The following is a 57,671-nucleotide window of genomic DNA, read 5'->3' on the forward strand; positions in this document are numbered from 1 at the left end:
GTTGGAACGCAGTTCCAGGATGCGGCCGGAGGTTTTCAGCTCCATCTGCCACGGGCTGACGAAACTGGTCAGCCGGTTGAGCATGGCCACACGCTGATCGGCGGGGATGTCGCCGCGCTCGGCGAGATGGCGCAGGATGCGGTCGAGCGAGACGCCGACCTGGCCCATTTCATCGGGCAGGTCGAACAGCGCCCGGTACTGGCGGTTCCAGCAGATCAGGCGGAAATCGCGATCGAAGACGGTGATGCCCTGTTCCATCTGGTCGAGCGCGATCTGAAGCAGGTCGCGGTTGTGCTGCAGCGCCTCGGTGGCGTCGTCGAGCAAGCGGAAAGCATCCCGGGATTCGCGGTCGTGGCGCCGAAACAGCAGCGACAGGATCAGCCGCGCCGAGGAGGAACCGACGGCACTGGCGAGCAATTGCTCGGAGAAGCGGATGACGTCCATGCTCGCCTGCTCGTTGCCGTGCAGCGAGGCTCCGTTGGTCTTTTCGAACGACTGGAAAGAGCGCTCGGTGCGCTCGACGCCGAGATAGCGCCCGATCGTGTCCTTCAGGTCGTTGACGGTGATGGCGGTGCGGAAGCGGCGCAGGCTTGGCATCGGGCCGGCATCGCGCGGCACGAAGATCGACGCCTGTATGCGTTCCAGCGGCACCGATGCGCGCGACAGCGAACCGAGCACAAAGAACACCGCGTTGATCGACAGGCTCCACAACACGCCGTGGTTCAGCGGTTCGGCCACTGTGCCGAACAATGCCTGCGGCCGCAGCGCCTCGAAGCCGAACAGCCCGTGCACGATGATGCCGGTATCGGGTGCGGCAAGCGATGGAAACAGCAGCGTGTAGCCCCAGACGAGGATGCCGGCGATCATGCCGAGTGCCGCACCCCGGCCGTTGGCGCCGCGCCAGATCAGCCCGCCGATCAGGGCGGGCGCGAACTGCGCGATGGCCGCGAACGACATCAGGCCGATCGACGACAGCCGCGCGCTGTCGGTGCTCTCGCGATAATAGAGGAAGGCGATGAACAAGAGGATGAAGATCGCCCCGCGCCGCACATTGAGGATCAGCGTCGACCAGTCCTCCGTCTCGGAGGTCGAGGTCTTGAGCAGGCGGCGCACGAACAGCGGAATGACGAGGTCGTTGGAGATCATGATCGACAGCGCCACGCTTTCGACGATCACCATCGCCGTCGCCGCCGACAGGCCGCCGATGAAAGCCGCCATCGCCAGCACATCATGACCGCTGAACAGGGGCAGCGACAGCACGTAGAGATCGCTGCTGGTTCCGGTGCCGACCAGCGAAAGGCCGGCGAAGGCGATCGGCAGCACGAACAGGTTGATCGCCACGAGGTAGAGTGGAAACACCCATGTCGCGGTGCGCAGTTCGGCCTCGCCGCGGTTCTCGACGATGGTGACGTAGAACTGCCGCGGCAGCATGATGATGGCAAAACCGCTGAGGCACGTCAGCACCAGCCAGGTGGCGAGCGAGGTGTTGTAGCTCATCGCCTGTCGGACCTGCGCGTTCTCGGCGAGCTTGTCGAACATGTCGCCCGGGCCGCCGAAGATCAGGAAGGTGACCATCAGGCCGATCGCCAGGAAGGCGGCGAGCTTGACGACGGTTTCGACCGCCACCGCCAGCACCAGCCCGTCCTGGTGTTCGGTGGCGTCGGCGTGACGGGTTCCAAACAGCACCGCGAACAGCGCCAGGAGCATGGCGACGACCAGAGAGATGTCGCTGACGAAGGGATCGAACGAAGGCGGCGATCCCGTATAGTGCTCGACCATCAGGCTGACCGAACCGGAGATCGCCTTCAACTGCAGTGCGATATAGGGCACCGCGCCGATGGTGGCGATCAGCGTGGCGATCGCCGCGACGGTGAAACTCTTGCCGTAGCGTGCGCCGAGGAAATCCGCGATCGAGGTGATCTTCTCGGTCTTGGCCAGCCGCACGATGCGGTTGAGCAGCGGGAAGCCGAACACGAAGACGAGCACCGGGCCCGTATAGATGCCGAGGAATTCGAGGCCGCGTTCGGAAGAGAGACCGACCGAGCCGAAGAAAGTCCAGGATGTGCAGTAGATCGCGAGGCTAAGTGCGTAGATGAAAGGCCGCCCCCGGCTCGGCCCTGAAATGGCCGAGCGGCGGTCGCCGAGGCTGGCGATGGCAAACAGCAGCGTCACATAGGCGACCGCGATGATGACGATGAACAAGCCCTGCACGCCTGGACTTTCCTCCTCTGCCGCGTTTTATCCGGCTTGCCCGGACGCAACCACAGCTTGGCGTCCGAGTCCATTGCGGCTTTGGAAGCATGATCGCGACCGCGATATTCAGACAGTACAAGCAAGGGGCCGTCAGGTAAGGAGAAACCGGTTGCTTTCTCCTTTTTGCCGATGTTGCAACCGGAGGTTTTTGTTATGTTGCCTCAGGTCGATGCCCGCAAGGACGGAAACGGCAGCTCGGCCGGTCACGACAAGGAGGGTCGAATGCTGAAAGAATTCCAGGAATTCATTTCCAAGGGTAATGTGATGGACCTTGCGGTCGGCGTCATCATCGGCGCGGCCTTCAGCAAGATCGTCGATTCCCTTGTCAACGACATCATCATGCCAATCGTCGGTGCGATTTTCGGCGGATTGGACTTCAACAACTATTTCTTCGGATTGTCCTCAGCCGTCAACGCGACCTCGCTGGCGGATGCCAAGAAGCAAGGCGCTGTCTTTGCCTATGGCAGCTTCATCACCGTGGCGCTGAACTTCCTCATCCTCGCTTTCATCATCTTCCTGATGGTGAAGGCGGTGAACAACATGCGCAAGCGGCTTGAGCGCGAGAAGCCCGCTGCACCGGCCGCTCCGCCGCCAGCCGACGTCGCGCTGCTCACCGAAATTCGCGATCTGCTCGCCAGGCGCTGACCACGGGCAGCATTTGCTGGACCAAAACCCCGGTCGTTCGCGGCCGGGGTTTTCTGTTTTCGCATCTGATAAGGACCGCTGACGAAAACCGCAGACCAAAACGGACCCGCCAATGACCCTGATCGACAGCTTGCGCACCGAGGCCCGTGCGGCACCCGAAAGCGGCATTGTCGCCGTCGTCAATTACGGCCGCCTGCGCGAAGGCATGATTCCGCTCTGGGCCGGCGAGGGCGACCTGCCGACGCCGGCCTTCATCACCGATGCCGCGTCGAAGGCGCTGGCCGGCGGCGAGACATTCTACACCTGGCAAAGGGGCATCCCCGATCTCAGGCAGGCGCTCTCCCGCTACTATGCCAGGCATTTCGGCAAGACCTTCCCGGAGGAAGAATTCATCGTCACCGGCTCCGGCATGCATGCCATCCAGCTGGCGCTCGACGCGCTCGCCGGCCCCGGCGACGAAGTGGTTTATCTGTCGCCGGCCTGGCCGAATTTCGATGCTGCAGCAGCGATAGCGGGAGCCATTCCAGTCGCGGTCACGCTCGATCATTCCGGCAATGGCTGGTCCTGCGACGTCGAGAAGATCGCGGCTTCGATCACGCCGCGCACAAAGGCGCTGTTCATCAACACGCCGTCGAATCCGACCGGCTGGACCGCCGATCATGAGACCTTGCAGGCCATCCTCGATCTGGCGCGCGCGAAAAACCTCTGGATCGTCGCCGACGAGATCTATTCGCTTTTCCACTATGGCCACGGCCGCGCGCCGTCCTTCCTCGACATCGCGTCGGCGGAAGACCGCATCCTGTACGTCAATTCCTTCTCCAAGAACTGGGCGATGACCGGCTGGCGCGTCGGCTGGATCAAGACGCATCCGAGCTTGCAGCAGGTGTTCGAGAACCTGATCCAGTATTCGAACTCCGGCGTCGCCCAGTTCATGCAGCGCGGCGCGGCCGCCGCGCTTGACGGGGGCGATGCCTTCGTTGCCGAACAGGTGGAGCGGGCGCGCAAGGCGCGTGACCTTGTCTGCGGCATCCTCGGTGCCACGGATCGTGCTCGGTTCACCGTGCCGCAGGGCGCGTTCTATCTGTTTTTCACTGTCGACGGCATCACCGATTCACGCACCGCTGCCTTCGACATTGTCGACAAGGCTAATGTCGGCTTGGCGCCAGGCACCGCTTTCGGCCCCGGCGGCGAGGCGTTTTTGCGGTTGTGTTTCCACCGCCGCCTCGACCAGGTCGAGGAAGCGGCGCACCGGCTGGCAAATTGGATGAAGGCTATTTGAGCCGCCGACGAAGCGCGGATTGAAAATCGCTCCGGCGAGCCAGATAGCCGCCGGAGCAGAGTTTCAAACGGCTTCAGCCGCCTGACTTGGGCACCAGCAGGGGAATGATGCGGTCGCTCTTGGCCACCGAAGGCCGCCCGGCGGAGCCATAGGGGATGCCGAGCGCATCCCAGGTCTCGACCAGCGCATCCTGCAATTCGGCGATCAGTGCATCGGAATGGAACGGCGTCGGCGTGATGCGCAGCCGCTCGGTGCCGCGCGGCACGGTCGGGTAGTTGATCGGCTGGATGTAGATGCCGTGCACGCCGAGCAGGCGGTCGCTGGCCATCTTGCAGGCCTCCGGATCGCCGACCAGCAGCGGCACGATGTGGGTCGGCGAGTCCATCACCGGCAGGCCGGCGGCCGACAGGATCTGCTTGGTTCGGCTCGCCTGCTGCTGCTGGGCGTCGCGCTCGGCCTGCGAGCGCTTGAGATGGCGGATCGACGCGGTCGCGGCAGCCGCGATCGCCGGCGGCAGTGCCGTGGTGAAGATGAAGCCCGGCGCATAGGAACGCACGGCGTCGATCACGGCGCTGGTGCCGGTGATGTAGCCGCCCAGCGTGCCGAACGCCTTGGCGAGCGTGCCTTCGATGATGTCGATGCGGCCGGCCAGGCCTTCGCGCTCGGTGATGCCGCCGCCGCGCGGCCCGTACATGCCGACGGCATGGACCTCGTCGATATAGGTCATGGCGTTGTAGCGCTCGGCGAGCTCGACGATCTCTCTGATCGGCGCGATGTCGCCATCCATCGAATAGACGCTTTCGAAGACGATCAGCTTGGCGCGTTCGCGCCCCGCCGCCTGCAAAAGGCTTTCCAGATGCGCCACATCGTTGTGGCGGAAGATCTTCTTCTCGGCGCCGGAACGCCGCACGCCTTCGATCATCGATGCGTGGTTCAATTCGTCCGAGATGATCAGGCAGTTGGGCAAAAGCTTCGCGATGGTCGAGATCGAGGCTTCGTTGGAGACGAAACCGGAGGTGAAGACCAGTGCCGCTTCCTTGTCGTGCAGGTCGGCAAGCTCCACCTCGAGCTCGACCAGCGGGTTCGAGGTGCCGGAAATGTTCCGGGTGCCGCCGGCGCCCGAACCCATCTTGCCTGCCGTGTTCTGGAAAGCGGCGATGACGTCGGGATGCTGGCCCATGCCAAGATAGTCGTTGGAGCACCAGACGGTGATTTCCTCGGCGCGGCCATTGGAACGCCAGATGGCGCGCGGGAACTTGCCCGCGATCCGCTCCAGGTCGGCGAAAACGCGGTAGCGACGCTCGGCATGGAGCTGGTCGATCGCTTCCTCGAAGAACCGCTGATAGTTCATGTCGACTTCCCAATTTTTGCGCGGGATCATAATCATTGGCCTGTTGGTCGTCCACCTGGCCTTTTTGGTCAAAATGCCACGCCCCGGACCTGTTCCTAACGACCACGGATCGTGGCCTATTCCCTTGATGTGGATCAACTTTGTTTCAGGACGATGCCACTGGCCGGCGAGGCCGGTTACCACGGGTTCCAATGGTCATGCGGCGGGCTTTCCAGTAGAGCGGGGGTTGAGACAGTTTCCGATAAATCTTGGATAAGCGAGGACGCGGATGACGGTTTTGGTTACAGGCGGCGCCGGTTACATCGGCAGCCATATGGTCTGGGAGCTGCTGGATGCCGGCGAAAGCGTGGTCGTCCTCGATCGCCTTTCCACCGGTTTCGAATGGGCAGTGGCGCCCGAGGCAAGGCTGGTCGTCGGCGACGTTGCCGACCGGGAATTGGTCGGCGGGGTCATCAGGGAGAACAAGGTCGACGCCATCATTCATTTCGCCGGCTCGATCGTGGTTCCGGAATCGGTCGCCGACCCGCTTGGCTACTATGAGAACAACACCTCGAAGACGCGCACGCTGATCGAAACCGCGGTGCGCGAAGGCGTGCCCAATTTCATCTTTTCCTCGACCGCCGCCGTCTATGGCGGAGCCGGCCTGGAGCCGGTGCGCGAGGACGCCCGCCTGGCGCCGGAATCGCCCTATGGCCTGTCCAAGCTGATGAGTGAGTGGATGCTGCGCGACGCATCGATCGCGCATGGCCTGCGCTATACCGCGCTGCGCTACTTCAACGTCGCCGGCGCCGACCCGAAGGGCCGCACCGGCCAGTCGACGCCGGGCGCCACCCATCTGATCAAGGTTGCCTGCGAGACGGCACTCGGCAAGCGGCCGTTCATGCAGGTGTTCGGCACCGATTATCCGACGCCGGACGGCACCTGCATGCGCGACTACATCCATGTCAGCGACCTGGCGGCGGCGCATCGCCTGGCCCTGCAGCGGCTGCGTGCCGGGGGCACCAGCCTCGTCGCCAATTGCGGCTACAGCCATGGCTACTCGGTGCTCGAGGTCATCGACAGCGTGCGCCGCGCCTTCGGCCATGATTTCGAGGTGAAGATGGGCGATCGCCGTCCCGGCGATGCCGCGGCGGTGGTCGCCAATTCGGATCTCGCCCGCGCCGAGCTCGGCTGGACCCCGCAACGCGACGATCTCGACCAGATCGTCGCCGACGCGCTCGCCTGGGAGCGCATTCTGACCGGCAAGAACTCCGCGCGCGGCTGAGCCGGGTTCTCCCAAGGGCTCGCAAGGCGGGCAGTGAAGCGCTATTGAAGGCATTCGCGGCAAGGCGCGGAGGCGCCGCACCGCGAGGAGCTCTTGGGGGATGTCATGAAAATAACGGTGCTCGGGGCCGGTGTCGTTGGTACGGCGGCCGCCTATTATTTGGCCAGCGACGGCCATGAGGTGACAGTGATCGAGCGCCATCCGGCGGCGGCACAAGGCACCAGCCAGTCCAATGCCGGCCTGGTGTCACCGGGTGACGCCACCGCCTGGGCCTCGCCGGCGGCTTTGAAGACCTTCCTGCGCGGGCTCTACAACCATGATCTCGGCATCAAGGTCAGGCTGCGCCTCGATCCCTATTTCCTCGCCTGGAGCCTGCGTTTCCTGCGCCAGTGCACGGTGGCGCGCCTGCGCGCCAACACCGACATCAAGCTCAGGCTCGCGCTCTATTCGCGCGACTGCATCAATGCGCTTTCGGAAGCGACCGGCATCCACTACGACGAGCGCAAGAAGGGCATTCTCTATTTCTTCCGCTCGCAAAAGAGCCTCGACACCGGTACCGACAATTACCGTTATCTTGCCAAGCACGGCCTGCCGATCGAAATCGTCGGCCGCGACCGGCTGGTCGAGCTGGAACCAGGCCTTGCCGGCGTCAAGGACAAGATTGCCGGTGGCGTCTATTCGCCAACCGACCAGACCGGAGATTCCAAGCAATTTGTCGACAGGCTGGCCGCCTATGCTGCCGAGAAGCTCGGCGTCAAATTCCTGTTCGGAACGACAGTCGAAGGCCTCGACATCGAGGGCGATCATGTGCGCGCGGTGATGACTTCGGCCGGCCCGGTCGCCGGCGATGCCGTGGTCATCTCGATGGGACCGGAGAGCGGCCTGCTCGGGCGCCGCTACGGCATCGACCTGCCTGTCTATCCGGTAAAAGGCTATACCGCGACGATTCCCTTGGAGGACGAAAGCAAGGGACCGACCATGGGCGGCGCCGACGAGGACCGGCTGATCGGCTATTCCAGGCTGGGCAACCGCTTGCGGATGTCCTCGACGGCTGAATTCACCGGCTTCGACCGAACTTTCAAGCCCGCCGATTTCAAGACGATCATCAGCACCGGCAAGGATCTTTTCCCGGGTGCCTTCGACGAGAAGAAGGCTGTGTTCTGGGCGGGCCTGCGGCCGATGATGCCCAACTCGGTGCCGGTCATCGGCCAGGCGCGCTACAAGAACCTCTATCTCGACACCGGCCACGGTCATGTCGGCTGGACCATGGCCTGCGGCTCCGGCAAATTCCTTGCCGACCTCGTTGCCGGCCGCAAGCCGGAGATCGACCCGCAGGGACTGGTCTACGGGGGCTAGTGATGTCGGGACCGCAAGTCGCTATCGATCTTGGCCGCATCGAGCGCAACGCGCGCACCATCGTCGAGCACTGCGCGCTCTCGGGCATCAAGGTGTTCGGCGTCACCAAGGGCACGTGCGGCATGCCGCAAGTGGCGCGCGCCATGCTGCGCGGCGGTGTCGCCGGCATCGCCGAATCGCGATTCGAGAACATCCGCCGGCTGCGCGACAGCGGCATCAACGCGCCGATCATGCTGTTGCGCAGCCCGCCGATGGCGCGGGTTGAGGAGGTGGTACGCACCGTCGACATCAGCCTGCAGTCGGAACTCGCCACCATCCGCGAGATTTCGCGCATCGCCGAACGCATGGGCCGCGTCCACGACATCATGCTGATGATCGATCTCGGAGATTTGCGAGAGGGCATCTGGCCGAACGATCTCATTCCGACGGTCGAGCAGATACTGCAGTTCAAGGGCGTTCGCATTGCCGGCATCGGCACCAATCTCGGCTGTTTCGGCGCCATCATGCCGACGCCGGAAAATCTCGGCCAGCTCGTCGCCCATGCCTACAAGACCGAGCGCCTGTCCGGCAGAAGCCTCGACGTGATCTCCGGCGGTGCCTCGTCGTCGCTGCCGCTGCTGCTCGAAGGCAGACTGCCGGCCGGCATCAACAATCTGCGGGTCGGCGAGGCGATCCTGCAGGGCGGCGTCGAGACCTTCCGCGACACGCCGTGGGCGGAGCTCGAACCCGATGCCTGCCGGCTGACCAGCGACATCATCGAGGTCAAGCTCAAGCCGTCACGGCCGATCGGCCAATCCGGCTATGACGCCTTCGGCAACCAGCCGGTCTTCCCCGACGAGGGCGACAGGCTGCGCGCCATCGCCAATATCGGCCGCGAGGACGTGCTGGTCGAGGGGCTGACGCCGATTGCCAAGGGGATACGGGTGCTCGGCGCCTCCAGCGACCATCTGTTGCTGGATGTTGCCGATGCCGATCCGAGGCCCTCCGTCGGCGACCGCGTCGCCTTCCGCATGAGCTATGGCGCCATGCTTTTGGCGATGACCTCGGAATATGTCGAGAAGGCCCCAATGCACGACGTCGAGGATTTTTCCGGTCGCAAGATGGTGCAGATCACGGCCGGGCAGGGAGCTGCCGGCATCCTGGCCCGGGAAAGCACCGGCGCGCGGCTGGAAGCGATGAACTTCGATGTGGTGGAACTCGCCGATGTCGAGAGGCCGCCATCGGGGCTGGTCCGCCTCATCGCAGGCGCCGACCGGCGCATCGCCCACAAGGCGCTGACCGCGACGGCGCGCGCGACACATTCCTTCGGCCTGATCTGGATCGATTCCATCGCCGCCCTGATGCCGGAGGACGAGGAGGGCATCGACCTGCCGGAAGGCTCGGTGCTGGCGCGCACTCTCGGCCTCGACCACAAGGCGGGTGCGCTGCAGCCGCAGCTGTCGCCGGAAAATGTCGTCATCGTCGGCTTGCGTCACGCCGATCCGGCCGAAGCGCGGGTGCTGAAGGATTCGCGCGTGTCGGCATTCACCATGACCGATATCGACGCCATGGGCATGCGCGACCTGATGCATGAGGCGATCCGCATCGCCACCTCAGGCACGCAAGGCTTTCACGTCAGTTACTCGCCCACCGCGACCGAATTCGCCGGCTGGGCAGCAGGCTCCGGCGGGCTGACCGTGCGCGAGACGCATCAGGCGATGGAGGCGATCGCGCTCTCGGGTGGCTTGCTGTCGATGGATGTTTCGGGCCTGACGGCGGATCTGGAGCCGCGGATCGGCACCGACGCGGTCAACTTCGTCATGTCTGCCTTCGGCAAGCGGATTCTCTGATCAGCCCTGCGCTTCCACTGCCGCGCGCCATGCGCTGGCATAATCAACCCAGGCCGGGTCTACAGGCGGTTCTATTCTTTCGCCCTTGCCGTGCGTCGCCGGCTGATCGGATGCCAGCAGCGCGGCGCCGATGCTGGTGCCGGTGGCGGCCTCTGACGCAACCACGGCGCGCGCCGTGGCCGCCGCCAGCATGCCGACAAAGAGCCGGTTGCGGGCAAAGGGCCCTTCGACCGTGGTCGGACCGTCCGCGCCGATCAGGTCGAGGCAGGTCGCCGTCATCAACGCCAGATAGAACGAGATCACGGCAAAGCGCTGGCCGCTGTTCATGCCGTCAGCGTTGAGCCATGCCGCGGTCTGATGCGGGAACGGCCCAGACCCTTGCTGGGTCGACGGCAGCAGCAGCATCTTTCGCGCCAGCACGGCGCCGACATCATTCTCGGTCCACTGCTCCGGCTGGTCCTTTGTCAGCACGGAAAACTCGCGGCCGCCCATGAAGCGCGCCGAGGGAACGGGATTGCCGAGTGCGTTGACATTAACCAGCGTGTCGCGCGTGGCATCCAGCGCAATCTGTTTGCCGCCGACCGCCATCGACACCACCCAGGTGCCGGTCGAGACGACGGAGAAAGGCGGTTTGTCGGAGAGAAGATGCGGCAGCAGCGAGGCGTTGGAATCATGCAGGCCGCAGAACACCGGCGTTTGCGGATCCAGTCCGGTTCGCATCGCAACGATGGGCAGGATCGGGCCGAGGCGGTCGCTGGCTGGCCGCACCGGCGCCATCAGGCTCCGCCACTCCAGCCTGTCGACCAGTGATGAAAAATCCGCTGTCCACGGGTTCCACAGGTCGGTGTGGCAGCCGAGCGAGGTAACTTCGTTGGCGGCGATGCCGGTCAGGCGCAACGCCCAGTATTGCGGGTACATCAGCATCGCGGCGGCCCGAGCGAATTCGGCCGGGAAGCTTTTCTGCTGCCAGAAGAATTGCGCACCGAGATTGAGGCCGAGCGGCAGGCGCGGCGTGCCGGTCTCGGAAAAGAGCGGGCGGATCGCTTCATAATCCGCTGCCAGCCTGTCAGAGCCATCGAACTCATAGTCGAGCACAGGCAGCACCAGTTCACCCGCCGCGTCGACCAGCACGCCCGTCGCGCCGTGGGTGGTGATCGAAATGGCGTCGATGCGCTGTTCGTGGTTGAGGCCGGCAAGGCTTTCGAGGATGAATGCCCACAAGGCCTCGACATCGTGGTGCGTGTAGGGCGCCTGTCGCACCGGCGCATTGGCCATTCGGCGCAGCGCCGCCTCGCTCAACGTCGCGAGGTCGACCAGCGCCACTTTGGCGTTGGTCTTGCCGATGTCGATGACGGCGATGTGGCGCATAGCACTCATGCCATGTGGAACATTGTTTCCAGCGGCACCGCCACCGGCTCGTTGTCCGGTCTGGTTTCCATGATGTCGGCCATTTCAGCCCACCAGCGCTGCATCACCGGATATCCGGGCAATTCGTCCATGCCGTGGTCGTCTCGCCGCCACAGCACACCGAACAGGATATTGGTCTCCTCATCGAGATGAATGGAATAGTCGGAGACGCCGGCCTGCTTCAGCAGCGCGACCAGTGACGGCCAGATCTCGTCGTGGCGCTTCTTGTACTCGGCCTTCATGCCGGGCTTCAGCTTCATCTTGAACGCGTATTTCTCAGGCATCAGCTGTTACCACGCAGCCGCCGCCAGACGATCGGCAGCGCGATGACGATGATCAGCAGCAGGCCGATGAAGATCGACATGACGATTCCGGGCACGTTGAGCAGGCCAAGCCCGAAGGTCACCAGCCCCATGATGAAGGCCGCGAGCACGACGCCAACAATACTGCCGGCGCCACCGAGGATGCTGACGCCGCCGAGCACCACCATGGTGATGACTTCCAGCTCGTAGCCCTGTGCGATCGAGGGCCGCGTCGAGCCGAGCCGCGAGGTGATCAGCACCGAGGCGATGCCCGACATCAGCCCGGTCAGGCAGAACAGGATGAACTTGGTGCGGCCGACGCGCACGCCGGAAAACTGTGCAGCTATCGGGTTGTTGCCGATGGCGAAGACACGACGGCCGAAACTCGTGCGGTGCAGAAGGAACCAATAGACGACGGCCGCGATCAGGAAGAGCACCAGTTCGAACGACACCACCCACCAGACATAGCCCTGGCCGAAAAAGGCGAAGCTTGAGGGATAGCCCTTGTAGGCCTGGTCGCCGAGGATGATGAAGGCGATGCCGCGAAACAGGCTCATCGTGCCGATGGTGACGACGATCGACGGCAGGCCGAGCCTTGTCACCAGCAGACCGTTGAAGGCGCCGCAGCCGAGCCCGACGACGATGCCGATAGCCACCAGCACCGGCGTGCCGGCGCCGGCCTGCACCGCCATGCCCATCATCGTCGACGCCAGCGCAATGATGGCGGCCACCGACAGGTCGATCTCGCCCGAGATGATCAGCAGCGCCATGGCGAAGGCAATCAGGCCCTTCTCGGTGAAATTGAAGGTGAGATCGGACAGCGAGTAGGGATCGAGAAAATAGGGCGAGGCAAAGCTGTTGATGGCGAAGATGGCGACTGCCACCACGACCAGCAGCGCTTCCCAGGAAAAGATCGCCGAACGCAGCGGCTTGTCGAGCCGGTCGGGAATATGGCGCGGGGCAGGGATGTCGGTCACGCCTCCACCTTTCTGAGGATGATGCGGCCTTGCTGGCGTTCGCCGCGCGCATTGAGCACGACGGCCAGAATGATGGCGCTGCCCGAAATCGCCATCTGCCAGAAGGGCGAGATGTTGATGACCGGCAAGGCGTTGGAGATGATGCCGAGGAACAGTGCGCCGAGCACCGCGCCGCCGACCGAGCCGATGCCGCCGGCGATCGAGATGCCGCCGATGACGCAGGCGGCGATGATGTTGAGTTCATAGCCGTTGGCGACCTCGACCGAGGCGATCACATAGCGCGAGATCCAGAGGTAGCCGGAAAGCCCGCCGATCATGCCGGAGATGCAGAAGACGATGAACTTCGTTCGGCCGACATCGATGCCGGCATAGACCGAGGCCGTCGGGTTGACGCCGATGGCATAGATCGAGCGGCCGAGCGCGGTACGTGTCATCAGGACGAAGAACAGCGCGATAACCAGGATGGCGATCCAGGACAGCACCGGGATGCCGAGGAACGCCGCGCGCTGGAAGCCGATGAAGTCCGGGCTCATCTTGTCGGCATTGACCCAGGCGCCGCCGGACAGGACGAAGGTGGCGCCGCGATAGATTGTCAGCGTGCCCAACGTCACCACGATCGAGGGGATGTTCAGCCGCCAGACCAACAGGCCGTTGATGGCGCCGAGCACCAGGCCGACGGCCAGCGCAATGACGATCAGCAACGGGATCGGGATTGCCGGATGCGCGGCGTTCAGCATCGCCACCACCATGCCGGTGAAGCAGAGATTGGACGCCATCGACAGATCGATCGACCGGGTCAGGATGACCACCATTTGGCCAAGCGCCAGGATCATCAGGATCGAGGTGTCGTTGAACACCTGGCGCAGATTGCCGGGGTCGGCAAAGGCCGGGAAGCGCGTCGATATCAGCCCGATCAGCACGACGATGGCCGCGAGCAGCCAGATTTCACGGTATTTGAAAAAGGCCTTCATGCCGCGATCCCTGCTGCCGTCCTGACCAGCGTCTCGGCGTCCAGCCCCTTGTTGTCGTAGACCGCAGCGATGAGACCTTCCCGCATGACGACGACGCGATCGGACATGCCGAGGATTTCGGGCAGCTCGGAGGACACCATGATCACCGACAGGCCTTGCGCCACCAACTCGGCCATGAAGCCGTGCACGGCGGCCTTCGAGCCGATGTCGATGCCCTTGGTCGGTTCGTCCAGGATGATCACCTTGGGCGCGGTCGCCAGCCATTTGGCGATGACGATCTTCTGCTGGTTGCCACCCGACAGCGTGCCGACGTCCTGGCTCAGCGAGGAGGCCCTGAGGTCGAGCCGCTCGGTGTATGAGCGGGCCAGATCGAACTCCTCCGACAACCGCAGCAGGCCGGACTTCGACGTGCGCTTGAGCGAAGGCAGCGAGACGTTCTGGAAGATCGGCAGGCCGATCACCACGCCTTGCTTGCCGCGTTCCTCGGGCACGTAGACGATGCCGGCATCGATCGAATCCGCCGCCGATCTCGGCGCGATCGTCTTGCCTTCGAGCGTGATCGTGCCGCCTGAGGTGCGGGTGATGCCCGAAATCGCCTGCATGACCTCGCTGCGTCCGGCGCCGACCAGGCCGTAGAAGCCGAGGATCTCGCCCTTGTGCAATTCGAAGCCGATATCGTTGAATTCGGTCGGATGCGACAGGCCGGAAACGGAGAGCACGGGCGCGCCGATCTCGGCCTTGCGCTGCGGAAAGATATGGTCGACCGCACGGCCGACCATCAGGCGCACGATCTGGCTCTGGCCGGCATCCTTGATCAGGCCTTCGCCGACCATCTCACCATCGCGGAACACCGTGTAGCGGTCGGCGATACGGTAGATCTCGTCGAACTTGTGGCTGATGAACAGGATCGCCTTGCCGTCGCTCTTGAGGAACTCGATCAGCAAAAAGAGCTCCTCGATCTCCTTCATCGAAAGGGCGGCGGTCGGCTCGTCCATGATGACGATCTGCGCGTCGATCGACATGGCGCGCGCGACGGCGACCAGATGCTTGTTGGCGATGCCGAGGTCCTTCAGGCGCGCATCGGCGTCGATATGGCCGGCATGCATGGTGTCGAGCACTTCGCGCGCATTTTTGCGCATCGTGCGCCAGTCGATGGTGCGCAAACGCGTGCGGGGCGCGTGGCCGAGAAAGATGTTTTCGGCCACGCTCAGATCGTCGAACAGCACGGTTTCCTGGTGGATGGCGGTGACGCCATGGCCGAAGGCGGCATGCGCGCTGGGCAGGGTGACGGCCTCGCCGTCGATGCTGATGGTACCCCCGTCGGGCTGGTAGATGCCGGTCATGATCTTGACCAGCGTCGACTTGCCGGCGCCGTTTTCACCGATCAGCGCCGTCACCTGGCCGGGGTAGAGCGACAGGCTGACATTGTGCAGCGCGCGCACGCCGGGAAAGCTTTTTGAGATGCCGGACAGTGTCAGGCGTGGAGCCGCCTCCCCCTTGTGGGGAGGGTCGCGAACGACGTGAGCGGGGTGGGGGTTGTCTAGCATATCAAGGTCCTGGTGCGTGGAGATGTCGCCACTCCACCCCGTCTCGCCGGTTTTGCTTCGCAAGACCGCCTCGCCGACCCTCCCCACAAGTGGGAGGGTGCAAGCGCTCCAGATCAATAGATCTTGGAGAACTTTTCGATGTTCGACTTGTCGAACTGGAAGGGCGGAGCCATCGCAGCCGAGTTGCTGTCGTCGAGCGTGACCTTGCCGACGCGGCCGATCGACAGCGTGGCGCCGGGCTTTGCCTCTTCCTTCTTCACCGCCAGATCATGGGCGAGGTAGACGGCCGAGTAGCCGAGGTCGATCGGGTTCCACAGGGCAACCGCCTGGCTGGAACCGTTGTCGATGAACTTCTTGAACTCGGACGGCAGTGCGAGACCGGTGACATTGACCTTGCCGATCAGGTTCTCGTCGGTGACGACCTGGGCGGCGGCGACGACGCCGACGGTGGTCGGCGCTATGATCGCCTTGAGGTTCGGATAGGACTTCAGCAGGCCCTTGGCTTCGTCGGTGCTCTTAGCCGAATCGTCATCGCCGTAGACGGTGGCGACGAGTTTGATCTTGGGGAACTTCTCCGGCAGGATCTTCTTGGCCGCGTCGATCCAGGCGTTCTGGTTGGTCGCGGTCGAGGAGGCCGACAGGATGGCGACCTCGCCCCCTTCCGGCAGGTGGTCGGCGGCAAGCTTGATGATGGTCTCGCCGATCAGGCCGGTGTCGGACGGGTTGAGGTGAAGCTGGCGGCCTTCCTTGGCGACGCCCGAATCCCATGAGATGACGGTGATGCCGCGTTCCATGGCCTTCTTCAGCACCGGCACCAGCGCGTCGGCGTCATTGGCCGAAATGGCGATGGCGTTGACCTTCTGCGCGATCAGCGAATTGACCACTTCGATCTGCGCTTCGGCGGTCGCCTTGGTCGGGCCGGTGTAGATGATGTCGACATCGCCGAGTTCCTTGGCCGCCTCTTCGGCGCCCTTGTTGGCGGCGTCGAAGAAGCCGTTGCCGAGCGACTTCACCACCAACGCGATCTTGACGTTCTCGGCATAGGCGGCATTCACGAACATGGCGGCTGAGAATGCAGCCGTCACCATCAATTTCTTCAAGAAGCTCATCGAATTTCCTCCCTTGAGCGTTGCATTCCATCGCCGCTGCGAGCGCGAGTTGGCCTCAGGCCTGCAGTGAAGATTCTTCCTTGTTGGTTGCGGATGTGCGGGCGACGATCAGCGTCACGCCGGCGGTTTCCAGCATCTTGGCTTCGCGATCCTCGATGCCGTCATCGGTGATGACGGTGGCGATGCGCGACAGGCCGCACAGGATCAGGCTGGAGCGTTTGCGGAATTTTGAGGAATCGACCAACACCACCAATTCGTCGGCCTGGTCGATCAGCTTCTGCTCCGCCTGGATCAAAAGCGGATCGCCTTCCATCAGGCCAAGCGGCCCCAGCCCCTGCGCGCCCATGAACATGCGGCGCGCATAGAAATTGCGCGTCACGTCATTGTCGAAGGGAGACAGGATGATGTTCTGCTCGCGGTAGATGGTGCCGCCCGACAGCATCACCGTGTTCTTGGAGTGCTTGAGCAAATGCTCGGCGATCGGGAACGAATTGGTGAAGATCGGCATGCGGCGGCCGGTCAGGAAATGCACCATCTGGAAGGTGGTGGTGCCGCCATTGATGATGATCGGTTCGCCGTCCTTGCACAGTTCCACGGCTTCGCGTGCAATCGCCCGCTTCTGCGCGGCGTTGATGGTTTCGTTGACGGAAAAGGGCCGGCCGGCCAGCCCAATGAACTGCGGCGGTGAGATTGCCTCGGCGCCGCCGCGCACACGGCGCAGCCGCTTCTGGACGTGGAGAGCCGCGATATCACGCCGGATCGTCGCCTCGGAAGACTCCGTCAGGTCGACCATCTCCTGCACCGTCACCACAGGCTTTTCCTGGACGGCGGACAGAATGATCCTGTGGCGCTCTTTTTCGTGCATGGTTCCTCCCTGCCTGAGCATCTAGGCACCCAAAACGCGCAGTGTCAATCATTTCCGATCATATAATTTCATTGTGCAGTGCAATATGATCGGTCTTGATCGTTTGTGATTGACAAGCCGGCTGCTTCCGTGGAAATTCGAACCAAATGGCCGCGCCTTTTGCGTGCCTTCGGGAGGATTTCTTATGCTCGACAAGCGCACCGGCGCGCGCCTCGCCAATCCGTGGGACGAGGCCAAGGCTCACGCGATGAGCGGGCCGGAACTTCTGGTCTACCGCTCGAACACACTTGGTTCCGACAAGCGCGTCACTAACTATGGCGGCGGCAACACCTCCTCGAAGATATGGCAGAGAGACCCGCTCACCGGCGAGGATGTCGAAGTGCTTTGGGTCAAGGGCTCGGGCGGCGACAGCGCCTCGATCAAGCTGGACGGCTTTGCCACGCTCTACATGGACAAGCTGCGCGCGCTCAAAGGCCTCTATCGCGGCGTCGAGCACGAAGATGAAATGGTCGGCTTCCTGCCCCACTGCACCTTCAACCTCAATCCGCGCGCGGCCTCTATCGACACGCCGTTGCATGCCTACGTGCCGAAGCCTTTTGTCGACCACATGCATCCCGATGCCATCATCGCCATTGCCGCCGCCAAGGATTCGAAGGCGCTGACGAAAGAGATATTCGGCGACGCCATCGGCTGGCTGCCGTGGAAGCGTCCGGGTTTCGAACTCGGGCTGTGGCTGGAGAAATTCTGCCTCGAACACCCCGATGCCAAGGGTGTCATCCTGGAAAGCCACGGCCTGTTCACCTGGGGTGATACCCCTCGGGAATGCTACGAGACGACGATCTCGGTGATCAACCAGGCGATCGAATGGTTCGAGCGCCGCTCCGAGGGTGTCGCTATCTTCGGCGGTGAGGCGGTCAAGTCGCTCGACGCCACTGAGCGCCGTGCCATTGCCGCAAAGCTGATGCCGAGGATTCGCGGCCTGATTTCGGAAAAGAGCCACAAAACAGGCCATTTCGACGATTCCACTGCTGTGCTCGAATTCGTCAACTCCAGGGATCTGCGCCCGCTGGCGGCACTCGGCACCTCGTGCCCCGACCATTTCCTGCGCACCAAGATCCGCCCGCTGGTCATCGAGTTCGATCCGGCAAAACCCGATGTCGATGCGGTCATCGCGCGCCTTGCCGACGACATCGCCGAATATCGCGTCGGCTACCAGGCCTACTACGACAGCTGCAAGCATGCGGACTCGCCCGCCATCCGCGATCCCAATGCCGTCGTCTACCTGATGCCCGGCGTCGGCATGTTCACCTTCGCCGGCGACAAGGCGACGGCGCGCATTTCGGGCGAATTCTATGTCAACGCCATCAACGTCATGCGCGGCGCCTCCACCGTCTCGTCCTATGTCGGGCTGCCTGCACAGGAAGCCTTCGACATCGAATACTGGCTGCTCGAGGATCTGAAGCTGCAGCGTATGCCGAAGCCGAAGTCGCTTGCCGGCCAGATCGCGCTGGTCACCGGCGGCGCCGGCGGCATCGGCCGCGCCACGGCCAACCGCCTGCTGCGCGAAGGCGCCTGCGTGGTGCTGGCCGACATCGATGAGACAGCGCTGGCCAGCGCCAACGACGAATTGGCCAAGGCTTATGGCAAGGATTTCGTCCGTCCGGTGCTGATCAACGTCACCTCGGAGGACCAGGTCATTTCGGGCTTTGCCGAGACGGCGGTCGAGTTCGGCGGCATCGACATTCTGGTGTCGAATGCCGGGCTGGCCTCCTCGGCGCCGATCGAGGAGACGACGCTGGCGCTGTGGAACAAGAACATGGACATCTTGTCGACCGGTTACTTCCTGGTCTCGCGGGAAGCGTTCCGGCTGTTCCGCGCGCAGAAGATTGGCGGCAACGTCGTCTTCGTCGCCTCCAAGAACGGCCTTGCCGCATCGCCCAACGCCGCCGCCTATTGCACCGCCAAGGCCGCCGAGATCCATCTCGCCCGCTGCCTGGCGCTGGAGGGCGCAGAGGCGCAGATCAGGGTCAATGTCGTCAACCCGGACGCGGTGCTTCGCGGCTCGAAGATCTGGACCGGCGAGTGGAAGGAACAGCGCGCCGCCGCCTACAAGATGTCGACCGACGATCTGGAGGAGCACTATCGCTCGCGTTCGATGCTGAAGCGCTCGGTCTTCCCGGAAGACATCGCCGAAGCGATCTATTTCCTGGCGTCCGACATGTCGGCCAAGTCGACCGGCAACATCATCAATGTCGACGCGGGCAACGCCCAGTCGTTCACGCGCTGAGCGGAGGAGGACGATGGAACAGATCATCGCCGCCGATACCGTCGACAAGGACAATGCCGCGCGGAAGGCCGACCTCGAACGCGACTACGCCTCGCTCGGCGAACGCCTCGACCGTCGCGGCATCGCCATCGACGCCATCCGCGACAAGGTTGAGAAATTCGCGGTGGCGATCCCGTCCTGGGGTGTCGGCACCGGCGGCACGCGCTTTGCCCGCTTTCCCGGCGCCGGCGAGCCGCGCGACATCTTCGACAAGATCGAGGATTGCGCCGTCATCCAGCAATTGACGCAGGCGACGCCGACCGTTTCCCTGCACATTCCGTGGGACAAGGCCGACCCGAACCGGCTGAAGCAGGCGGCTTCGCGCTTTGGCCTCAGCTTCGACGCCATGAATTCCAACACTTTTTCCGATGCAAAGGACCAAGCGCTTTCCTACAAATTCGGCTCGCTGTCGCATGCCGATGCCGGCACGCGCCGGCAAGCGGTCGAGCACAATCTCGAATGTATCGAGATCGGCAAGACGCTCGGCTCCAAGGCGCTGACGGTGTGGATCGGCGACGGTTCGAACTTTCCCGGCCAGATCAATTTCGCCAGGGCGTTCGAGCGCTATCTCGACGCCATGAAGGAGATCTATGCCGGACTGCCCGCCGACTGGAAGCTGTTTTCCGAGCACAAGATGTACGAGCCGGCCTTCTATTCCACCGTCGTGCAGGACTGGGGCACCAACTACATGATCGCCAGGGAGTTGGGCGACAAGGCGTTCTGTCTGGTCGACCTCGGCCACCATGCCCCCAACGTCAACATCGAGATGATCGTCTCGCGGCTGATCCAGTTCAAGAAGCTTGGCGGCTTCCACTTCAACGACTCGAAGTATGGCGACGACGATCTCGATGCCGGTTCGATCGACCCCTACCGGCTGTTCCTCGTCTTCAACGAACTGGTCGATGCCGAACTTTCCGGCGCCGAGGGTTTCGATCCGGCGCACATGCTCGACCAGAGCCACAACGTCACCGATCCGATCGAAAGCCTGATGCTGTCGGCGGTCGAGGTGCAGCGTGCCTATGCGCAGGCGCTGCTTGTCGACCGCAAGGCGCTGGAAGGTTTTCAGGACTTGAACGACGCGCTGATGGCGACGCAGACGCTAAAAGCCGCCTACCGCACCGATGTCGAGCCGATCCTCGCCATGGCGCGGCTGAAGACAGGTGGCGCCATTGATCCGGTCGCGGCGTATCGTGCGGCGGGCTACCGGGCGAAAGTCGCGGCCGAACGCCCGGCGGTTGCGGGCGGTTCAGGCGGGATTGTGTAGGCCTTTAGTTCGATTTTCCGTCGATTGGACAGAGAGGGCGGCACTTGAGCACCCCCCTCTGTCCTGCTGGACATCTCCCCCGCAAGGGGGGAGATCGGATGTCATTTCTGCTTTCGCCAATCGCCAACGATGTAGGAAGAGCGCCGCAGCTGAAGCTGCCAATCTCCCCCCTTGCGGGGGAGATGTCCGGCAGGACAGAGGGGGGTGTGAAGGAACGCCAATCATCACTATTGGCTGGACTAACCCATCCCAAGGGTCTTTTCTAGGCGTCCCCCGCCCGGAGAACCGCCATGCCTCTCAACCGTCGGATACTGATCGCCGCCAGTTTTTCCATCACCTTCGCGCTCGCCCCGTTGACGAGCGTCTTCGCCGCCTCACCGGCGCCTGCCAAGGGCGAGCACGGCATGGTGGTGACGGCCCAGCATCTGGCGTCCGAAGTCGGCATCGAGGTCTTGAAGAAGGGCGGCAATGCTGTCGATGCGGCGGTTGCCGTCGGCTATGCGCTCGCGGTCGTCTACCCCAATGCCGGTAACATCGGCGGCGGCGGTTTCATGACCATCCGCTTCAAGGACGGCAAATCGACTTTCCTCGACTTTCGCGAGCGGGCGCCGCTGGCGGCGACAAAAACCATGTATCTCGACAAGGACGGCAACCCGGTGAAGGGGGCTAGTCTCGACGGCTATCTTGCGGTCGGCGTGCCGGGTTCGGTGGCCGGTCTGGAACTGGCCCGTGAAAAATACGGCAAATTGTCCCGCCAGGATCTGATGGCGCCGGCAATCGGCTATGCCAAGGACGGCTTCATCCTCAACCAGGGCGACGCTGCCTCGTTTGCCGGCAGTGCCGACAGGCTGGCGAAGGACCCCGCGGCCGCCGCCATATTCCTGAAACCCGACGGCAAGCCCTATGGCATCGGCGAGCGGCTGGTCCAGCCCGACCTCGCGGCGTCGCTCGCCGCCATTTCCGAAAGGGGTGCGGATGCCTTTTACAAAGGCGCCATCGCCGATGCCATCGTCAAGGCGAGCGGCGCCAAGGGCGGCATTCTCGCCAAACCGGATTTCGAGCAATATGCGGTGCGTGAACTCAAGCCCGTGACCTGCACCTATCGCGGCTACGAGATCACCTCCTCGCCGCCGCCCAGCTCCGGCGGCGTCATCATCTGCGAAATCCTCAATGTGCTCGAAGACTATCCGCTCTCCTATCTCGGCGTCGGTTCCGCCGAGACCGTCCATGTCATGGTCGAGGCGATGCGCTACGCCTATGTCGACCGCAATTCCGCGCTCGGCGATCCCGATTTCATCGACAATCCGGTCTCCAAATTGCTTGATAAGGCCTATGCCAAGGATATCCGCGACAAGATCGACCCGTTTCGGGCCGGCGTGTCGCAGGACCTGATGCCGAAGGGCTTTGGCGAGAGCAAAGAGACGACGCATTATTCGATCATCGACGATGACGGCAACGCGGTCGCAGTCACCTACACGCTGAACGGGTCCTTCGGCGCCGGCGTCGTTGCCGACGGCACCGGCATCCTGCTCAACAACGAGATGGACGATTTCACCCAGAAGCCCGGCGTACCCAACCTCTATGGCCTGGTCCAGGGCGAGGCCAACGCCATCCAGCCGAAGAAGACGCCGCTGTCGTCGATGAGCCCGACCGTGGTGGCCAAGGACGGCAAGCCGTTCATGGTCATCGGCAGCCCGGGTGGTTCGCGCATCATCACCATCACGCTGGAAGCGATCGTCAATGTCATCGACCACGGCATGAACATCCAGGAGGCGATCGACGCGCCGCGCATCCACCATCAATGGCTGCCCGACACGGTTTATGTCGAGCCGTTCGGCCTGTCGCCGGACACAGAAAAGCTGCTGGCCGGCATGGGATATCACCTCGATCTCGCTGACCAGACCTGGGGGCAGGCGGCCGGCATCCTGGTCGGCGGCAAGAGCCTGGCGGAAATCGAGAAAGGCGGCGGCGCGCGCTACAACGGCGCCATCGACAGCCGCGCGGCCTCTGGCGAGGCGCTCGGATACTGATAGCTCGGAGGAAAAGCTTGGTGCAGCGTGGCGATTCGGGTTGATCGCCCGCTGCTCAAGTGGATCGGCTCACACCGATTTGACCGTCACAAGACCAGCGTGAGGGTGGACGCAACCAGCATCAAGGCGGCAATGCCGACGAACAGCGCATAGATACGCGGCCGGTCGAGCAGCAGCGCGTTTCCGGATATCCAGGCGGACGTGGCGCCGCCAAGCGCGAAGAGGAAGCCGTTGCGGTGCCCGAAGACCATCGATGCGGCCATCAGCCCGCCAATGATCAGCGCACCGAACACGATGATCACGGCAACGGCATATCTCTCGAAATCATTGCCGCTACCCATGCTCGGGCCGATTGCGTTCAACGTCGGCAGGTCGTCCGGATCGAAGGGGTTCGTCGACCCGTATTCGTCTTGACCGGCAGGCTCTCGCATCATTCGTTCTCCGTATAGCGGCAACAAATCATCAAGCCTTGCCGAGTGCAACCCGATCGCGCTGCCTTGATGCGTTCGACCGGTCCTTGACGTCTTCAGGCGGCGGCTTGCTGCCGGTTTTTTTTGTTCGTTCCTTGGCCGTCTTTGGTCTCTCAGGCAATCCAGGAAACGGCTGCCCAAAGGCGACCGTGGCTTCGTCTATCATGGAATGCCTTCGTGGAGGAAAAATGATGCGAGGCGCGGATTGGGTTTCGCGGGCGGTGATTTTTTGGTCGGCCACATCGCACAGCGCTGTTGTACGGGCGAATCGCCTTGCGGCCAAGCGGCGGCTGCGCCTGGCATGCGGTTGCGTAAAGTTGACTTGTCAGGCCATCAAAATGTTGACTATTGAACTCATGTTTCATAGTCCACCGGGCAGTGGTCACTGGAGACCGTATCCCGAAAAGCAGGGCACGCCGCATTGCAGAGAGACCGAGAGCCCAGAGCCGCGTCCGATCACTTGCGCAGCCGAATGACCCGGCGCCAGGCGCTCGAGCTTTTCACGCTGCCGTTCGCCGGCATGGGATTCTCCACGGCTGAAGCCCGTCCGTTGCGCATAGTCTGCCTGGATGACGGGTTGACCGAGACCTTGCTCATGCTCGGCGTCAGCCCGGTCGCCATTGCCGATCGGGAGGTCTGGGAGAAATGGGTGGTCGAGCCGCGGCTGCCGCCTGACATCGCCGATGTCGGCACGCTGCTCGAGCCCAATCTTGAATTCCTGCAGCAGCTCAGGCCCGACATCATCCTGTCCATGCCGTATCTCGACAGCATCAAGCCGCTGCTCGAACGCGTGGCTCCGGTGACGACGATCGGTCTCTACACCGAAGCCGGGCAGCCCTATCAGCGCGCCGTCGAGGCGACGCGCCAGCTCGCCGGGCTTGTCGGCAAGGAAAGCGAAGGCGAAGCGCTGATCGCGGCGACAGACGCGTATTTTACGGAGATTCGCCGGCAACTGGCGCCGCTGTCGGCACGGCCGATCTATGTCGTCAGCTTCCTGGACCCCCGCAATGTGCGCGTCTACGGCGCAAAGAGCCTGTTTCAGGAGGTGTTCGACCGCATCGGGCTCAGCAACGCGTGGACGGCGGAGACCAATTACTGGGGGTTTTCGACCGTCGGTATCGACGGGCTGGCAACATCCAGCGATGCGCGCCTCGCCTATCTCGAACCCTTGCCTGAGGGCGCCGGCGGCACGCTGACCGAAAGTCCGGTCTGGAACGCCATGCCCTTCGTGCGCAACCGCTCGATCATGCGCCTTCCTGCCGTCCTGATGTTTGGCGCGCTTCCATCCGCGCGCCGTTTTGCTCGGGTCCTGGCGTCGGCGATGACTCCGGAGGCCGCCCATGGCTGAGGATGCCGCGGCCGTCACTCAAGAAGGAAAGCTTGCGCCGTCGGGCCGCGCCTTGCCATGGGGCTCTCTTGGCAATCAGCCGGTAGGCGCGATCCTGCTTTGCGCGGTGCTGCTCGCGGCGGCGCTCGCGGCAACCGTCTCGAACCTCACCGTGCAGCTGCCATCGGCGCTCTGGCTCCAATCGCTCGCCGCCCCCGACATTGATGATATGCGGCAGGTGCTCGTCCACTACGCCTTCCTGCCCAGGCTTGCCGTCAGCCTTTTATGCGGTGCGGCGCTCGGGCTTGCCGGAACCGTCCTGCAGCAGGTTCTGCGCAACCCGCTTGCCTCGCCCGAAACGGTCGGCGTCTCAGCGGGCGCCTATCTGGCGCTGGCACTAGCAACGCTTCTGTCACCGTCGCTGCTTGCCTTTGGCCGCGAATGGGTGGCGCTGGGCGGCGCATTGGTTGCCCTTGCCGCCGTCATCGCTCTGTCCTGGCACAAAGGCCTGTCACCGCTTTCGGTCGTGCTGGCGGGACTTGTGGTCAGCCTTTATGCCGGCGCCATCGGTGCCGCTCTCATTGTGCTACGGCATGAATGGCTGGCCAGCCTGTTCATCTGGGGCGCCGGTTCGCTGGGCCAGCAGGACTGGTCGACGACACTGTGGCTGTTGCCACGCATCGGCGGCGCGGCACTGGCGATCTTCCTCATGGTGCGGCCGCTGGCCCTGCTTGGTCTCGACGATGAAGGCGCGCGCAGCCTTGGCGTGCCGCTCGGCGCCTATCGCTTCGCAGGACTGGCGGCCGCGGTCGCCCTGATCGCGTTTGTCGTTGCCGCCGTCGGCGTCATCGGTTTCGTCGGCCTGGCAGCGGCGACGCTCGCGCGCATCGGCGGTGCCCGGCGGCTGGGCCAACAACTGGTGATGGCGCCGCTGATCGGCGGGGCGCTGTTGTGGACAGCCGACCAGGCCGTACAGATCGCCACTGGACCGCAAGGCGACCTGCTGCCGACCGGAGCGATCACAGCACTTCTCGGCGCGCCTCTGCTTCTCTGGCTGCTGCCGCGCCTTGCGCTTGGCTCGGAAGCCCCGACCTTGATGGCCGCGCGCCTGCCGCGCGCAAGCCGGCCCGGCCTTATGCTGACGGCGATCGGCCTGGCCCTGCTTTTGCTGCTCGGGCTGGCCCTGCTCTATGGACCGGGTCCGCATGGCTGGACCTTCGCCTTCGGCGACGAGCTGCTGCCTTTGCTGTCGTGGCGGTGGCCTCGTGTGCTTGCCGCGCTGAGCGCCGGGGCGATGCTGGCGCTCGCCGGGCTGATGATGCAGCGGCTGACCGGCAATCCGATGGCCAGCCCGGAAGTGCTTGGCATCAGCGCCGGTGCCGCCCTTGGCATGATGGTGGCGCTGTTTGCGCTCGCCGATGCCGGACGTCCGGTTCAGACGGCGGCGGCAACCATCGGCGCCTTCGCCGCTTTGCTGGTGACGCTGGCGATCGGCCGCCGTGCCGCCTATGCGCCGGAGCGGCTGCTGCTCGCCGGCGTTGCTCTGACGGCCTTGTTCGACGCGCTGATCCTGGTGCTCACCGCCACCGGCGATCCGCGTGCCATGCTGCTGCTCAATTGGCTGACCGGTTCGACCTATGGCGTCGATGTCGGTGACGCCTTGCTCACCGGTGGCATCGCCGTCTGCCTCTTTGCGCTCGCGCCTTTCTTCATGCGTTGGCTCGACATCCTGCCGCTTGGCCCCGCCGCTGTGCAGGGCCTTGGCATTGACCTGAAGAGGATGCGGCTTCTCGTGCTGCTGGCGGTTGCGGCACTCACCGCAGCCTCGACCCTGATCGTCGGTCCGCTGACCTTCATCGGCCTGATGGCGCCGCACCTTGCCCGTCGCCTTGGCCTGTCCCGTGCGCTGCCGCAGGCCATTGGCGCGGTGCTCGCCGGCGCGCTGATCATGGTCGCCGCCGACTGGGTGGGCCGCACCGCCATCTTCCCGCGCCAGATCCCGGCCGGTCTCGTCGCCACACTGATCGGCGGCCCGGTGCTGATGTGGCTGCTGCGCCGCCGCTGACCTTTAGCCCTTGTGGAGATATCGATGTCCACGTCGATGCCAGCCTTGATCGCCGACACCACGGTCCACGACTTTATCCCGGCGCAGGGCGGCGCCCCCTGGCGGATATTCCTGCATGTGCCGTCCGGGCCGGTGCCAGAAGCCGGCTGGCCGGTCCTCTACATGACCGACGGCAATGCCGTCATCGGCACGGCGGTCGACGCCATGCGCGCGCAGGCCTTCTATCCAACGGGCACCAATGTCGGCTGGGGCGTCATCGTCGCCATCGGCTATCCCGTCGAGGGCGCCTACGACCCGCTGCGCCGCTCATGGGATCTCGGCCCGCCGCCGGGCAAGACCTACCCGCCCTTCTACGAGGGCACGCCCGAAGTTCGGACGGGTGGGGCAGCGGAATTCCTTGCCTTCATCGAAGACGAGCTGAAGCCATGGGTCGCCAGTCGGGTCACGGTCGACACAAACCGCCAGGCGCTTTACGGCCATTCTTTCGGTGGCCTGTTCGCGCTCTATGCCCTGTTCACGCGGCCGTGTGCCTTCCAGACCTGGATCGCGGCGAGCCCCGCCCTCTATTGGGAAGAGCGTGCCATCGACCGCTTTCTCGAAACCTTCGAGGCCGCCGTTCCCGCTGGTTTGGCGGCGACCATGATCCTGTCGGCCGGCGAGTACGAGACCGAGAAGCTGGCGCCGTTCCAGATTGGCGCCGAGGACGAGGAAAAGCGCCTGCGGCAGAAGAAGGTGACACGCACCGACGAATTCGCGCGGGCAATGGCGCAGCGGCTTGATGCTCTCCCGGGCGTCGGCGCGCGCTTCGAGCTGCACGCCGGCGAGAACCACATGTCGATCCTGCCGGTCACGGTCAATCGCGCGGTTCAGGCAGCGTTTGCGGTGAGGTAGGTGGATACCGCTCTTTGCTGAACGCCGCAGCAAGGCGGTCGGCGCCTCGCGCTGTCATTTCTGTGAAGGGGGGGCGCTCAATCGATGATAGGAGACGCCGCCGAAGTTTGCCGTCACAAAGTCCGTGACGGACATCTTGCGCTTGCCTCCGTCGCTGCAGGCGTAAACCGGCCAACCGGCATCGCTGCATTCGCTGGCAGCGCAGATGCGCGTCAGGCAGTTCCCGATAGTCAGCCGGAAGCCGCCCCTGCCGGCGAAGCCTTGCAACAGGCTGCCGTCTGCCGAACGCCATGTCCGCGCACGGAATTCCGCCCGCAAAAGCAGTGGTTCGAGAGGGACCGCAAGGTTGGTTTCTCCGGCACGCCCTGCGAGCTGCAGACGGAAGCGCGCCATCGCGGTCGTGTATGCGGTCACAAGATCCGCTTGGCGAAAATAGGCGGTCGCCAGGCTTGAGCGGTCAAGCAGATGAGATGTCCACTCGCCCGCCTCTACCGGCCTCACCAACGCAACAAAGGCAAGAAAGACGAAGCAAGCTCGTGACATTTTCCAGCAGCCATATCGATCTCGGCGTGCCGGTTTGCCCCCCGGTTGCCCTCCCACAACATCCCGCCAATCGGCGCCCGGCGCAAGCCGCTCGCCGAGGCAGTTCAAAAGGCCGCCGAGCAAGGGCGCCTGGAGCCCAAGACGGTGACCCGCATCGACGAACCTGTGCGGGCGATGGCGAGGTGGTGGCGACGTTTGCGGCAAGTCATCTTCACCAGCCCAGGGTTCCCTAGCCGATGCGAGCCGGCGGCAGCTCGAACAAAGTGGCGCCATTCTCCCGGCCGCGCTCGACATAGCCGATAACGCCAAACCATCTTGCGACATCCGGCCCCTGCAGCCAGCTGCGCGAGTGGATGGCGAGGTTGCCGGCGAGCGCCTGGATGTGCCTGATATGCCGCTTGCAGAAACGGACGGTCGTGGCACGGAAGAAGTCCTCCCGTGCGGCGAACAGGGTGTCGGCGGCGTCGCTGTTCTCATGCCAGGCGATGATCGCCACGGCCTTGTCGCCCTCGACAAGCGCGTGCGCGCGGCCCTCCTTCAAATTCATCATCAGATTGTCGTAGGCGATCTTGCTGTCCTTGCCGGCCGCCACGTATTCGTCCGACATCCGCTTGGACAGACCGCGAAAGACATCCTCCAGATCCCCAAGCGTTGCTGCGCGTGCTCTCATTTCACCTCCTGCAGCCCCGGCAGGCAGTTTGCCCTAGGGTTGAGGGGTGGCCAAGCAAATTAAATCCGTCGGCGGGCCAATGTGCGCAAAGTGATTTCACTTGGCGATGCTGGCGGCGACGCGATGGGGTGTGTCCAGAACGGATCTTGGGAAAATGGTGCCCAGAGGCGGAATCCAAGTGAAGAAAATCCCGTTTTCCTTTCAGAGACTTATACGAAGGCTAGTCGCATCTGCTACCAACAGAAATACCAACAAAATATTTCTGTGGATTGGTTCGGTTCCTGCTATTTCTCTCAATGCCTCGCACCTGCACCTTGTCTCTTCCGGTTCGGTCTAGTCGGACCTGCGAGTTTCAAGGATTAGGGGCTTCTCGCCGCTGCGCGAGGCGCTAAATCGCCTGCAGGCCGAGCGGCTGGTGACGACGGAATCGCTGCGCGGTTTTCGCGTGGTGCCACTCTCTCTCGACGAGTTGCGCGATGCTATGTCGGTGCGCATGATGGTCGAGACGCAGGCGCTGCGCGCTGCGATCCGCAATGACGACGATGCCTGGGCGACGGGGATCGTCTCGTCGCTCTACGCCCTCAACGTCCAGGCTGGACGCACCGGACCTGAGGCTGACATCTGGACTCTCGAGGCGAGGCATTACGCGTTCCACCGCGCCCTGTTGGCGGCGTGCAAATTACCGTGGACGTTGGAATTCGCTTCGACCGCCTCCACGCGGCGACGGAGCGCTACCGCATCCCGATCCTTTTGGCCGCCTCGCATCCGGCCGGCCGCGACGTGCAAGCCGAACACAGCGCCCTAAGAAGAACTGGCTTAATCTTCTCGACGTGATTTCAAACCCCAGCGCATCCAGCACAAACTGTATCGATCGGAGCAAAGGCGGCGCCGCCTTTATCCAGTGATGGCTTACCGTGGTTGCCGCATCTGCAAACGGATGAAGGGGCGTGTGGTGAGCAATACGGTGTCCTCTCGATCGACTGACAATGCAGACCTCGATAGGCTCGAAGGCGAGGCCCGTTTGGCCGAAGCTAGAGCCAAGTTGCTCACGGCGGAACATGTAACGCAGGATGGCAACAAAAAGACATGGTGGAAGGATGGGCAACTCAACCTGTTAATCATTGGTGGTATCGTGACGATCATGGGCAATCTCGGGGTTGCCGCCTACAACGGTTATGAAACGCGCTCTGAAGATAGATTGAAGGCCGTTAACGATCTCGACTTGCAGCGTGAAACGGCAAAGTCAGACCTGCTGTTAAGTGCCATGCGGATCAACGATTCGAAGGCGGCGCAACAGAACAACCTGTTTTTTATTGATTCTGGACTTATTGCAGACCCGGGCGACAAATTGAAAAAAGCAGTCACGAAGTACTTTCCGGTTTTGCCTGCCCCCAGCGGTGCTGTGCCATCCTTCCTCACCCTTCTGACTACGCGCAAGCCTTCTGGCAGGTTTCCCTAGACGCCAGCCAGATGTCCATGATCGACAACGAAGCCAACAAGATCACGGCCGGGCGCCAGACATTCGAAACCGTAGCCAAAGCAACCCATGCCCCTTGGTACGTCGTGGGCGTTGTATGGATGTTGGAGACCGGAGGCGATTTCAGCACTCACCTTCACAACGGCGATCCGCTCACGGCCCAAACAGTTCATGTCCCCGCCGGACGACCGCTCCAGGGGCAGCCTCCGTTTACGTGGGAGGCAAGCGCGATCGACGCGATCAAGCTTTACAAATTGGACAACGCTGACACGCTCGACCTAGGCGACATGCTAGATCGGCTCGAGGGATACAATGGCTATGGCTACCGTCGCCATCAGGTGTCGTCGCCGTTCCTTTGGGCTTTCACGAGTGGCTACGCTGGTGGATCGTACGTGGCAGACGGCGTCTTTGCGTCAGATGTGAAATGGGCAAGACCGGGAGCCGTTGCCTTGCTGCGCCGTCTCCAGGATCGCAGAGCGATTAACTTGAAGGGGACAAACTAGACTGGCTAGCTTCTTCGCGCCGCTTATCCACACCGACATCAGCTTCGCGAGACAGTGTATTGGGCCTGTTGTCCTATTCGCATAGGGGCTGATTGAAATTGGCGGGTGGGATTACCGGCGTATGCGTGTTGTAGAGCCGGACTGACGAGATGGAAGAAGAAGCAAGGATGACGACCGGCCAGATTTGCATCGATGGAAACCACTCCCGTGGTGCTCATCAATCACCTTGCATGTTGCGCTGACATTGGGCCGCGCGGCCGACCTGTTTCAGGACAACGCCTGACGAGCAGGTATCGGTCTAGCCATCTTTCAGAATTTCGCCCCGATGGGACCTCTATGGTACCGAGGATCATCAGAAACGCAGATGCGGCACCCGATCGAAGTAGCAAGCCGAATATTACCCGAAAAAGCCTAAGCGAACGCGGATACCATGCTTTAAGAAAATTTGACTTGTGCATCGACCCGTAGCTGTCAAATCGAGCAATTGCTGTTATCAGAGTGTAGGCTAGGAAGATCGCGATCGGGGGAGGCGATGCCAACTGTAATTGTACCCGGCGCCAGCACTGAGGTTCGAACTCGGGTAGAGTCCCTCTTGGCCTCCCTCTTTGAGCAGGCATTAGGAATTGAGAGTCTAATCCTCAGCCCGATATGCGCCCACGTCCTGCTCGAATGCGCGAGGTATTTGCCGGAGAAGGTCAGAGAACGCGAAATACTTTCCACGTCGACTGTATTTTTGACAACCCTCCTTATGGCCCGCAGGCTTGCCACTACTGTTTCTGACGATGCCGAACGGTTGAGCGACGAGTTCGATCAATTACGCCGTTGGGGCGAGCTCGTTCGGGGGGGCTTCTCCAGTCGCCTCGACGCCGCGGCCGAGAGTTTCTTTCAAAAAATCCCTGTACCGGACATTGAGTTGTTCAGGGGGATCGCGCCGGCAACTAGCCTCGTGGGCGTCCGCCTTGGTCCCGGGTTGACACATGTCTTCCAGGCCTGCGGCAGCAAGCGAGAAGTAAGGCTAACGGATATCGTCCTGCGAAGTCTCGATGACCCGGAAGCTCGCCTGCCGACGCGTATCGAAGAATGGCAGTTGGGTGCCCTGGTGAGGGGGATGAAGGGAGTCGCGAAGACTAAGGCAGGGCGCATCCCAAGGATGGTCAGGGAGGCAGATGACAAAGAGTTGTCGCTTTTCGTTCAAGATTACGCAGAAGCTCTGGCAACAATCCTGCGCAGCGCTGAGGACGAATTCACTTTTGCCCTCTTTGGGCCATGGGGCAGCGGAAAGACCACGCTCACGCGGCTGCTGAAGCCTTTGCTAGAATCCCCGGAAGACTTCGTCACACAGACTGGAGCACCCCAACAACCGTTTGCTAAGCTGCGCTACGAGGTCGTAGGCCACAATGCCTGGAAGTACCGTCAGGCGCCTGAAGCATGGGTGTACCTCTACAAGAGCCTCGTCGAGCGTGCGGGGGCCAGCCTGCGCAGTTTCGATAGGATGGCTCTGGCGGCCAGAGCGTCCCATTTTCGCTATGGGCCATGGCCGCTCGTCGGCGCGCTGATGTCGCTCGCCCTATTGGCGATCCCTCTCAGCGCAACTTTGCAACTCGCAGCTGTACTGGGAGCCCTGATCGGGACAGGCGCGCTCGCTCACATGGCCGTAATCGCTCCCAAGGTGCAAACCAAGGTCAGAGCCATTTTCGCGAAGAACGCCAGGCTGAGCACTGGGCCGGAGCGGCTCGGTATGCTGGCACTGGTCGGGGAGGACGTGAAAGCGTTGCTGTCGGCTTGGACGAAGAAACCGCCCGACGTTCCGTCGGAGGGTGACGGAAGGAGCGAGTTTCCATCGACCAACGGGCAGAGGCGGTCCGTGCGGACCACGCTGGTGTTCCCCCTACTGATATTGGCAGCCGTGGCAGTTGGCTGGGCCTACGGTCTGTGCACATCGCCCCAGCCCCGAGAGGGTGGCTTTCTCATCCGGAGCCTTGAGGCGATCGCCCAAATCCTCGACGGCGGCGTTGGCGAAGGATTGCATAATGAAACCGTGGGGCCCAAAAGCGCGCACAACCAGAAATCCGAAGAGCGTGCGGCAACCAATCCGGAAAACTGGATACTCTTGGCCTGGATTGGACTTGTCTTGGTCACCATCCTGGGCCCCTGGTGGATTTCCGCGCCCGGACCAGACCGTGTGCTGTTGATCGTCGACGACCTAGACCGATGCAGCCCAGACGACATGCTGACTGTAATTGAGAACATGAAATTGTTGGTCGACGACCCGGTTCTCAGGAACAGATTGCAGGTGCTGATGCTGGTCGACGAACGGGTTCTGGCGTTTGCTATTGCCAAGCACTACACGGACATGATCGACGAACGCGCCGCCGACATTGTCGGAGCTAGTGCCGCTAACGCCAGGCTGATTGCGAAGCAAGAGATCGTTGCCGAGCAGAACGAAAAGCTGTTTGCCTGCCACCTCCGCTTCCCGGCGCTGAGTGATCGCGACGTAGCGGCCTTAGCCGTGAAGCTTTCCTCGCGCGAGCTTGAGGAAAGCGAAGAGCAGGAAAAGCAGGACGCGGAAGGGCGGCGAATTGACGAGCTGCAAAGGGCGGAAAGGGTTCTGCAAAATGCGGTAGCCGCCAAAGCCAGTGCGAAGTCGACCATCGAACTTGTGCGTGAAGGGCAGAAACGACCATTTGTCGATATCGATGCACCATCCTCAAAGCCGGTGCCAAAGCACTTGCGGGATATGGGATTGGCGGATGCCTTCTTTCCCCCATCGGAGCAAGAAAAGACCGTCAGGATGCGACAGAACGCAGCGGCCGAGGAGTTTAACCGCAAGCTCGAAGCCCTGTCGGCTGAAGAGCGACTTGCCCAGAACCCCGACGTGATCAAGCGCTACGATCAGACCGTCGCGATGGAGGAGCAGGCCCGAGCGGACCTGGAACGGGTTCGGAAACGATCGGCTCAGGCCGAAACCATTCAGGCAGACGCGCCGACGTTTCCCTTCAACGAGGGCGATGTCCGCTTCACAAAGGATGAGGTCGGCGAGCTGGGGCAACTTGTGCCAGGCTACTTCCGAGCGATCAACAGGCGCCCGTCACCACGTGCTATCCGCAACCTGCTCTTCAAGATCCAGCTCTTCCGTTTGTTGCTGCAGGTCCGCACGCCGAATCTGCCATTGGAAAGTCTCTCGATTGTTAGCATCTTGGACGCGTTCAAGCAGGCGGCGCAGATCGAGCCGACGGCAACGCAAGACGAAGAGACCGTCTCGATCGCGAGCCAGGTAATCTAATGCGACAATACCGCAGATCCCGTGCTCGCGGCCGTGCCTCCCGCCACTAACGACCCATCAGCCGAACCGGACGGCTTGCGCTTCCGTGCCCGTGCTGCGGCGGACGCATGATCATCATCGCGATGTTCGAACGGGGAGGCAGTTGCTCAGACCGCCACACCATTTTGTGATGCGATCTTTCAAAGAACGGCAAGTTGAAGCGCCATAGCCGACGCCTCCCGCGAGATTCTGACCTTCCTATGCATTGCACCCACAGGTGAAGAGACCGTCGAGATGGATCTTTCGTTCAGAAGGAAACTGCCATGCGAACCACCGAACGTGATCGACCGCCTTCCGGCTGGTTTGTGGTCGACGTGATGCGCCGCGAAGCCCGGAAGTGGGACTGGACGGCGCTTATGACCGATACGCATCCTGATGACGATCTAGAAGCTCGGATCTTTGCGAAGCAGTGCTGGGTCCGCATTCCCGGCAAGCACCGAAACCGAGATGAGGCTTGGGATATGTTCGAGGCGATGTCAGCCACGCGGCACTGACTGACTTTCATTCCGCAGAAGAGAAACGAACAGCCCGCTGCCGCTGGTGGCGGTGTTTCATGTCGCCTTTCATGTCGCGCACCATTAAAAACCGTTGAAAACCAAGGATACTCAGTTGCAACATGAAACGCGGACATTTCTGCATTTGAGGGTACGTTAAGATGCTAAATTCACTACAGAAAGAAGTTGTGACCAGAGGCAAATGAGGAAATATGTCTGTGCCTTCAGGTGTTACCACTCTCAAAGAAACCAAGAAATACAACAATATATTTCTGTGGCTTATTTCATTCCTCCCGGAATGTCCGACTGATTTGGTCCGACAGCGGCTTCACAAAATAGGAAAGCGCCGTACGCTCGCCCGTCTGGACCATCGCTTCGGCCGGCATGCCGGGCACGAGCGTCAGGTCCTTGAGCTTCGTCAGTTCCGCATGCGGAACCGATAGACGCACCAGGTAATACGAAATGCCGTTTTTTTCGTCCGTCGCCAGATCTGCTGCGATCCGGCTGACATATCCGTTCAATTCCGGCGTGGTTCTCAGATTGAAGGCTGACATCCGCAGCACGGCCTTGTGACCAAGCTGGATTTGGTCGATGTCCTTCGGGGTGATCCGTACTTCCAGCGCAAGATCGTCGCCTTTCGGCACGATTAGCATGATCGGATCGGCGGGCGTAATCACTCCGCCGACCGTATGAACTGCGAGTTGTTGAATGGTGCCTGACTGCGGCGCGACGATATCGATCCGTCGCAGTTCCTGTTCAGCCGCTACCTTGCGCTCACCATACTCCCCGATCTGCGCCTGAACCTCTCTGAGCTCCTGGCCGACTTCGGTCTTGAAATCCTGATCGATCTGCGGGATCTGCAGGCGCGTTTCGGCTATGCGGGCTGCTGTCTGTGCCTGATGTGCGATCTTCTCACCGCGTTCACCACCGAAAGTGGCAACCTGGATCTTCAGGCTGTTCAACCGTTGGTCCGAGACAATGCCTTGGTCGCGCAGCCCACTCAGAACAGCAATTTCCTTTAGGAGAACCTCGATCCTTTTTTCACAGGCAATTTCCTGCGCCTCGAATCCTTCGATCTCGTGGTGATATTGAGTAATGTGTTCCGCCAGTTGCGCCTGCTTTCCGTCGCGGGATTGTCTGCGGAATTCGAACAGCAGCGTCTCGCTATGTATTGCCGAAGCTACGTCCGGAACATCTCTTCGGGCGAGCAGCCAGTCCGGGAAGGCGATCTCCGCGAGATCGTCACGTTCAGCATCGAGTCTTGCCTGGTAGGCGGCGAGCTCATCGAGCCGCTTGGTGACTATGGCGAGATTGGCGCGCGTCTGGGTGGCATCGAGCCGCATGAGGATGTCGCCGGCTTTCACTTTATCGCCTTCGCCCACCAGGATTTCTCCCACCACCCCGCCGGTCGGGTGCTGCACCTTCTTGACATAGGAATCGACGACAAAGTGTCCGGACGCGACAACCGCACCGGAGAGATTCGTGAAGGCCGCCCAGGCTCCGGCTCCTCCCACAAAGATTACGCTCGCCAGAAGGCCCGCCACCAGGTGGCGGCGAATGGAGCTGGAAACGTCATTGTTCTGATGAATGCCGGACACCGGGATCCTCCATGTCAGCGCGCTCTCCCACTTGATCCTGTGTAGACTCGATGGCGTTGACGCCAGCGCCTCGTGCCATCGCTGTCCCCTTCAGGACTTTGGAAAGCGCTTCATCACGCGCACCGAATGCTCGCTGCCGTCCACCTTCCATCACCAACACCAAATCCACGGCGCGGATGGCGCTGGGCCGATGGGCGACGACAACCGCAATGCCCTTGCGCTCGCGCACGGAGGCGATCGCCTTAATGACCGCAGCCTCGCCTTCCGAATCGAGATTGGCATTGGGTTCATCCAGCACAACAAGGAAAGGGTCTCGATAAAGAGCACGGGCAAGACCGATACGCTGGCGCTGCCCGGCGGAAAGTGCCGATCCGGCCTCACCGATCGGAGTTTCGTAGCCGTGCTCAAATCGGAGGATCAGTTCGTGCGTGCCCGCTGCTTTCGCCGCGGCGACAATAGCCTCAGGGTCAGGATTATCTTCAAAACGAGCGATGTTTTCGGCAATGGTGCCGTCGAACAGTTCAACACCTTGCGGCAGATAGCCGACATGACGGCCTAGTGCTTCCCGGTCCCATTGATCGAGGCTTGCGCTGTCGATGCGAACCTTTCCGGCGACCGGCGCCCATGCGCCGACGATGGCGCGCGAGAGTGTCGACTTGCCCGAGCCCGATGCACCGATGATCCCGAGTGCGCTTCCCGCCTGAATGGCAAACGCAAGGCCGGTCACGGTCGGCTTCCTTTCGCCGGGCGGAACGATTGTCACGCCTTCGAGGCGCAGTTCGCGTTCAGGTGCAGGCATTGGCATAACAGCAGCGGATTCAGGAACCTTTTCCAAGAGGTCCTCCAGCCGCGCCCAACCCTGCCGCGCCATGAGGAAAGGTTTCCAGCTTGAAATGGCCAGATCGACCGGAGCCAGCGCACGCCCCATCATGATCGAACTGGCAATCATAACCCCGGCCGTAGCCTCCTGTCTGATGACAAGGTACGCGCCGACGGCAAGAATGGCCGATTGCAGCAGCACGCGCAGCGATTTTGAAAAGGCACCCAGCCCACCTGCCACGTCCCCAGCTTTCCGGTTGGCGGCCAGAAACTTGGCATTGGCCTTTTGCCATCGGGCAGCGATCCGCTTTCCAAGACCGAGAGCTTGCACGACCTCGGCATTGCAACGCGCTGCTTGCAGCAGACCATTGCGTGCCATGTTGTGGGCAACGGTATCGCTTATCGGCCGTTGCGAGAGAGTGTTGGCAAGGAGTGTCAGAGATGTGAGACCGACCGCCCCGACAAGTGCCGTCATGCCGATCCAGAAATGAAGGAGGAAGCAAATGCCAAGATAAAGCAGCATCCATGGCAGATCGAAGAACGCTGTCGGACCGTTTCCACCTAAGAAGCCGCGAACATTATCGAGATCGCGAAGCGGCTGCAAGCCGTCGCCCGGCATGCGCGTTGAAAGCGGAAGGCGAACGATCGCATCGTGAACGCGTCCGGAAAACTCTCCATCGAAACGCTCGCCAATCCGCAGCAGCACGCGGGCGCGCAAAATGTCGAGCAGGCATTGGAACGCATAAAGCCCCGCAGCAAGCACGACGAGCCCCACCAGCGTCGATACGCTGCCACTTGCCAGAACGCGGTCATAGACCTGAAGCATGAACAGCGGCGAGATCAGCGCAAGCACGTTGACCACGCCGCTGATCAACACAATGCCCCAAATGGCGGAAGTCAGAGGGAAAGGTCTCAAAGCTGAATCCTTCAAGGAATGGTTACTCACGTAAGTTCCGGAGGCTGGCGACTCAGCCCCATATTGCTCCCCGACCGGCGACCGACTGCATCCGCTCGCTGGGTCAGGATCAGTGCTCCCGCCGAATATGTTTAGTCCCGGCATTTAATGGAGCGGGTCAACAACACCGTCCGGCTGAAGGTTTGGAAAGGGATTCATCGTGGTCGGCCGCAAGGGCCCGAACAGGCTTCCGCCTCCACACCTTCAGGGAGATTTCGGTGCACCGACCAGAGCGACGCGCAGGGCTTCGTCAAGCTATCCACGCTGCGACTGCTCCCGGGCGCCCCGGCCCATGGCAAGTAGCGGAAACGGGAAAGCGCCCGCCCAGGGGGGCGGGGCGAGGCGCTGTTCCGTATGGGTTTTCTGGATCAAACGAAGGTGAAGTCCGACGCGGTCAGGCCTAGGTCGGCCACGGTGACCACACCGCCCAAGTGGGCGAACTCATGCGCGCTGTTGTCGGCGGTGACATAGGCCAGAGTTGCGACTCTGTCGGTGTAGCTGCTTTGGTAGACAATGATGTCGCCGGCGTGCTCGCCGGAGATCGCACTCGCGGCTTCAGAAGCAGAGTTGAAAGATTCGCCAGTGATTACCACGACGTGTTCGCCGTTCGCACCTGAGGCCGCACCACTGTAGAAGCTGCTCACCGGGTAGCCGGACTGTATGCTGGCGTTGTTGACGAAGTTCGCGCCAAAACCGTCATTGTAGAGGCCCACCGCATCGAAGGCGAACTTGTCCTCCGCCGGGTTGAAATCGGTGATAGTGGTAATGTCCGACTTCGACCCGACAACCCCAGGCACCGGATTGTGGAACTGGAACACGAACGTGTCATTGTCGGTGCCCCCGGTCAACGTGTCCTGGCCGTCACCCACGTAGAGGACATCCTGGCCGGGACCGCCGCTGAGCCTGTCATTGTCCTCACCGGAGATGCGCGCGTTGAAGCGGCCGTTGTCGCCGGAGAGATCGTCCCAGCCATCTCCGCCGAAGATGCGGTCATTACCCTCGCCGCCAATGGCTCGGTCACTGCCCGGGCCACCCGAGATCTCGTCGTTGCCGCCACGACCGTCAATCCAGTCACCGCCCTGGAAACCCTCTATCCAATCTTCACGCTCGGTGCCGATGAGTGTTTCGGCACCCGGGCCACCCTCGATAATGTTTGCCATCGAAAAATACTCCTAATGATGCACCCTGCCTGACGCGTTCATATTCGTCATCGGGCAATTGGAGAAATCGATTGCTTGGATAGGCATACATCTACGAAATGGATGCACTCACGTTCACGTCGCCCTTCCGCTGAGCAGTAGCGGGCTCGCAGGCGGCGGGGACGCGCCCAGACGATCGACCCGAACATTCACACTCAAACGGACGAGGAAAACTTGGTAACCGGCCGCCCTGGTTGGGCCCAAGCCTCTCTCTGTTTGCTCGACGCCGGCATACCCGCACCGTAAGCGCGCTGGACGTGGACAAGTTCCGGTGGCGGCGGGTACGGCGCGGCCTCAGCGATGAATGGGGGGCCGGAGACGGTTCCATCCCCGACACGCATGCTGCTACCGCGCAATAAGAGGAGGGCAATTTGCCGCCAATGGCCTCGTGATGGCGCCTTTCGCCGACAGGCTGTCGAAGTTGACCGAAGCCGAGCTGAAACGACAACTGGCGGGTCCTCACAGCTGCGTTACGCATTCGCTCGCTGTCAAGCCGGCCTCGGAAGAACAGGCATGGGGCTGTGTCGCCGAGTATCTCGCCAGCACTGCCCATTGCGAGCAATGGAACATTAGGGAGTGCGTTCGCGCGAGCCGAGAGTTCAAGGATCTCGGAACCGACAGCTTCCGCACGTCGGCCGCACGGACTCTACGCGACGCGGACTACGCCAAGCTAACAGAATTACTTTCATTCCTCCTGGAATGCCCGACTGATTTGGTCCGACAGCGGCTTCACAAAATAGGAAAGCGCCGTACGCTCGCCCGTCTGGACCATCGCTTCGGCCGGCATGCCGGGCACGAGCGTCAGGTCCTTGAGCTTCGTCAGTTCCGCATGCGGAACCGATAGACGCACCAGGTAATACGAAATGCCGTTTTTTTCGTCCGTCGCCATATCGGCTGCGATCCGGCTGACATATCCGTTCAATTCCGGCGTGGTTCTCAGATTGAAGGCTGACATCCGCAGCACGGCCTTGTGACCAAGCTGGATTTGGTCGATGTCCTTCGGGGTGATCCGTACTTCCAGCGCAAGATCGTCGCCTTCCGGCACGATTAGCATGATCGGACCGGCGGGCGTGATCACTCCGCCGACCGTATGAACTGCGAGTTGTTGAATGGTGCCTGACTGCGGCGCGACGATATCGATCCGTCGCAGTTCCTGTTCAGCCGCCACCTTGCGCTCACTATACTCCCCGACCTGCGCCTGAACCTCTCTGAGCTCCTGGCCGACTTCGGTCTTGAAATCCTGATCGATCTGCGGGATCTGCAGGCGCGTTTCGGCTATGCGGGCTGCCGTCTGTGCCTGATCTGCGATCTTCTCACCGCGTTCACCACCGAAAGTGGCAACCTGGATCTTCAGGCTGTTCAACCGTTGGTCCGAGACAATGCCTTGGTCGCGCAGCCCACTCAGAACAGCAATTTCCTTTTGGAGAACCTCGATCCTGTTTTCACAGGCAATTTCCTGCGCCTCGAATCCTTCGATCTCGTGGTGATATTGAGTAATGTGTTCCGCCAGTTGCGCCTGCTTTCCGTCGCGGGATTGTCTGCGGAATTCGAACAGCAGCGTCTCGCTATGTATTGCCGAAGCTACGTCCGGAACATCTCTTCGGGCGAGCAGCCAGTCCGGGAAGGCGATCTCCGCGAGATCGTCACGTTCAGCATCGAGTCTTGCCTGGTAGGCGGCGAGCTCATCGAGCCGCTTGGTGACTATGGCGAGATTAGCGCGCGTCTGGGTGGCATCGAGCCGAATGAGGATGTCGCCGGCTTTTACTTTATCGCCTTCGCGCACCAGGATTTCTCCCACCACCCCGCCGGTCGGGTGCTGCACCTTCTTGACATAGGAATCGACGACAAAGTGTCCGGACGCGACAACCGCACCGGAGAGATTCGTGAAGGCCGCCCAGGCTCCGGCTCCTCCCACAAAGATCACGCTCGCCAGAAGGCCCGACACCAGGTGGCGGCGAATGGAGCTGGAAACGTCATTGTTCTGATGAATGCCGGACACCGGGATCCTCGCGCTCTCCCACGTTATCGATGGAGTTGACGCCATTGGAACGCATAAAGCCCCGCAGCAAGCACGACGAGCCCCACCAGCGTCGATACGCTGCCGCTTGCCAGAACGCGGTCATAGACCTGAAGCATGAACAGCGGCGAGATCAGGGCAAGCACGTTGACCACGCCGCTGATCAACAGAATTCCCCAAACGGCGGAAGTCAGAGGGAAAGGTCTCAAAACTGAATCTTTCAAGGAATGGCTTCTCACGTAAGTCTCCGGAGGCTGGCGACCCAGCTCCCTATATTGCTCCCCGAACGGCGACCGACTGCATCCGCTCGCTGATTGAGGATCAGTGCTCCCGCCGAATATGTTTGGTTTGGCACTAATGGAGCGGGTCAACAACAACACCGTCCGGCTGAAGGTTTGGAAGGGCAACGTCATCGTGGCCGGCCGCAAGGGCCCGGACAGGCTTCCGCCTCCACACCTTCAGGGAGATTTCGGTGCACGACCAGCGCGACGCGCAGGGCCTCGTCACTGTACACGCTGACTGCTCCCGGGCGCCCCGGCCCATCGCAAGTAGCGGAAAAGGAAAGCGCCCGCCCCGGGGGGGGCGGGGCGATGTACCGTATGGGTTTTCTGGATCAAAAGAAGGTGAAGTCCGACGCGGTCAGGCCTAGGTCGGCCACGGTGACCACACCGCCCAGGTGGGCGAACTCATGCGCGCTGTTGTCGTTGCCGAGGCGCACCGCATAGAAAGCGAACTTATCCTCCGTCGGGTCGAAATCGGTGATAGTGGAAATGTCCGGCTCCCACCCGACACCCGGGTCGAACCCAATCACCGGACCGAGGAAATGGATCGTGTCATTGTCGGTGCTCCCGGTCAGCGAGTCCTTACCGTCACCGTCACGACCGTTAATCCAGCCACCGATCTCTCCAGTATGATCGTCTCCCCACCACACGTAGGGGAGCGTATAATCGGCTCGGATCTCGGGGGGGAGCAAATCGTCAAAATCGGGGGGGGGCACTTTGGAACCCGGGCCACCCTCAATAAACTTTACCATCGCAAAATACTCCTAATGATGCACCCTGCCTGACGCCTTGATATTCCTCATCGGACAATTATAGAAATCGATTGCTTGGATAGATACACATTTACGAAATGGATGCACTCACGTTCACTTCGCCCTTCTGCTGAGCAGTTGCGGGCTCGCTGGCGGCCGGGAATCTGGTCGCCCAAGCAATCGATCTGAAGATTCGACACTCAAACCGGACCAGGACAACACTTCGTAAGCCGTCCTAGTTCTGCCCCAAACTTCTCTCTGTTTGCTCGACGCCGGCATACCCGCACCGTAAGCGCTGGACGAGGACAAGTTCCGCTGGCCGCGGGTGGAGAACGGGGTGATCCGGCTTGCCGCGCCCAACTGATGGCGCTCGTCGAAGGCATGGACTGGCGCGTTTGAGCCGAACGGAGACGGCGTCCGACGTCGGCCGGATAGGCCGTGGCGAAGTGACTCAGGCGCAAAAGGCGGGCCTCTGGCCGTGCAAAATAAGCTTCTGTCGGCGTCATGACGAGAAGCGCTTTGGCCCGTCCCCACGAAATCGTTCCGCTCAAGGCGATATTGGTCGCCATGGCGGCGGAGAAGGCCGAGCTGCAACAACTCCGGAGCGAACACTCAAGGCCGAGATCGTCCGGATGGCGACACTCAACGGGCGTGCCCAGGAGAGGATTGCCGACCTTCAGGGATCGTCAAGCAGCTGGAGCGCGCCGCTTCGGTCGCAGCTCCGAGAAGCTCGAACGTGCCCAGCAGGCCTTCGCCTTCGAATCCAGACCGGGCTCGGCGCGATTGAGTCCGAACTCGAGGCCGCAACACCGCAAGACCGACAGGCGAGCCGCGACGTGCTGCGCGACCGCGGAAGGCGTTCCCGGCGCATCTGGAGCGGGTCGAGATCGTCATCCGGCCCGAGCGGGAAGAAGCGCTCCCGCAGCCAATCGTCCAGTCCGTCAAACGCCGTCGGCCGCACAGGCTTGCGAAACGGAACAGTCCCGCCCTCGCTTAGACACCGACGCACCGTGTTGCGCGCGCACCCGAATTCCTTCGCACGTCGGTTCCCCAGCCAACCTCATGCCGCCGCAGCATCGCTGCCATCTCTTCAGGCTGAAGGATCTGCTCTCCCTGCATCGTTCTCGACAATGCAGGAATCGCCCAATCCCGGTCGCCATCCATGCCTCCTCTCATAACCGAGAGGTCAGTTTCTCAATTCGGCCGACAACTGAGACGTCCGGTGCTCTTAGGCAGGGTAATCATACGAGATGCCTCCTGCAACATCATTTCCCGCATCCATAGGCTTGCCGGATCATTATTGTGAAGCGCAGGCCATTGGACGGCCTCCGTGAATGCGGCAGGAAGTGGCGGCGGAAGTTCGACAATCCGCAGGGGTGTTAATTTTGCGAAGTGCTGCGCCAGCCGTAACGGCATGGTCCCGATGCGGCTGGTGCCTGATAGAAGGGGCGGGATCATGCTAAAGCCGTGTACGACGACCTCGATACGTCTCTCGAAACCGTTCTCGAGCAAATACCATTCCTCGATGGAGGGCTGCCGGGTGTCGCCGAATTTAAGCACAACCTGCCCCATCGACAAGTATCGGTCGAATGTAAGTGGCTCTGACAGCTGCTTGTTCGTGCCACAGCCTACGCATACGAGCATATCTTCGAACAGGGCTGCGCGAGGATGTTTCGACATGAACACTTCCGGCATAATCAGAAAATCAACGTCGCCGCGCCGGAGAAGCTCCTCGGGGTCGTCGGAAATAGGCAGACATTCGAAGCGGACGGCGGGAGCTTCCCGCGCAGCACGCTTTACGATTTTCTTAAAAAATACGAGTGTGAGGTAATCGGAAAGGATGATGCGGAAGCGACGATCCGATCGGACCGGGTTAAAGGCGTCCCAGGAAATAATCGACAGCTGGATGTGCAGCAATGCCTCCCGGACTGCTGTGGCGAGCCCCTCCGCGCGCGGTGTCAAAATGAGTTCGCGGCCGTTCATCGTAAATAGCTCATCGCTGAAATAGGCGCGTAACCGACCGACGGCGGCGCTCATGGCCGGCTGGCTCAGGTTAATACTGCGAGCCGCGGCGGTGACTTTACGCTCCCTGATCAAAGCGTCCAGCACAACGAGGAGATTTAGATCGAGTCCCTTAAAACGCATGCATTGACCTATCCGACGCGTGGATGGGTATCGCCCAAACAATCAATTTCACGAGGTGAGAGCGTCAACGCATCAGCCGACGACGAAACAGAGCAACCGATAGGAAGAACGGCAAAACCGTGTATATGCAAAGCGCGCCGATATGCAGGCCCATGCTGCCGGCGGGACGGCCAAGCATCGCCGGACGAATGAGGTCAATTGCATGTGCGAGCGGCAACAAGGAGGCGACGTCCTGAAAAGCGCCGGGCAATTGGTTGACCGGAAACATCGCGCCGCAAAGGAACAGCATGGGTGTTATAACAAGCGTATTATAAAATATGAAATATTCATAACTGGGCGCAAGCGCCGTGACGACCATCGCTAGACTCGCGAAGGCGAGGCCACTGAGAGCGATGACTGGCAGCAAGCAGAGGATGGATGGCCACGATGCGTAGCCTAGCGTGGTGGCAACAATAGTGATTGCTGTGCCCGCCATCAGGGCCTTGGTGGCTGCCCACGCCAATTCGCCGAGTAAGATATCGCCGAGCGTCAGCTGAGTGCATAGCATTCCTTCCCAGGTGCGCTGGTCGCCCATGCGGCCGAAACTCCCGTAAACCGTTTCAGCGGTCGCCGATGCCATCGCGCTTGTGGCAACCATGCCAGCCGCGAGAAACGCAATGTACGAAGTGCCCTCAACAGGACCTATCATTGTTCCGATTCCAAAGCCGAGACCGAACAGATAGATCATCGGATCGGCGAGGTTGCCGAGCACCGATGCAAGCCCGATTTTCTTCCATCCAAGATAGTTGCGGCGCCAAACCGCGACCCAATTCCACGCATTGGCGGGCATGCCCGCCGCATAACGTTCGCCCATTGTTCAGTCCTCCATCTCGCGCCCGGTTAGCCGCAAAAACACATCCTCGAGATTGGGGGGACGCTGCAGAAGGCGTAGACCCGCGCGCCCGCGTAGCTGCGCCAGCACCTGCTCCGGATCGGGTGCATAGCAAAAAAGCGTCTCACCGCTCACCTCGATGCGCTGTGCGTACGGCCGGATCAGCGCACCCAGTTCATGCGGATTGCCGCCGTAGACCTCGACCACGTCACAGCCGATCTGCTCGTCAATGAGTGCGGACGGGCGGCCTTCGGCGATCTTGCGCCCCTCCTCCATAACGCACAGCCGATCGCACAGCCGCTCGGCCTCTTCCATGAAATGGGTAGTCAAAAGAATAGTCTTGCCCCGCGCCAGCAGCGATCGCAGCCGTTCCCAGATCAGGTGGCGGGCCTGCGGATCGAGGCCGGTGGTCGGCTCGTCCATCACCAGCAAGTGCGGGTCATTGATCAGCGCACGCGCGAGCGTCAGGCGCCGCTTCATGCCGCCGGACAGTTCGGCGACGCGCGCATCCGCTTTGTTCTCGAGGCGGGCGAACTCAAGCAGCGATGGTATGACCGCATCGATCTGGCGTCTGCTCATCCGGAAGTAGCGCCCGAACACCAACAGGTTCTCGCGTACAGTGAACGCGGTATCAAGATTGTCGAACTGCGGGACCACGCCGATGCGCATACGTGCCAAACGCGCGCGCGCCGGCACTGGAACGCCGAGCACAGTAATCTTCCCCGCATCGGGCGATGTCATGCCGAGGACCATACGCGCAATCGTGCTTTTGCCCGCGCCGTTCGGTCCCAAGAGCCCGAAGCATTCCCCCGCCGCAACGCGGAACGACAGCCTGTCGACAACGAGCTTGTCATAAGTTTTGCTTACGTCAGTAAGATCGATCGCTACCATGGACATGGGTTCATTTTACCGAGAGGGACGCCAAGACTGGCGGTTGCTTGGTTGCCTGCCGGACCTGAAACTGTGACTCGTCTTCGCCATCCCAGCCGTCGATAACGAACTGATCGACATCACAAGGATTTAGTCCCTGTTCCGGTAAAGCGGCGACAATTGCGTCAAGATTATCGATGGCTTGGTAACGCGGATCGTTGTGCCGCTTTTCCTGGTCAACGCAGAAGACGAGCCGTCCATCCTCGACCAGGGCGATCGCCCCATCATGGGTCAGCTTGGTACCACAGATGCGCATAGTGTCTCCAGGTTAACGGCGATAGATTCGATTCATCAGGAAGCGGAAAGCGGGTTCCGGAAACGGACGAGCAAGCAGTCTTCGTTGACCGACTCGCCCCGACACTCAAGACGCTCTACCTCGATCAACGTTTCGTTCAGCATGGCGATGACCGGCTCAGCACCAGCGGCGTGACCCCAGCGACGGCAATTAGCATCCCTTGCCGATCCGAAGATCAGATGCCCGCCTGGCGCAAGCACCCGCACCAGGTTTTTGACGGCCGCGCGCATCTCGGCTATGTCTTCGAGATAGTAGAGGACCTCCGCCACAACGATCAGGTCAAACAACTCGTCGGTCGAAAACTGTTGAACATCGGAGACTATCCAGTTGATGCGCGACGGCTCGTTTATCCGTTGACGTGCTCGAGCAATCGCTTGCGCCACGACATCGATGACGGTGAGCCCTTGGCAGTAGGGGGCTAGTTTTTCCGTGAATGCGCCGGCAGCGCACCCGACTTCGAGGGCATTTGAAATGGAGCCTTGGGCAAGCGCGAGCTGGAGCATTTGCGTGTGGCGCTTCCGCTCGAACGGATTGCCGTCGAGAAGCCACGGATCGTCTGCGGCCAATTCCCGATCAAGCAACTGATGATTCACGTTCTGGGTCAAACTCGTGCACCTCTCGTCCACTAGGTAATTAGCGATCACTCGTCGCCGCAAATGTTGCCCGACAGCACTAATTCCGAAGAATCCCGCGCAAGATTGAGCCTGCGAAGCGGAGCCGCATGCGGCGAGAATTCTGCCCTGCTGGAACCAGTGATCGGAGTTTGGGTGGGGGCCTGTTTTCCCCCAGTGTTCGATGTAGCGACAGCAGAGCCTCGCGACAGCCAATCGCTATTGCTCAATGTACACAGCGCGTAGGCCTTCACCGGAAGCAAGAGAAAGATGTTGATGAACGTGTGCAGCGAAAAGCCCAGAAATCGAAACTGTCGGGCACGAAATGCTACCACGCTGCATCGGAGCATGGTCATGGACACAATCATCAGTCCTGTCCACCAAGGCACAGAGCCTGTCAGTGCGAAATGTGCGAGGCCCGTTAATACCGATAGGGCGAGGAGTAGCGCGCCGAGATTCTGTCCGACCACGTCCAACGTGAGATAGCTATTCAGGCTGGGCAGCAAGCGCAGCCCAAGCAGCGTGTCCCGGAATGTGCTTCGTGCCCAACGGAGTTGTTGGCGCAGATACGGTCCTAGTCTGTTCGGGACGACTGTGGCCGCGATGGCGCTCGGAACGTACTCGGTTCGAAAGCCTGCTTTCAGCATCAGGATAGTAAGATGGCGATCCTCACCGAAGTCGCTTGGCTTGCCCCGAAAAAACTGCGACTCGTACTGGTCCAGTAACAAAAGGAGCGCAGACCGGCGGTACATGGCACATGGGCCGCAACAGCACATAACGGCACCGAAGCGAGCCTGCGCCGCGCGCTCCTCGTTGCAAGCCAGCCAGTACTCCATGTCTATCAGCCTGGTCAGCCAGCTCTCGGTCCGGTTACTGGCCGTCAACTGACCCATGACTGCGCCGACCGCTGAATCTCGCATCTTCGGTACAAGCTTGGCAATGACGTCGGACGCGAGTAACGTGTCTGAATCAACGTTAAGCACCAGATCCCCTGATGAGCGGCGTATCGCGGCGATCTGCGCCTTGCGCTTTCCAACATTCTCGGGAAGCAAAATGATGTCGAACCTAGGGTCGCGCGCGTAGGCTTCGTGGACAGTTCCTAAGGCTTCGCGATTTCCAGAACCGTCATCAACCACATAGACCCGAAGTCTTCCGGCATATTCTTGGTCGGCAATGGAAGCCAGGCACTCTGAAAGCGTGCGCGGATCCTCGTTGAAGCAGGGGACGATGACATCCACGCTGGGCAGTTGATCGGAGCCGACGAGAACCTCCAACGCCGATGAGTCGTTTGTCGGCAGAGCATAAAGCCCCTGCATGCTCTTATAAGCAGTCGAGAGCAGCGCATAAAGCGATATGGCCACAGTGCTGGTTGTACCAAGAAGAGTCATGGGATCTCGTTTGTTCAGTGATGTTGAGGAAGTGAGCGGATTACAAATCCGCGCTCACGCAATGCTGGAATCAGCCGGGACAGCGCCGTGACCGTCTGGTCGCGCAGACCGGCGTGAGCGCCCCGGCCCAACTCGCCGGGAGGGCATCCGTCGTGCAAGAGTACGATTGCGCCCGGCCGGACAGAGGCGAGCACTTTATCGACAATCGCGTCGACCCCAGGGCGAGACCAATCTCGAGGGTCGACGGACCAATGGAGGGCCGCCAGCCCGGCGATCTGTGACGCTGTGAAGACTTCTTCGCTCCAGGCGCCGTAGGGCGCGCGAACATAGCGCACCGAGGCCTGCGGGCACGCTCTCATGATGGCGTCGTTCGCTTCAAAGACCTCACGTTGCACTTCGCCGAAACCGCATTGGTACAGATCCGGATGAGACATCGTGTGGTTGCCTACCTCGTGCCCTTCTGCGATCATCCGTTGGATTAGATCTGGGTGCTCTAAGGCGTAGGCGCCGATGACGAAGAAAGTCGCCGGCACCCGCTGCTCTGCCAGCACATCGAGAATCTCCGGTGTGAAAAGTCGATTGGGACCGTCGTCAAACGTCAGATAAACGCTGCGACGGCCGGTGCCGTCAGAGCACTCACGGCGCAATTCGTACAAGCAATCGGGACGGCTCATAGCTCTGGTCCGTTCCGATCTATCATCGTGCCCGTGGGCCATTCGCTGATCGGCCGTCCAACCGGCAGAACAATGGTGAGTGCGTCATCGATGCGTGTGGGCGGCAGGTCGAGGCGGGCCTCTGGTCGGGTCGAGCGCACGCGAATTCCCGACAAAACGGCCAAAGGCCTGTATCGCCGCCCGAACCTCTCAACATGATTCCGCAGCGCGTCCCGGACCGTTCCGAAAGCGAATGGAACGCCAAGCTCCTGCAGTATTGGAAGCATGACATGGATTGAATGGGCGATTCCGAGACCCTCAAGGTCCGGGCGTACCCCGTACAGGCCCAGCTCAGCCACCAACAGGTCGACCGCGTCAACCTTGATGAAACGGCGCAGTATGCCCATGTGAGCCGCTACACCACTTGAATCATAGGCGATCACGCGGAGTTCAGGCCTGGCTCCGGCCCAGCTTCGACTACCTTCGAACGGTTCTGCGTTGGACGCCCCAGTCGGCCCGTACGTATCACGAAAGAACTCGGCGAGCTCAACGTGATCGGAGAGCTGCAACTCGTTTTCCCAGCACAACTTCCACTGCACCTGGTGGCGCATTCAGGACCTCTCTTCATATTAGTTTTTTGCGGCCGCATTACCCGACCAAAGCGGCGCTGTTGGCTGCATTCAGTCGTTGTCGTTGGCGAAGGTGAGCCAGACGCTCTCTCGAAGTTCCGGCCCGTGTCGTCGATTTGAGCTTGACGTCGCTCATTAACGTTCCTCTAATGCATGGCTCGTAAATTCGTAAAATTGATTGTTTGAATGATACGCATCCACACGTTGGATAGAACATGACATGCGTTTCAAGGGACTCGATCTAAATCTCCTCGTTGTGCTGGACGCTCTGATGAGGGAGCGTAAAGTCACTGCCGCGGCTCGCAGTATCAACCTGAGCCAGCCGGCCATGAGCGCCGCCGTTGCTCGGTTACGCGCCTATTTCAACGATGAGCTATTTACGATGAACGGCCGCGAGCTCATTTTGACACCGCGCGCCGACGGGCTCGCCACAGCAGTCCGGGAGGCATTGCTGCACATCCAGCTATCGATTATTTCCTCCGACGCTTTCAACCCGGCCCAATCGGATCGTCTCTTCCGAATGATGCTTTCCGATTACATCACGCTCGTATTTTTTAAGAAGATCGTAGAGCGTGCTGCGCGGGAAGCTCCCGCCGTCCGCTTCGAATGTCTGCCTATTTGCGACGACCCCGAGGAGCTTCTCCGGCGCGGCGACCTTGATTTTCTGATTATGCCGGAAGTGTTCATGTCGAAACATCCTCGCGCAGCCCTGTTCGAAGATATGCTCGTATGCGTAGGCTGCGGCACGAACAAGCAGCTGTCAGAGCCACTTACATTCGAGCGATACTTGTCCATGGGGCATGTCGTGCTCAAATTCAGGCACACCCGGCAGCCCACCATGGAGGAATGGTATTTGCTCGAGCACGGTTTCGAGAGACGTGTCGAGGTCGTCGTACAGGGCTTTAGCCTGATCGCGCCCGTCCTGTCAGGCAGCAACCGCATCGGGACCATGCCCTTACGGCTGGCGCAGCATTTCGCAAAAACAACACCCCTGCGGATTGTCCAACTTCCGCCGCCACTTCCTCCTCCCGCATTCACGGAGGCCGTCCAATGGCCTGAGCTTCACAATACTGATCCGGCAAGCATGTGGATGCGGGAAATGATGTTGCAGGAGGCATCTAGCCTGGCGCCTTTGCCTGAAATCAATGAGCGTCTCGGGCACGCCGATCCGACCTTGCGGTTGTTGGTACCGACTGCCACCTCGATTTCGCGTGCGAAGTCCCGGAAGATGTTAAGCCCCACTTAAACACCGGGCCTTTGCCCAGCAGAGCGGCGCAGTTGATTGTCAAGTACGAGGGCCAGGAACGAGCAGAACACACGCCCGGGGTTGCTACTGAATTGACTGCCGCCTCCGATTTTGCTTGCGGAGTCCCAGAAGATGCTCAGCCCCACTTAAATGCCAACGTCGCAGGCCTTGCCGCGGCTTTTCACGCGCGGCCAGGCGAGGAGATGGCGGTCCACGTGGTCGATCATCTGTGCCAGCCTCGCTCGGCTACTGGCGTCGACGACAGTCCCCTGCACCGAGAAAGTCGGGCACTTGGCAATGAAGCCGGTCGAGCTTGACGCTGCGGACCCAGGCAATTGACCCCGCGCTTCTGCCTGAACGCGTGGCCGATCCGTTCATCTAATCGGCGCTACATTCTGCCCGGCTGAGGTCCGTGGGTGCGGCCACCCCGCGGGATGGGATCATCATTCAACTTTCTCTCGTTTATGAAAGGAAACTCCCCGCTCACGATAGAGTCCATGAGTTTCATATATTTTCCGGCAGATGGATGTCGAACGGGAGAAATGTCTGTCCGGGTGTTTCAGCGGTGCCGGTCTCGATAGCCCGCGTCATCAGCATTATCAGCTCCTGGCAAAGTCGGCGCATTGGCGTGGCGACCGCCATCGTGACAATATTATCTGCGAGCGCCGCCCGAGACTCCGGCGTGATTTCATTCACGATCGCGACGAGATCGCGACATTTGCCCTCTTCTCGGAGCGCGGAGATGGCGCCCTCCATGCCGCCGCCGGCGACATAGAAGCCGACGAGCTCGGGCTCTCGCTGCATGAGATCAAGCGTTGCCTCGTAGGTGATCTGCCGTTTCTCGAGGTTCATGACTGGATCCAGCACCTCGAACGTGGGCGCGTTCTCACGGCAATAGGAGCGAAAGCCGACGTCACGGAGCTCGTGCCCCTGAAAACGATGGCTGCCGACAAAAACCGCCACTTTGCCGGGCCGTTTTGCGACCTTCGACACCATCCAAGCGGCCGTGCGCCCCACCTTGCGGTTGTTAAGGCCGATATACCCCTGTCGCACGCCGGCGGCGAAGTCGGAAAGCAGCGAGAAAACCGGAATGCCTTTGGCCTTGAGGTCCTCAACCGCTGCTGTAATTTTCGGGTGGTCCGGTGCCACCATCGCGATCGCATGGCAGCGTGCGCCCAAATCCTTGAGCCGCGCGATCAGGTCGCTCGGCATATGTGACGGGGCGAATTCGACGAGCGGAATGCCGTGGAAGGACTGGGCCAAATTGACCGATGCTTCGACCTCGCGCGCAAAATCTTGGTAGAAATGCTGAGCCGGTTTTCTCAAGATGAAGCCCAGACGGTAGTGCGGTAGGTCTCGCCGCAAGCGCTGCTTGATTAGCCCGGCAGCATGATAGCCGATCGCGTGGGCGGCGTCGTGGACCCGCCGCGCGGTCTCCTCGCGCACCGGATGGCGGGCGTTCAGAACCCGATCGATCGTTGCTACGCTGACTCGGGCTTCGCGGGCGAGATCGGCAATTGTGGGGCGCTTGGTCATAGGTCCTATTCTGATCTTTTTGACGCCGGCCGGCTCTCTGTCGCCTAACGGGTTTCGGTTTCGGGTGGCAAAGTGAAAACGTCCCATACGAACGGCCAACAGCGTGTTGGACGAACATCATTCCAGACGTAAACCGGCCGGGTATACTGAAAGGCTCATTCGCTTAAAGGGCGGTGACGGTTTGCACTCACACATTTAGCGCTTCGGCTACATGGTCCGTGAGGAGCCGTTTAGAGGCTGCGGGTCGGTCGTTCAGTTCATGTGACCAGCTAGGCGACTTAACAGGTCGTGGGCCGCCCACCTTACTTGGAGGAGGGTAGCCGGTTTGATGCCTTGGCAAGCTGATGACCGCAGAAGGCGGCTTTCATCTGTGCTCGGTCCAATTCTCCTTCCCAGCGGGCGACGACGAGGGATGCCACTGCGTTGCCGACGCAATTCGTCAGCGCCCGGCATTCGGACATGAAGCGGTCGATGCCGAGTATCAGTGCCATCCCAGCAACGGGAACACTCGGAACTACGGCGAGCGTAGCCGCCAGGGTGATGAAGCCCGCGCCTGTGACACCTGCAGCGCCCTTGGAGGAAAGCATTGCTACGAGCAGCAGCAGCACCTGATCGCCGATGGACAGATCCGTGTTCGTCGCCTGCGCGATGAAGAGGGCCGCCAGCGTCATGTAGATATTCGTGCCGTCCAGATTGAATGAGTATCCGGCCGGGATGACGAGACCCACAACCGAACGCCTGGCGCCCGCCTTCTCCATTTTCTGCATCAGCGAAGGGAGCGCCGCCTCCGAGGAGGACGTTGCGAGGACAAGCAGCAGCTCTTCCTTGATGTAGCGAATGAGAGAACAGATCGAGAAGCCGTTGTAGCGACAGACCGCGCCGAGAACCCCGAACACGAAGAGGAAGGCGGTGAAATAGAACGTCGCGACCAGCATCGCGAGGTTGACCACCGAACCGATGCCATATCTGCCGATGGTGAAGGCCATTGCGCCAAAAGCGCCGATCGGCGCGGCCTTCATCAGAATTCCAACGAGCTTGAAGACAGGCGCGACGAGCGCCTGAAGGAAGCAAACGACAGGCTTGCCCGGCTCGCCGGCCATCGCAAGCGCCATGCCGAACAGAACCGAGAAGAACAGCACCTGCAGGATGTCGCCTTCGGCGAAGGCTCCGACGATCGTTGGCGGGATGATGTTCATCAGAAAGCCGGTGACCGACTGCTCGCTGGCTTTTGCGGCATAGGTATTCACGGCCTGGACATCGAGCGAGGCCGGATCAATGTTGAGGCCGGCGCCAGGCTGGACGACATTGGCGACGATGAGGCCGACGATCAGCGCGAGCGTCGAGAAGGTGAGGAAATAGACCATTGCTTTACCGGCGACCCGGCCGACCTTATGAAGATCGTTCATGCCGGCAATGCCGGTGGCAATTGTCAGGAAGATGACAGGCGCGATGATCATCTTGACCAGCTTGATGAAGGCATCACCCAGCGGCTTCAGGCTCTCGCCGGTCTCCGGATAAAAATAGCCAATTGCGACGCCGAGCGCGATGGCGGCAAGCACCTGGGCGTAGAGCTTGGTGTAGAAGGGTTTGCGGGGCGCGGGACTCGCGCCGCGGACTTGTGCAGCTGACACTGTTTCTCTCTCCCTGACCGGATCGAGGTGGCGTGACTTCTCCCGGGCTTCTCCCTATCGCGGCGCTCCGGTCGAACGCTGCACCAACGCCGCTGCAATACCCATGCCAGATGAATCCGCATGACCTGAACTGACGTGGGCTCGCCAATGCTGGAGGAATGCGGTGTCAGACCAGCGGGATAGGCCGCGGTCCGGCACGCCCTTGATGGTCTCTGGCAGAGTGCTGCCGGTCGATCCCTCTGGCTAGCGGTTTTGCTGCACAGAGCGTGCTGGGTTCCTCGTTTTAGCCGGCTTTGGACCGCGCCGCATCGCTGGCGCCAGCGCGTACCAAATAGGTCGCCTGTTCATAAGCCCTTCCAGATGACAGGCTAACTTACCCCTGTTCGGAAGCGCTGTGAGAGGCGAGTTCCTCTCGCCGGAACGCCTGCGCCACATGACGAAATCCGTTGGTCTAGAGGAGGCCGAGAGCTTCGCTTTCCCTGACTAGCCGTGGCACCCATGATGGAATGAATGCGCTGGCACAAGGCGGGAACGACGAGGGTCCAGCACGACCCGTTGATGTTCACTGACAGAGTGCTGCCAGTCGATCCCTCTGGCTCGCGGTTCATCGGTGGCATCAGAGCCGAGAATGCTGCGCTCTTTGCAGCGCTCCCGCTGCATGAAAGCCACGTCGAGACGTAGAGATTGACGCCGTTGGCGCTGACCACGACGATGCGATCTGGAAATTGCGAGCACCGGCTACCAAGCCGTACTCGACGCCAGCTTCGCGCCTTCACACGCGACACCGCCGCCGCATGATCAACTCGAGCAAAATGGCGGTTGCCGCAAACGACCAGTGCCGTTGGCGGTTATTATCACTTCCGCCCCTCCTTCGCGGGCGCTGGTGAATGGCACGGCCCGGCTTTTACACTCGGCGCGGTCAGCCGCTCGGGCACCGCATCGCCGGCGCAAGTATTTCCGTCGTTCAACGGCAAAAACAGAATTGATGAATTCTATCATATGCCGCGAGGTTTCCTTTCACGAATGAAAGAAAGCTCGATTGACTATCCCGCCTCGCTCCAGTCTGTTGAAAACAACGTGTGGTTGCCTTGGTGCAAGCCGAGACCATGGCCAAGCTTCGTGGAGGGGAGAGCCAAGCGATGCATCAGGGTTCGATCCGCTTTGCACTCGACCAAACGGCGGCGGCACGAGTTCACGTCGGAGTATTTTCGCGCTTGCTCGCGACGTCGCGGGCGCACATGCCGCCGGCCTACGTTTGATGGCGCGAGATCGAGGATCACATGCACCACAACATTCGCAAATCAGAACAAAATGCCAGCGAGTGCGGCATATCGCTGCCGGATGCGATAAGGGGTTGTCCAACGTCCGAGACGAATCCTGCGAATGGGGCATTGCACGAGCGCGCCCTCACCGGAATCTTCGAAATATCGAAAATACTCACCGGTCCCGCCCGGCTCGAACTCACGTTGGCCAAGGTCGTTGATCTCCTGCACTCGTTAGTGCAGATGCGGCACGGCATCATCACTCTCTGCGATGCCGAGGCCGGACTGGACATCACCGTGGCCAGCGACTGCGACACGAACAGCAATGAGCCCTCCCGGTCGCGCGTGCCGCGCAACGCCATCGATCAGATTGTGACGACGGACACGCCGCTCATCGCCGAGGACATAGCGATGCATCCGGCCTTCACTGCCGCTGACATCGAGGTGCTTGGGGCCTCCGACACCGTGTCCTTCATCGGCGTTCCCATTCGTGTTGATGGAAACGCCGTAGGCGCGATGACTATGGACAGGGCTTTGGAAAGCAGGTCGAGCTATCGGCTCGATTACGATGTCCGACTGCTCACCATGATTGCCAACATGGTGGGACAGACAGTCAAGTTGCACCGCTTCTGCGCGGGGGACCGCGAGCGACCGCCGGAGTTGGAAGATCGGCTGCAAACGAAATTTTCAGATGTTAAGCACCCTGCACCCCGGCGCAAAAAAGTTCATGTCGAGGGGATGATTGGTGACAGTCCGGCGATAAGCGCGCTGCTGGAGAAGATCGCGATCGTAGCCAAGGCAAAAACCACGGTTCTGTTGCGAGGCGAGTCCGGTACCGGGAAGGAGCTGGCTGCCAAGGCAATTCACGAGTTGTCGCCGCGCGCCAAGCGGCCCTTCGTTAAACTCAATTGTGCAGCGCTCCCAGAGACAGTCCTGGAATCCGAATTGTTCGGTCATGAGAAGGGTGCCTTCACAAGCGCATTCAATTCCCGCAAGGGGCGCTTTGAGCTCGCTGACAAGGGGACGTTGTTTCTGGATGAGATTGGCGAGATCTCGGCCTCGTTCCAGGCAAAGCTACTGCGCGTGCTGCAGGAGCAGGAGTTTGAGCGCGTCGGCAGCAATCAGACCATCAAGGTCGATGTTCGCGTGATTGCCGCCACGAACAGGAACCTGGAAGAGGCGGTTGCAAGGAATGAGTTCCGCGCCGACCTATACTACCGCATCAACGTGGTTCCCTTGCTGGTACCAGCATTGCGCCAGAGGCGCAGCGATATTCCGCTGCTCGCAGCTGAGTTTCTCAAGAAGTTCAACGACGAGAACGGCTGTACGCTTACCTTCGATCCGTGTGCGATTGAAGTGCTGATGAAATGTGAGTTTCCCGGCAACATTCGCGAGCTTGAAAATTGCGTGCACCGGACAGCGATCCTGGCCGAGGGACTATCAATCGGGAGAAACGACTTTGCCTGCTCCCAAGGCCAATGCTTTGCCGAGGCGCTGTGGAAGTGCAGATCGGGCAAGGCCGCGCTGCAACCAGCGCCGATCCTGCCGGAGTCAGTGAATCCGGCCACGCCGCCGGATGCGGCAGCCTCTTCGGCCGCGACCACAGTCCCGCGTGCCGGCGCAACACACCCAATTGGTGCGAGGACCCCCGACATAGAGCGCGTCATTGCTGCCATGGAAAGATGTGGCTGGGTGCAGGCAAAGGCAGCGCGCCTCCTTGGACTGACCCCGCGCCAGATTGGCTACGTGCTGAGGAAATACGGCGTCGAGATCAAGCGTATCTGAAACCGAGCAGATGAGCTGAGCTGCTTAGCGCCTTGCGGCAGCGATGCAGGTCCGCGTCCGCTTCCACTCGATTCATCGAGGACAGCCTGGCCGAATTCCCGTGTCTGCGTTGCGACCATCGTGTGAGAGGCAACGCTTCCATCGTCAATCCTGTCCGCCATGTTGCTCTCGTTGCGAGCTCATACGGATGCCCCTGGTGAATGAAACGGAGTTAAAATATGTCCGATGCAAAACTGCAAACTGTGCTTTCGGCTCTTCCGCCAGTGACGCGACAGTTAGATGCTCTGCCGTCCAACGGACCGGCGCCGGACGGAAATTTTGTCAAGCTGAATACGAATGAAAACCCGTTTCCGTTGCCGCCAATCATAATGCAAAGTGCAGTGGCGGCTCTCAAGTGCCAGTATCTATATCCGGATGACGATAACATCAGCTTGAGGGAAGCGGCGTCCAGCACCTATGGCGTTTCCAGGGATCAGGTCATCGCAGGCAACGGGTCGTCTGAACTGCTCGGACTCATCTACAGAGCTTTCC

The 57,671-nt window shown here is 61.3% G+C and carries 46 protein-coding genes and 3 pseudogenes (2 of these 49 only partly in view); 19 read left to right on the top strand and 30 right to left on the bottom strand.

Annotation, left to right across the window (positions count from 1 at the left end; genetic code table 11):
- Window positions 1-2,211, bottom strand: partial view of a PAS domain-containing hybrid sensor histidine kinase/response regulator gene (locus NKH52_RS02355; RefSeq protein ID WP_352731225.1) — the 5' portion only. Its footprint begins 1,278 nt before the window's first position; the window shows 2,211 of its 3,489 coding nt (coding positions 1-2,211); its start codon is at window positions 2,209-2,211; its stop codon lies beyond the left edge, outside the window.
- A gap of 264 nt (window positions 2,212-2,475) precedes the next feature.
- On the opposite strand from NKH52_RS02355, the gene mscL reads away from it, so the two are divergent.
- Together mscL and NKH52_RS02365 are read left to right on the top strand one after the other, a co-directional pair.
- Window positions 2,476-2,898 (top strand): large conductance mechanosensitive channel protein MscL, encoded by a 423-nt coding sequence (mscL, locus tag NKH52_RS02360; RefSeq protein WP_224699058.1) that lies wholly within the window; start codon window positions 2,476-2,478, stop codon window positions 2,896-2,898.
- Between the two features lie 112 nt (window positions 2,899-3,010).
- The gene (locus NKH52_RS02365; protein WP_352731222.1) at window positions 3,011-4,177 is read left to right on the top strand and encodes a pyridoxal phosphate-dependent aminotransferase; all 1,167 of its coding nucleotides are present in this window, start codon (window positions 3,011-3,013) and stop codon (window positions 4,175-4,177) included.
- A gap of 73 nt (window positions 4,178-4,250) precedes the next feature.
- Here NKH52_RS02365 and hemA read toward each other — a convergent pair whose 3' ends face one another.
- A complete protein-coding gene (gene hemA / locus NKH52_RS02370; protein ID WP_352731219.1) occupies window positions 4,251-5,528 on the bottom strand; it encodes a 5-aminolevulinate synthase in 1,278 nt (425 codons plus the stop codon).
- 268 nt (window positions 5,529-5,796) lie between these two features.
- Here hemA and galE point away from each other — a divergent pair, with 268 nt between their 5' ends.
- The 3 genes from galE to NKH52_RS02385 all read left to right on the top strand — a co-directional run bounded on the left by galE (window position 5,797) and on the right by NKH52_RS02385 (window position 9,977).
- Window positions 5,797-6,792: a UDP-glucose 4-epimerase GalE gene (gene galE / locus NKH52_RS02375; RefSeq protein ID WP_352731217.1), complete on the top strand. Its 996-nt coding sequence runs from the start codon at window positions 5,797-5,799 to the stop codon at window positions 6,790-6,792.
- Window positions 6,793-6,897: 105 nt separating this feature from the next.
- On the top strand, window positions 6,898-8,148 hold the full coding sequence (locus NKH52_RS02380) for a D-amino acid dehydrogenase (RefSeq protein ID WP_352731214.1): 1,251 nt from the start codon (window positions 6,898-6,900) through the stop codon (window positions 8,146-8,148).
- Window positions 8,149-8,150: 2 nt separating this feature from the next.
- Window positions 8,151-9,977 (top strand): alanine racemase, encoded by a 1,827-nt coding sequence (locus NKH52_RS02385; RefSeq protein ID WP_352731211.1) that lies wholly within the window; start codon window positions 8,151-8,153, stop codon window positions 9,975-9,977.
- On the opposite strand, the gene NKH52_RS02390 is transcribed toward NKH52_RS02385, so the two are convergent.
- The 7 genes from NKH52_RS02390 to NKH52_RS02420 all read right to left on the bottom strand — a co-directional run bounded on the left by NKH52_RS02390 (window position 9,978) and on the right by NKH52_RS02420 (window position 17,155).
- The gene (locus NKH52_RS02390) at window positions 9,978-11,354 is read right to left on the bottom strand and encodes an FGGY-family carbohydrate kinase (protein ID WP_352731208.1); all 1,377 of its coding nucleotides are present in this window, start codon (window positions 11,352-11,354) and stop codon (window positions 9,978-9,980) included.
- Window positions 11,351-11,668 (bottom strand): L-rhamnose mutarotase, encoded by a 318-nt coding sequence (gene rhaM, locus NKH52_RS02395; RefSeq protein WP_352731205.1) that lies wholly within the window; start codon window positions 11,666-11,668, stop codon window positions 11,351-11,353. The genes NKH52_RS02390 and rhaM overlap by 4 nt, the downstream gene beginning before the upstream one ends.
- Complete coding sequence (locus tag NKH52_RS02400) at window positions 11,668-12,663, bottom strand: ABC transporter permease (RefSeq protein ID WP_352731202.1); 996 nt, start codon at window positions 12,661-12,663, stop codon at window positions 11,668-11,670. Before NKH52_RS02400 ends, rhaM begins: the two co-directional genes overlap by 1 nt.
- A complete protein-coding gene (locus NKH52_RS02405; protein ID WP_127297822.1) occupies window positions 12,660-13,634 on the bottom strand; it encodes an ABC transporter permease in 975 nt (324 codons plus the stop codon). The genes NKH52_RS02400 and NKH52_RS02405 overlap by 4 nt, the downstream gene beginning before the upstream one ends.
- Window positions 13,631-15,181, bottom strand: coding sequence for a sugar ABC transporter ATP-binding protein (locus NKH52_RS02410; RefSeq protein ID WP_352731199.1), 1,551 nt, complete (start codon window positions 15,179-15,181; stop codon window positions 13,631-13,633). The genes NKH52_RS02405 and NKH52_RS02410 overlap by 4 nt, the downstream gene beginning before the upstream one ends.
- A gap of 113 nt (window positions 15,182-15,294) precedes the next feature.
- Window positions 15,295-16,290: a rhamnose ABC transporter substrate-binding protein gene (rhaS, locus tag NKH52_RS02415; RefSeq protein WP_352731197.1), complete on the bottom strand. Its 996-nt coding sequence runs from the start codon at window positions 16,288-16,290 to the stop codon at window positions 15,295-15,297.
- 55 nt (window positions 16,291-16,345) lie between these two features.
- Window positions 16,346-17,155: a DeoR/GlpR family DNA-binding transcription regulator gene (locus NKH52_RS02420; protein ID WP_127296653.1), complete on the bottom strand. Its 810-nt coding sequence runs from the start codon at window positions 17,153-17,155 to the stop codon at window positions 16,346-16,348.
- A gap of 184 nt (window positions 17,156-17,339) precedes the next feature.
- Between NKH52_RS02420 and NKH52_RS02425 the strand changes: the two genes are divergently transcribed.
- The 3 genes from NKH52_RS02425 to ggt all read left to right on the top strand — a co-directional run bounded on the left by NKH52_RS02425 (window position 17,340) and on the right by ggt (window position 22,775).
- Entirely contained in the window at window positions 17,340-19,442 is a 2,103-nt protein-coding gene (locus NKH52_RS02425; RefSeq protein ID WP_352731194.1) for a bifunctional rhamnulose-1-phosphate aldolase/short-chain dehydrogenase, read from the top strand.
- Between the two features lie 13 nt (window positions 19,443-19,455).
- Entirely contained in the window at window positions 19,456-20,745 is a 1,290-nt protein-coding gene (rhaI, locus tag NKH52_RS02430) for an L-rhamnose catabolism isomerase (protein ID WP_127296651.1), read from the top strand.
- 290 nt (window positions 20,746-21,035) lie between these two features.
- Window positions 21,036-22,775 carry a gamma-glutamyltransferase gene (gene ggt / locus NKH52_RS02435; protein ID WP_127296650.1) on the top strand — a complete coding sequence of 580 codons (1,740 nt, stop codon included), beginning with the start codon at window positions 21,036-21,038 and terminating at the stop codon, window positions 22,773-22,775.
- Between the two features lie 86 nt (window positions 22,776-22,861).
- On the opposite strand, the gene NKH52_RS02440 is transcribed toward ggt, so the two are convergent.
- Together NKH52_RS02440 and NKH52_RS02445 are read right to left on the bottom strand one after the other, a co-directional pair.
- Window positions 22,862-23,209, bottom strand: a complete 348-nt coding sequence (locus NKH52_RS02440) for a hypothetical protein (RefSeq protein ID WP_032808338.1) — start codon at window positions 23,207-23,209, stop codon at window positions 22,862-22,864.
- A 28-nt stretch (window positions 23,210-23,237) separates the two neighbouring features.
- Window positions 23,238-23,528, bottom strand: a complete 291-nt coding sequence (locus NKH52_RS02445; protein WP_352731191.1) for a hypothetical protein — start codon at window positions 23,526-23,528, stop codon at window positions 23,238-23,240.
- Window positions 23,529-23,717: 189 nt separating this feature from the next.
- On the opposite strand from NKH52_RS02445, the gene NKH52_RS02450 reads away from it, so the two are divergent.
- The 3 genes from NKH52_RS02450 to NKH52_RS02460 are packed head-to-tail and all read left to right on the top strand — an operon-like array spanning window position 23,718 to window position 27,528.
- Window positions 23,718-24,593: an ABC transporter substrate-binding protein gene (locus NKH52_RS02450; RefSeq protein WP_352731188.1), complete on the top strand. Its 876-nt coding sequence runs from the start codon at window positions 23,718-23,720 to the stop codon at window positions 24,591-24,593.
- On the top strand, window positions 24,586-26,637 hold the full coding sequence (gene fhuB, locus NKH52_RS02455) for a Fe(3+)-hydroxamate ABC transporter permease FhuB (RefSeq protein ID WP_352731185.1): 2,052 nt from the start codon (window positions 24,586-24,588) through the stop codon (window positions 26,635-26,637). The genes NKH52_RS02450 and fhuB overlap by 8 nt, the downstream gene beginning before the upstream one ends.
- A gap of 24 nt (window positions 26,638-26,661) precedes the next feature.
- On the top strand, window positions 26,662-27,528 hold the full coding sequence (locus tag NKH52_RS02460; protein ID WP_352966518.1) for an alpha/beta hydrolase: 867 nt from the start codon (window positions 26,662-26,664) through the stop codon (window positions 27,526-27,528).
- 54 nt (window positions 27,529-27,582) lie between these two features.
- Here the strand turns inward: NKH52_RS02460 and NKH52_RS02465 are convergent, their stop codons facing one another.
- Together NKH52_RS02465 and NKH52_RS02470 are read right to left on the bottom strand one after the other, a co-directional pair.
- Complete coding sequence (locus tag NKH52_RS02465; protein WP_352731182.1) at window positions 27,583-28,194, bottom strand: hypothetical protein; 612 nt, start codon at window positions 28,192-28,194, stop codon at window positions 27,583-27,585.
- A gap of 106 nt (window positions 28,195-28,300) precedes the next feature.
- Window positions 28,301-28,741 carry a hypothetical protein gene (locus NKH52_RS02470; RefSeq protein WP_013533589.1) on the bottom strand — a complete coding sequence of 147 codons (441 nt, stop codon included), beginning with the start codon at window positions 28,739-28,741 and terminating at the stop codon, window positions 28,301-28,303.
- 415 nt (window positions 28,742-29,156) lie between these two features.
- On the opposite strand from NKH52_RS02470, the gene NKH52_RS02475 reads away from it, so the two are divergent.
- From NKH52_RS02475 to NKH52_RS02495, 5 genes are all read left to right on the top strand, one after another.
- The gene (locus tag NKH52_RS02475; protein ID WP_352657551.1) at window positions 29,157-29,546 is read left to right on the top strand and encodes an FCD domain-containing protein; all 390 of its coding nucleotides are present in this window, start codon (window positions 29,157-29,159) and stop codon (window positions 29,544-29,546) included.
- A gap of 147 nt (window positions 29,547-29,693) precedes the next feature.
- The gene (locus NKH52_RS02480) at window positions 29,694-30,200 is read left to right on the top strand and encodes a hypothetical protein (protein WP_352657553.1); all 507 of its coding nucleotides are present in this window, start codon (window positions 29,694-29,696) and stop codon (window positions 30,198-30,200) included.
- Window positions 30,201-30,217: 17 nt separating this feature from the next.
- On the top strand, window positions 30,218-30,721 hold the full coding sequence (locus NKH52_RS02485; RefSeq protein ID WP_352657556.1) for a hypothetical protein: 504 nt from the start codon (window positions 30,218-30,220) through the stop codon (window positions 30,719-30,721).
- A gap of 748 nt (window positions 30,722-31,469) precedes the next feature.
- Window positions 31,470-34,004: a P-loop NTPase fold protein gene (locus NKH52_RS02490; protein ID WP_352612163.1), complete on the top strand. Its 2,535-nt coding sequence runs from the start codon at window positions 31,470-31,472 to the stop codon at window positions 34,002-34,004.
- A 302-nt stretch (window positions 34,005-34,306) separates the two neighbouring features.
- Complete coding sequence (locus NKH52_RS02495; RefSeq protein WP_023736267.1) at window positions 34,307-34,537, top strand: hypothetical protein; 231 nt, start codon at window positions 34,307-34,309, stop codon at window positions 34,535-34,537.
- Window positions 34,538-34,821: 284 nt separating this feature from the next.
- Here the strand turns inward: NKH52_RS02495 and NKH52_RS02500 are convergent, their stop codons facing one another.
- The 15 genes and pseudogenes from NKH52_RS02500 to NKH52_RS02570 all read right to left on the bottom strand — a co-directional run bounded on the left by NKH52_RS02500 (window position 34,822) and on the right by NKH52_RS02570 (window position 49,662).
- A complete protein-coding gene (locus NKH52_RS02500) occupies window positions 34,822-36,135 on the bottom strand; it encodes an HlyD family type I secretion periplasmic adaptor subunit (RefSeq protein ID WP_352731177.1) in 1,314 nt (437 codons plus the stop codon).
- Entirely contained in the window at window positions 36,110-37,885 is a 1,776-nt protein-coding gene (locus NKH52_RS02505) for a type I secretion system permease/ATPase (protein WP_352658130.1), read from the bottom strand. The genes NKH52_RS02500 and NKH52_RS02505 overlap by 26 nt, the downstream gene beginning before the upstream one ends.
- A 392-nt stretch (window positions 37,886-38,277) precedes the next feature.
- Entirely contained in the window at window positions 38,278-39,069 is a 792-nt protein-coding gene (locus NKH52_RS02510; protein WP_352658127.1) for a calcium-binding protein, read from the bottom strand.
- Between the two features lie 724 nt (window positions 39,070-39,793).
- The gene (locus NKH52_RS02515) at window positions 39,794-41,107 is read right to left on the bottom strand and encodes an HlyD family type I secretion periplasmic adaptor subunit (RefSeq protein ID WP_352731175.1); all 1,314 of its coding nucleotides are present in this window, start codon (window positions 41,105-41,107) and stop codon (window positions 39,794-39,796) included.
- A gap of 44 nt (window positions 41,108-41,151) precedes the next feature.
- Window positions 41,152-41,349: pseudogene (locus tag NKH52_RS02520) on the bottom strand (type I secretion system permease/ATPase); the annotation flags it as partial.
- A 389-nt stretch (window positions 41,350-41,738) separates the two neighbouring features.
- On the bottom strand, window positions 41,739-42,158 hold the full coding sequence (locus tag NKH52_RS02525) for a hypothetical protein (RefSeq protein ID WP_352657211.1): 420 nt from the start codon (window positions 42,156-42,158) through the stop codon (window positions 41,739-41,741).
- 907 nt (window positions 42,159-43,065) lie between these two features.
- Window positions 43,066-43,322, bottom strand: a pseudogene (locus tag NKH52_RS02530) (hypothetical protein); the annotation flags it as partial.
- Between the two features lie 30 nt (window positions 43,323-43,352).
- Window positions 43,353-44,303 carry a LysR family transcriptional regulator gene (locus NKH52_RS02535; protein WP_352657214.1) on the bottom strand — a complete coding sequence of 317 codons (951 nt, stop codon included), beginning with the start codon at window positions 44,301-44,303 and terminating at the stop codon, window positions 43,353-43,355.
- A gap of 64 nt (window positions 44,304-44,367) precedes the next feature.
- A complete protein-coding gene (locus tag NKH52_RS02540; protein WP_023736275.1) occupies window positions 44,368-45,156 on the bottom strand; it encodes an ABC transporter permease in 789 nt (262 codons plus the stop codon).
- A gap of 3 nt (window positions 45,157-45,159) precedes the next feature.
- The gene (gene nodI / locus NKH52_RS02545; RefSeq protein ID WP_023736276.1) at window positions 45,160-46,071 is read right to left on the bottom strand and encodes a nodulation factor ABC transporter ATP-binding protein NodI; all 912 of its coding nucleotides are present in this window, start codon (window positions 46,069-46,071) and stop codon (window positions 45,160-45,162) included.
- Between the two features lie 43 nt (window positions 46,072-46,114).
- A pseudogene (locus NKH52_RS02550) lies at window positions 46,115-46,360 on the bottom strand (carbamoyltransferase N-terminal domain-containing protein); the annotation flags it as partial.
- A gap of 35 nt (window positions 46,361-46,395) precedes the next feature.
- Window positions 46,396-47,004: a nodulation methyltransferase NodS gene (gene nodS / locus NKH52_RS02555; RefSeq protein WP_023770905.1), complete on the bottom strand. Its 609-nt coding sequence runs from the start codon at window positions 47,002-47,004 to the stop codon at window positions 46,396-46,398.
- 35 nt (window positions 47,005-47,039) lie between these two features.
- Window positions 47,040-48,398 carry a chitooligosaccharide synthase NodC gene (gene nodC / locus NKH52_RS02560; protein WP_352657220.1) on the bottom strand — a complete coding sequence of 453 codons (1,359 nt, stop codon included), beginning with the start codon at window positions 48,396-48,398 and terminating at the stop codon, window positions 47,040-47,042.
- A gap of 14 nt (window positions 48,399-48,412) precedes the next feature.
- Window positions 48,413-49,072, bottom strand: coding sequence for a chitooligosaccharide deacetylase NodB (gene nodB, locus NKH52_RS02565; RefSeq protein ID WP_352657223.1), 660 nt, complete (start codon window positions 49,070-49,072; stop codon window positions 48,413-48,415).
- A complete protein-coding gene (locus tag NKH52_RS02570; RefSeq protein WP_023736281.1) occupies window positions 49,069-49,662 on the bottom strand; it encodes a NodA family N-acyltransferase in 594 nt (197 codons plus the stop codon). The genes nodB and NKH52_RS02570 overlap by 4 nt, the downstream gene beginning before the upstream one ends.
- Window positions 49,663-49,900: 238 nt before the next feature.
- Between NKH52_RS02570 and NKH52_RS02575 the strand changes: the two genes are divergently transcribed.
- Window positions 49,901-50,926: a LysR family transcriptional regulator gene (locus NKH52_RS02575; protein WP_352657226.1), complete on the top strand. Its 1,026-nt coding sequence runs from the start codon at window positions 49,901-49,903 to the stop codon at window positions 50,924-50,926.
- A 504-nt stretch (window positions 50,927-51,430) separates the two neighbouring features.
- Here the strand turns inward: NKH52_RS02575 and NKH52_RS02580 are convergent.
- Window positions 51,431-52,462 carry a LacI family DNA-binding transcriptional regulator gene (locus NKH52_RS02580; protein WP_352657229.1) on the bottom strand — a complete coding sequence of 344 codons (1,032 nt, stop codon included), beginning with the start codon at window positions 52,460-52,462 and terminating at the stop codon, window positions 51,431-51,433.
- A gap of 302 nt (window positions 52,463-52,764) precedes the next feature.
- Complete coding sequence (locus NKH52_RS02585) at window positions 52,765-54,093, bottom strand: dicarboxylate/amino acid:cation symporter (protein WP_352657232.1); 1,329 nt, start codon at window positions 54,091-54,093, stop codon at window positions 52,765-52,767.
- A 1,280-nt stretch (window positions 54,094-55,373) separates the two neighbouring features.
- Here NKH52_RS02585 and nifA point away from each other — a divergent pair.
- Window positions 55,374-57,140, top strand: a complete 1,767-nt coding sequence (gene nifA / locus NKH52_RS02590) for a nif-specific transcriptional activator NifA (protein ID WP_352657235.1) — start codon at window positions 55,374-55,376, stop codon at window positions 57,138-57,140.
- A gap of 218 nt (window positions 57,141-57,358) precedes the next feature.
- On the top strand, window positions 57,359-57,671 hold the 5' portion of the coding sequence (hisC, locus tag NKH52_RS02595) for a histidinol-phosphate transaminase (protein ID WP_352657238.1). It continues 827 nt past the right edge of the window; the window shows 313 of its 1,140 coding nt (coding positions 1-313); it begins with the start codon at window positions 57,359-57,361; its stop codon lies off the right edge, out of view.

It is taken from the genome of Mesorhizobium sp. M1066 (genome assembly GCF_040318635.1).
Taxonomy (GTDB): Bacteria; Pseudomonadota; Alphaproteobacteria; order Rhizobiales; family Rhizobiaceae; genus Mesorhizobium.

Coding starts and splice junctions, on each gene's coding strand:
- mscL (WP_224699058.1), top strand. CDS start 2,476: ATGCTGAAAGAATTCCAGGAATTCATTTCCAAGGGTAATGTGATGGAC.
- NKH52_RS02365 (WP_352731222.1), top strand. CDS start 3,011: ATGACCCTGATCGACAGCTTGCGCACCGAGGCCCGTGCGGCACCCGAA.
- hemA (WP_352731219.1), bottom strand. CDS start 5,528: ATGAACTATCAGCGGTTCTTCGAGGAAGCGATCGACCAGCTCCATGCC.
- galE (WP_352731217.1), top strand. CDS start 5,797: ATGACGGTTTTGGTTACAGGCGGCGCCGGTTACATCGGCAGCCATATG.
- NKH52_RS02380 (WP_352731214.1), top strand. CDS start 6,898: ATGAAAATAACGGTGCTCGGGGCCGGTGTCGTTGGTACGGCGGCCGCC.
- NKH52_RS02385 (WP_352731211.1), top strand. CDS start 8,151: ATGTCGGGACCGCAAGTCGCTATCGATCTTGGCCGCATCGAGCGCAAC.
- NKH52_RS02390 (WP_352731208.1), bottom strand. CDS start 11,354: ATGAGTGCTATGCGCCACATCGCCGTCATCGACATCGGCAAGACCAAC.
- rhaM (WP_352731205.1), bottom strand. CDS start 11,668: ATGCCTGAGAAATACGCGTTCAAGATGAAGCTGAAGCCCGGCATGAAG.
- NKH52_RS02405 (WP_127297822.1), bottom strand. CDS start 13,634: ATGAAGGCCTTTTTCAAATACCGTGAAATCTGGCTGCTCGCGGCCATC.
- NKH52_RS02410 (WP_352731199.1), bottom strand. CDS start 15,181: ATGCTAGACAACCCCCACCCCGCTCACGTCGTTCGCGACCCTCCCCAC.
- rhaS (WP_352731197.1), bottom strand. CDS start 16,290: ATGAGCTTCTTGAAGAAATTGATGGTGACGGCTGCATTCTCAGCCGCC.
- NKH52_RS02420 (WP_127296653.1), bottom strand. CDS start 17,155: ATGCACGAAAAAGAGCGCCACAGGATCATTCTGTCCGCCGTCCAGGAA.
- NKH52_RS02425 (WP_352731194.1), top strand. CDS start 17,340: ATGCTCGACAAGCGCACCGGCGCGCGCCTCGCCAATCCGTGGGACGAG.
- rhaI (WP_127296651.1), top strand. CDS start 19,456: ATGGAACAGATCATCGCCGCCGATACCGTCGACAAGGACAATGCCGCG.
- ggt (WP_127296650.1), top strand. CDS start 21,036: ATGCCTCTCAACCGTCGGATACTGATCGCCGCCAGTTTTTCCATCACC.
- NKH52_RS02440 (WP_032808338.1), bottom strand. CDS start 23,209: ATGATGCGAGAGCCTGCCGGTCAAGACGAATACGGGTCGACGAACCCC.
- NKH52_RS02450 (WP_352731188.1), top strand. CDS start 23,718: ATGACCCGGCGCCAGGCGCTCGAGCTTTTCACGCTGCCGTTCGCCGGC.
- fhuB (WP_352731185.1), top strand. CDS start 24,586: ATGGCTGAGGATGCCGCGGCCGTCACTCAAGAAGGAAAGCTTGCGCCG.
- NKH52_RS02460 (WP_352966518.1), top strand. CDS start 26,662: ATGTCCACGTCGATGCCAGCCTTGATCGCCGACACCACGGTCCACGAC.
- NKH52_RS02470 (WP_013533589.1), bottom strand. CDS start 28,741: ATGAGAGCACGCGCAGCAACGCTTGGGGATCTGGAGGATGTCTTTCGC.
- NKH52_RS02485 (WP_352657556.1), top strand. CDS start 30,218: ATGATCGACAACGAAGCCAACAAGATCACGGCCGGGCGCCAGACATTC.
- NKH52_RS02490 (WP_352612163.1), top strand. CDS start 31,470: ATGGCCCGCAGGCTTGCCACTACTGTTTCTGACGATGCCGAACGGTTG.
- NKH52_RS02495 (WP_023736267.1), top strand. CDS start 34,307: ATGCGAACCACCGAACGTGATCGACCGCCTTCCGGCTGGTTTGTGGTC.
- NKH52_RS02510 (WP_352658127.1), bottom strand. CDS start 39,069: ATGGCAAACATTATCGAGGGTGGCCCGGGTGCCGAAACACTCATCGGC.
- NKH52_RS02525 (WP_352657211.1), bottom strand. CDS start 42,158: ATGGTAAAGTTTATTGAGGGTGGCCCGGGTTCCAAAGTGCCCCCCCCC.
- NKH52_RS02535 (WP_352657214.1), bottom strand. CDS start 44,303: ATGCGTTTTAAGGGACTCGATCTAAATCTCCTCGTTGTGCTGGACGCT.
- NKH52_RS02540 (WP_023736275.1), bottom strand. CDS start 45,156: ATGGGCGAACGTTATGCGGCGGGCATGCCCGCCAATGCGTGGAATTGG.
- nodI (WP_023736276.1), bottom strand. CDS start 46,071: ATGTCCATGGTAGCGATCGATCTTACTGACGTAAGCAAAACTTATGAC.
- nodC (WP_352657220.1), bottom strand. CDS start 48,398: ATGACTCTTCTTGGTACAACCAGCACTGTGGCCATATCGCTTTATGCG.
- nodB (WP_352657223.1), bottom strand. CDS start 49,072: ATGAGCCGTCCCGATTGCTTGTACGAATTGCGCCGTGAGTGCTCTGAC.
- NKH52_RS02570 (WP_023736281.1), bottom strand. CDS start 49,662: ATGCGCCACCAGGTGCAGTGGAAGTTGTGCTGGGAAAACGAGTTGCAG.
- NKH52_RS02575 (WP_352657226.1), top strand. CDS start 49,901: ATGCGTTTCAAGGGACTCGATCTAAATCTCCTCGTTGTGCTGGACGCT.
- NKH52_RS02580 (WP_352657229.1), bottom strand. CDS start 52,462: ATGACCAAGCGCCCCACAATTGCCGATCTCGCCCGCGAAGCCCGAGTC.
- nifA (WP_352657235.1), top strand. CDS start 55,374: ATGCACCACAACATTCGCAAATCAGAACAAAATGCCAGCGAGTGCGGC.